Origin of the sequence: Mycolicibacterium mageritense, from assembly GCF_010727475.1 — a bacterium.
Taxonomy (GTDB): Bacteria; Actinomycetota; Actinomycetes; order Mycobacteriales; family Mycobacteriaceae; genus Mycobacterium; species Mycobacterium mageritense.
In genome coordinates, this window is record NZ_AP022567.1 from 7,553,105 (window position 1) to 7,609,246 (window position 56,142).

At 65.3% G+C, this 56,142-nt stretch carries 54 protein-coding genes and 2 pseudogenes (2 of these 56 only partly in view); 24 read left to right on the plus strand and 32 right to left on the minus strand.

Annotated elements, in window-relative coordinates:
• The 9 genes and pseudogenes from G6N67_RS36570 to tkt all read right to left on the minus strand — a co-directional run.
• Positions 1 to 758, minus strand: the 5' portion of a protein-coding gene (locus G6N67_RS36570) for an APC family permease (RefSeq protein ID WP_036443096.1). It extends 670 nt beyond the left edge of the window; 758 of the gene's 1,428 nt are visible here — the first part of the coding sequence; the start codon lies at positions 756 to 758; the stop codon falls past the left edge of the window.
• Positions 755 to 955 (minus strand): hypothetical protein, encoded by a 201-nt coding sequence (locus G6N67_RS36575; protein WP_036443093.1) that lies wholly within the window; start codon positions 953 to 955, stop codon positions 755 to 757. The genes G6N67_RS36570 and G6N67_RS36575 overlap by 4 nt, the downstream gene beginning before the upstream one ends.
• Entirely contained in the window at positions 952 to 1,377 is a 426-nt protein-coding gene (locus G6N67_RS36580; protein ID WP_036443090.1) for a P-loop NTPase family protein, read from the minus strand. Before G6N67_RS36580 ends, G6N67_RS36575 begins: the two co-directional genes overlap by 4 nt.
• Positions 1,374 to 1,664, minus strand: a complete 291-nt coding sequence (locus G6N67_RS36585; protein ID WP_051579336.1) for a hypothetical protein — start codon at positions 1,662 to 1,664, stop codon at positions 1,374 to 1,376. The genes G6N67_RS36580 and G6N67_RS36585 overlap by 4 nt, the downstream gene beginning before the upstream one ends.
• Positions 1,665 to 2,339: 675 nt before the next feature.
• Positions 2,340 to 3,359 carry a class II fructose-bisphosphate aldolase gene (gene fbaA, locus G6N67_RS36590; RefSeq protein WP_036443088.1) on the minus strand — a complete coding sequence of 340 codons (1,020 nt, stop codon included), beginning with the start codon at positions 3,357 to 3,359 and terminating at the stop codon, positions 2,340 to 2,342.
• A 14-nt stretch (positions 3,360 to 3,373) separates the two neighbouring features.
• Entirely contained in the window at positions 3,374 to 3,847 is a 474-nt protein-coding gene (locus tag G6N67_RS36595; protein ID WP_036443085.1) for a ribose-5-phosphate isomerase, read from the minus strand.
• A gap of 13 nt (positions 3,848 to 3,860) precedes the next feature.
• Positions 3,861 to 4,562 (minus strand): ribulose-phosphate 3-epimerase, encoded by a 702-nt coding sequence (rpe, locus tag G6N67_RS36600; protein ID WP_036443082.1) that lies wholly within the window; start codon positions 4,560 to 4,562, stop codon positions 3,861 to 3,863.
• A 111-nt stretch (positions 4,563 to 4,673) separates the two neighbouring features.
• Positions 4,674 to 5,786, minus strand: a pseudogene (gene tal, locus G6N67_RS36605) (transaldolase); the annotation flags it as partial.
• A 102-nt stretch (positions 5,787 to 5,888) separates the two neighbouring features.
• Complete coding sequence (gene tkt, locus G6N67_RS36610; protein WP_036443079.1) at positions 5,889 to 8,045, minus strand: transketolase; 2,157 nt, start codon at positions 8,043 to 8,045, stop codon at positions 5,889 to 5,891.
• Between the two features lie 179 nt (positions 8,046 to 8,224).
• Here tkt and G6N67_RS36615 point away from each other — a divergent pair, with 179 nt between their 5' ends.
• A complete protein-coding gene (locus G6N67_RS36615) occupies positions 8,225 to 9,532 on the plus strand; it encodes a helix-turn-helix transcriptional regulator (RefSeq protein WP_051579335.1) in 1,308 nt (435 codons plus the stop codon).
• Positions 9,533 to 9,562: 30 nt separating this feature from the next.
• On the opposite strand, the gene G6N67_RS36620 is transcribed toward G6N67_RS36615, so the two are convergent.
• The 4 genes from G6N67_RS36620 to hxlB form a co-directional block, all read right to left on the minus strand.
• Positions 9,563 to 10,504, minus strand: a complete 942-nt coding sequence (locus G6N67_RS36620; RefSeq protein WP_306666435.1) for a glucose-6-phosphate dehydrogenase assembly protein OpcA — start codon at positions 10,502 to 10,504, stop codon at positions 9,563 to 9,565.
• Positions 10,489 to 12,045, minus strand: a complete 1,557-nt coding sequence (gene zwf / locus G6N67_RS36625) for a glucose-6-phosphate dehydrogenase (RefSeq protein ID WP_051579334.1) — start codon at positions 12,043 to 12,045, stop codon at positions 10,489 to 10,491. Before zwf ends, G6N67_RS36620 begins: the two co-directional genes overlap by 16 nt.
• 124 nt (positions 12,046 to 12,169) lie before the next feature.
• Positions 12,170 to 12,793, minus strand: a complete 624-nt coding sequence (gene hxlA / locus G6N67_RS36630; RefSeq protein ID WP_036443076.1) for a 3-hexulose-6-phosphate synthase — start codon at positions 12,791 to 12,793, stop codon at positions 12,170 to 12,172.
• A 70-nt stretch (positions 12,794 to 12,863) separates the two neighbouring features.
• The gene (gene hxlB, locus G6N67_RS36635; protein WP_229477369.1) at positions 12,864 to 13,439 is read right to left on the minus strand and encodes a 6-phospho-3-hexuloisomerase; all 576 of its coding nucleotides are present in this window, start codon (positions 13,437 to 13,439) and stop codon (positions 12,864 to 12,866) included.
• Positions 13,440 to 13,976: 537 nt separating this feature from the next.
• On the opposite strand from hxlB, the gene G6N67_RS36640 reads away from it, so the two are divergent.
• From G6N67_RS36640 to G6N67_RS36670, 7 genes are all read left to right on the plus strand, one after another.
• Positions 13,977 to 14,354, plus strand: a complete 378-nt coding sequence (locus tag G6N67_RS36640) for a cupin domain-containing protein (RefSeq protein ID WP_036443072.1) — start codon at positions 13,977 to 13,979, stop codon at positions 14,352 to 14,354.
• Between the two features lie 141 nt (positions 14,355 to 14,495).
• Positions 14,496 to 15,980, plus strand: a complete 1,485-nt coding sequence (locus G6N67_RS36645; protein WP_081812888.1) for a trimethylamine monooxygenase — start codon at positions 14,496 to 14,498, stop codon at positions 15,978 to 15,980.
• A gap of 109 nt (positions 15,981 to 16,089) precedes the next feature.
• Positions 16,090 to 16,677, plus strand: a complete 588-nt coding sequence (locus G6N67_RS36650; protein ID WP_073916129.1) for a TetR/AcrR family transcriptional regulator — start codon at positions 16,090 to 16,092, stop codon at positions 16,675 to 16,677.
• Between the two features lie 252 nt (positions 16,678 to 16,929).
• Positions 16,930 to 17,238: a cupin domain-containing protein gene (locus tag G6N67_RS36655; protein ID WP_230023401.1), complete on the plus strand. Its 309-nt coding sequence runs from the start codon at positions 16,930 to 16,932 to the stop codon at positions 17,236 to 17,238.
• Positions 17,239 to 17,350: 112 nt separating this feature from the next.
• A complete protein-coding gene (locus G6N67_RS36660) occupies positions 17,351 to 18,769 on the plus strand; it encodes an APC family permease (protein WP_235684093.1) in 1,419 nt (472 codons plus the stop codon).
• A gap of 153 nt (positions 18,770 to 18,922) precedes the next feature.
• The gene (locus G6N67_RS36665) at positions 18,923 to 19,804 is read left to right on the plus strand and encodes a FadR/GntR family transcriptional regulator (RefSeq protein WP_036443068.1); all 882 of its coding nucleotides are present in this window, start codon (positions 18,923 to 18,925) and stop codon (positions 19,802 to 19,804) included.
• Positions 19,801 to 20,523, plus strand: a complete 723-nt coding sequence (locus G6N67_RS36670; RefSeq protein WP_036443064.1) for a cache domain-containing protein — start codon at positions 19,801 to 19,803, stop codon at positions 20,521 to 20,523. The genes G6N67_RS36665 and G6N67_RS36670 overlap by 4 nt, the downstream gene beginning before the upstream one ends.
• A 62-nt stretch (positions 20,524 to 20,585) precedes the next feature.
• On the opposite strand, the gene G6N67_RS36675 is transcribed toward G6N67_RS36670, so the two are convergent.
• The gene (locus tag G6N67_RS36675) at positions 20,586 to 22,079 is read right to left on the minus strand and encodes an APC family permease (RefSeq protein ID WP_036443060.1); all 1,494 of its coding nucleotides are present in this window, start codon (positions 22,077 to 22,079) and stop codon (positions 20,586 to 20,588) included.
• A gap of 928 nt (positions 22,080 to 23,007) precedes the next feature.
• On the opposite strand from G6N67_RS36675, the gene G6N67_RS36680 reads away from it, so the two are divergent.
• From G6N67_RS36680 to gndA, 5 genes are all read left to right on the plus strand, one after another.
• Entirely contained in the window at positions 23,008 to 23,385 is a 378-nt protein-coding gene (locus tag G6N67_RS36680; RefSeq protein WP_036443072.1) for a cupin domain-containing protein, read from the plus strand.
• A 21-nt stretch (positions 23,386 to 23,406) separates the two neighbouring features.
• Positions 23,407 to 23,865: a dimethylamine monooxygenase subunit DmmA family protein gene (locus tag G6N67_RS36685; protein WP_110798736.1), complete on the plus strand. Its 459-nt coding sequence runs from the start codon at positions 23,407 to 23,409 to the stop codon at positions 23,863 to 23,865.
• Entirely contained in the window at positions 23,862 to 24,851 is a 990-nt protein-coding gene (locus G6N67_RS36690; protein ID WP_081812887.1) for a PDR/VanB family oxidoreductase, read from the plus strand. Before G6N67_RS36685 ends, G6N67_RS36690 begins: the two co-directional genes overlap by 4 nt.
• Positions 24,848 to 25,858 carry a heme-dependent oxidative N-demethylase family protein gene (locus tag G6N67_RS36695; RefSeq protein WP_110798735.1) on the plus strand — a complete coding sequence of 337 codons (1,011 nt, stop codon included), beginning with the start codon at positions 24,848 to 24,850 and terminating at the stop codon, positions 25,856 to 25,858. Before G6N67_RS36690 ends, G6N67_RS36695 begins: the two co-directional genes overlap by 4 nt.
• Before the next feature lie 96 nt (positions 25,859 to 25,954).
• Positions 25,955 to 27,409 (plus strand): NADP-dependent phosphogluconate dehydrogenase, encoded by a 1,455-nt coding sequence (gene gndA / locus G6N67_RS36700; protein WP_036443052.1) that lies wholly within the window; start codon positions 25,955 to 25,957, stop codon positions 27,407 to 27,409.
• Between the two features lie 73 nt (positions 27,410 to 27,482).
• Here the strand turns inward: gndA and G6N67_RS36705 are convergent, their stop codons facing one another.
• From G6N67_RS36705 to G6N67_RS36720, 4 genes are all read right to left on the minus strand, one after another.
• A complete protein-coding gene (locus G6N67_RS36705; protein WP_036443048.1) occupies positions 27,483 to 28,469 on the minus strand; it encodes an HAD-IIA family hydrolase in 987 nt (328 codons plus the stop codon).
• A gap of 147 nt (positions 28,470 to 28,616) precedes the next feature.
• Positions 28,617 to 29,099: a carbohydrate kinase family protein gene (locus G6N67_RS36710; protein ID WP_051579332.1), complete on the minus strand. Its 483-nt coding sequence runs from the start codon at positions 29,097 to 29,099 to the stop codon at positions 28,617 to 28,619.
• A 124-nt stretch (positions 29,100 to 29,223) separates the two neighbouring features.
• Positions 29,224 to 30,351: an NAD(P)H-dependent amine dehydrogenase family protein gene (locus tag G6N67_RS36715; protein ID WP_073906126.1), complete on the minus strand. Its 1,128-nt coding sequence runs from the start codon at positions 30,349 to 30,351 to the stop codon at positions 29,224 to 29,226.
• Entirely contained in the window at positions 30,308 to 30,856 is a 549-nt protein-coding gene (locus tag G6N67_RS36720; protein ID WP_036443046.1) for a TetR/AcrR family transcriptional regulator, read from the minus strand. The genes G6N67_RS36715 and G6N67_RS36720 overlap by 44 nt, the downstream gene beginning before the upstream one ends.
• A gap of 109 nt (positions 30,857 to 30,965) precedes the next feature.
• Between G6N67_RS36720 and G6N67_RS36725 the strand changes: the two genes are divergently transcribed.
• Positions 30,966 to 31,712 carry a 3-oxoacyl-ACP reductase family protein gene (locus tag G6N67_RS36725; RefSeq protein WP_036443467.1) on the plus strand — a complete coding sequence of 249 codons (747 nt, stop codon included), beginning with the start codon at positions 30,966 to 30,968 and terminating at the stop codon, positions 31,710 to 31,712.
• 4 nt (positions 31,713 to 31,716) lie between these two features.
• Here G6N67_RS36725 and G6N67_RS36730 read toward each other — a convergent pair whose 3' ends face one another.
• Both G6N67_RS36730 and G6N67_RS36735 read right to left on the minus strand, forming a co-directional pair.
• Complete coding sequence (locus G6N67_RS36730) at positions 31,717 to 32,775, minus strand: glycoside hydrolase family 183 protein (RefSeq protein ID WP_036443464.1); 1,059 nt, start codon at positions 32,773 to 32,775, stop codon at positions 31,717 to 31,719.
• Between the two features lie 56 nt (positions 32,776 to 32,831).
• Complete coding sequence (locus tag G6N67_RS36735; RefSeq protein WP_051579347.1) at positions 32,832 to 33,350, minus strand: hypothetical protein; 519 nt, start codon at positions 33,348 to 33,350, stop codon at positions 32,832 to 32,834.
• A gap of 192 nt (positions 33,351 to 33,542) precedes the next feature.
• Between G6N67_RS36735 and G6N67_RS36740 the strand changes: the two genes are divergently transcribed.
• The 4 genes from G6N67_RS36740 to G6N67_RS36755 are packed head-to-tail and all read left to right on the plus strand — an operon-like array spanning position 33,543 to position 38,420.
• A complete protein-coding gene (locus G6N67_RS36740; RefSeq protein WP_051579331.1) occupies positions 33,543 to 35,024 on the plus strand; it encodes an ABC transporter substrate-binding protein in 1,482 nt (493 codons plus the stop codon).
• A complete protein-coding gene (locus tag G6N67_RS36745) occupies positions 35,021 to 35,986 on the plus strand; it encodes an ABC transporter permease (RefSeq protein ID WP_036443040.1) in 966 nt (321 codons plus the stop codon). The genes G6N67_RS36740 and G6N67_RS36745 overlap by 4 nt, the downstream gene beginning before the upstream one ends.
• A complete protein-coding gene (locus tag G6N67_RS36750) occupies positions 35,983 to 36,861 on the plus strand; it encodes an ABC transporter permease (RefSeq protein ID WP_036443037.1) in 879 nt (292 codons plus the stop codon). The genes G6N67_RS36745 and G6N67_RS36750 overlap by 4 nt, the downstream gene beginning before the upstream one ends.
• Complete coding sequence (locus G6N67_RS36755; RefSeq protein WP_036443035.1) at positions 36,858 to 38,420, plus strand: dipeptide ABC transporter ATP-binding protein; 1,563 nt, start codon at positions 36,858 to 36,860, stop codon at positions 38,418 to 38,420. Before G6N67_RS36750 ends, G6N67_RS36755 begins: the two co-directional genes overlap by 4 nt.
• 1 nt (position 38,421) lies before the next feature.
• Here G6N67_RS36755 and G6N67_RS36760 read toward each other — a convergent pair whose 3' ends face one another.
• Positions 38,422 to 39,225, minus strand: coding sequence for a class I SAM-dependent methyltransferase (locus G6N67_RS36760; RefSeq protein WP_036443032.1), 804 nt, complete (start codon positions 39,223 to 39,225; stop codon positions 38,422 to 38,424).
• A 58-nt stretch (positions 39,226 to 39,283) separates the two neighbouring features.
• Between G6N67_RS36760 and G6N67_RS36765 the strand changes: the two genes are divergently transcribed.
• Together G6N67_RS36765 and G6N67_RS36770 are read left to right on the plus strand one after the other, a co-directional pair.
• Positions 39,284 to 40,021, plus strand: a complete 738-nt coding sequence (locus G6N67_RS36765) for an SDR family NAD(P)-dependent oxidoreductase (RefSeq protein WP_036443029.1) — start codon at positions 39,284 to 39,286, stop codon at positions 40,019 to 40,021.
• Between the two features lie 69 nt (positions 40,022 to 40,090).
• Positions 40,091 to 40,312: a DUF1918 domain-containing protein gene (locus G6N67_RS36770; RefSeq protein ID WP_036443026.1), complete on the plus strand. Its 222-nt coding sequence runs from the start codon at positions 40,091 to 40,093 to the stop codon at positions 40,310 to 40,312.
• Here the strand turns inward: G6N67_RS36770 and G6N67_RS36775 are convergent.
• Positions 40,309 to 41,637, minus strand: a complete 1,329-nt coding sequence (locus tag G6N67_RS36775) for a glycoside hydrolase family 183 protein (protein WP_036443023.1) — start codon at positions 41,635 to 41,637, stop codon at positions 40,309 to 40,311. The genes G6N67_RS36770 and G6N67_RS36775 overlap by 4 nt on opposite strands.
• A 247-nt stretch (positions 41,638 to 41,884) precedes the next feature.
• Here G6N67_RS36775 and G6N67_RS36780 point away from each other — a divergent pair, with 247 nt between their 5' ends.
• Positions 41,885 to 42,532, plus strand: a complete 648-nt coding sequence (locus tag G6N67_RS36780) for a hypothetical protein (RefSeq protein ID WP_419724255.1) — start codon at positions 41,885 to 41,887, stop codon at positions 42,530 to 42,532.
• Here the strand turns inward: G6N67_RS36780 and G6N67_RS36785 are convergent.
• The 6 genes from G6N67_RS36785 to G6N67_RS36810 all read right to left on the minus strand — a co-directional run bounded on the left by G6N67_RS36785 (position 42,460) and on the right by G6N67_RS36810 (position 48,560).
• The gene (locus G6N67_RS36785; protein ID WP_036443017.1) at positions 42,460 to 42,939 is read right to left on the minus strand and encodes a DinB family protein; all 480 of its coding nucleotides are present in this window, start codon (positions 42,937 to 42,939) and stop codon (positions 42,460 to 42,462) included. The two genes, G6N67_RS36780 and G6N67_RS36785, sit on opposite strands and share 73 nt — an antisense overlap.
• A gap of 73 nt (positions 42,940 to 43,012) precedes the next feature.
• On the minus strand, positions 43,013 to 43,615 hold the full coding sequence (locus tag G6N67_RS36790; protein WP_036443014.1) for a class I SAM-dependent methyltransferase: 603 nt from the start codon (positions 43,613 to 43,615) through the stop codon (positions 43,013 to 43,015).
• Between the two features lie 79 nt (positions 43,616 to 43,694).
• On the minus strand, positions 43,695 to 45,170 hold the full coding sequence (locus G6N67_RS36795; protein ID WP_051579330.1) for a purine-cytosine permease family protein: 1,476 nt from the start codon (positions 45,168 to 45,170) through the stop codon (positions 43,695 to 43,697).
• A gap of 68 nt (positions 45,171 to 45,238) precedes the next feature.
• On the minus strand, positions 45,239 to 45,916 hold the full coding sequence (locus G6N67_RS36800; RefSeq protein ID WP_163642451.1) for a gamma-glutamyl-gamma-aminobutyrate hydrolase family protein: 678 nt from the start codon (positions 45,914 to 45,916) through the stop codon (positions 45,239 to 45,241).
• Entirely contained in the window at positions 45,913 to 47,295 is a 1,383-nt protein-coding gene (locus G6N67_RS36805) for a glutamine synthetase family protein (RefSeq protein ID WP_081812881.1), read from the minus strand. Before G6N67_RS36805 ends, G6N67_RS36800 begins: the two co-directional genes overlap by 4 nt.
• On the minus strand, positions 47,292 to 48,560 hold the full coding sequence (locus G6N67_RS36810; RefSeq protein ID WP_051579328.1) for a YlbE family protein: 1,269 nt from the start codon (positions 48,558 to 48,560) through the stop codon (positions 47,292 to 47,294). Before G6N67_RS36810 ends, G6N67_RS36805 begins: the two co-directional genes overlap by 4 nt.
• 228 nt (positions 48,561 to 48,788) lie before the next feature.
• Between G6N67_RS36810 and G6N67_RS36815 the strand changes: the two genes are divergently transcribed.
• Both G6N67_RS36815 and G6N67_RS36820 read left to right on the plus strand, forming a co-directional pair.
• On the plus strand, positions 48,789 to 49,835 hold the full coding sequence (locus tag G6N67_RS36815) for a LacI family DNA-binding transcriptional regulator (RefSeq protein WP_036443012.1): 1,047 nt from the start codon (positions 48,789 to 48,791) through the stop codon (positions 49,833 to 49,835).
• Entirely contained in the window at positions 49,832 to 50,473 is a 642-nt protein-coding gene (locus tag G6N67_RS36820; RefSeq protein ID WP_036443010.1) for a flavodoxin family protein, read from the plus strand. The genes G6N67_RS36815 and G6N67_RS36820 overlap by 4 nt, the downstream gene beginning before the upstream one ends.
• Before the next feature lie 8 nt (positions 50,474 to 50,481).
• Here G6N67_RS36820 and G6N67_RS36825 read toward each other — a convergent pair whose 3' ends face one another.
• Positions 50,482 to 51,300 carry a universal stress protein gene (locus G6N67_RS36825; RefSeq protein WP_036443008.1) on the minus strand — a complete coding sequence of 273 codons (819 nt, stop codon included), beginning with the start codon at positions 51,298 to 51,300 and terminating at the stop codon, positions 50,482 to 50,484.
• 771 nt (positions 51,301 to 52,071) lie between these two features.
• Between G6N67_RS36825 and G6N67_RS39435 the strand changes: the two are divergent.
• Positions 52,072 to 52,932: pseudogene (locus G6N67_RS39435) on the plus strand (adenylate/guanylate cyclase domain-containing protein); the annotation flags it as partial.
• Positions 52,933 to 52,971: 39 nt separating this feature from the next.
• Here the strand turns inward: G6N67_RS39435 and G6N67_RS36835 are convergent.
• The 3 genes from G6N67_RS36835 to G6N67_RS38960 form a co-directional block, all read right to left on the minus strand.
• Entirely contained in the window at positions 52,972 to 54,516 is a 1,545-nt protein-coding gene (locus G6N67_RS36835) for a serine/threonine-protein kinase (protein ID WP_036443000.1), read from the minus strand.
• Between the two features lie 80 nt (positions 54,517 to 54,596).
• Positions 54,597 to 55,853, minus strand: a complete 1,257-nt coding sequence (gene fmdA, locus G6N67_RS36840; protein ID WP_036442996.1) for a formamidase — start codon at positions 55,851 to 55,853, stop codon at positions 54,597 to 54,599.
• Positions 55,854 to 55,863: 10 nt separating this feature from the next.
• Positions 55,864 to 56,142: the 3' portion of an FmdB family zinc ribbon protein gene (locus G6N67_RS38960; RefSeq protein ID WP_229477547.1), read on the minus strand. 3 nt of this gene lie beyond the right edge of the window; only the last 279 of its 282 coding nucleotides appear in the window; its start codon lies beyond the right edge, outside the window; the stop codon is at positions 55,864 to 55,866.

Below are 56,142 nucleotides of genomic sequence, written 5' to 3' on the forward strand. Positions count from 1 at the left end.
ATCAGCGTCATGATGCCGGCCAGGCTGCCGAGCGGGATGGACCGGCTCGGCGAACGGCACTCCTCCGCCGCCTGGGCGGTGCCCTCGATGCCGAGGTAGAACCACATGCCGAACTGGAACGCGGCGATTACGCCGATCCAGCCGTAGGGAAGCCCGGCATCAGCGGATCCGGCGAGCGCACTGAACTGGGTACCGGCATCGATGTTCCAGCCGGAAACTCCGATGAACAGCGCGATGATCGTCAAGAAGGCGAAGCCGGTGATGATGAAGTTGACCGACAACGTTGCCAGCACGCCGCGGTAATTCAAAAGGGCGAGAAGCAGAATCGCCAGCACCGCGAACGGATAGGCGGAGAGATGCTGCTTGTTGCCCAGCAATCCCGACATCGTGGTCAGCAGATCGCCCAGCACGTTGGCGTTGGCGGCCTCCAACATCGTGTACGCCATGGTCAGATACAGGCCGACGTTGAACGCCATCAGCGGTCCCACTGAGTGCTTGGCCTGAGCGTATTGACCGCCCGCTGCCGGGATCGCCGAGGCCACCTCGGAGTTGATCATCACCACACAGGTGTAGAGCAGGCCGACAAACCAACACGCGATCAGCGAACCGTAGAGGCCGCCCTTCTCCACGGTGAAGTTCCACCCCATGAATTCGCCGACCAGCACGATGCCGACACCCAACCCCCAAATGTGAATCGGGCCGAGCACCTTGTTCAGAGTCAGCGCCTCGGTGCCGGCGCCGTTGTTGCCACCGCTCATGAACGAGGCCTTTCTATGTCGTCCGACTCGATGGCCCCCTGCTGCCACGCAGCGTCTTCCCCGAGATCCTCGATCGTGTGAACGAGGAATTCCTCGTCATAGTCACGGCCGACGCGATACGCGTCGTACAACATCCAGCTGGCGACGAGTGCGGCCAGAACCCACGCCCCGTCTTCAAGAAGGCTCCAAAAATTCATGATTCCTCATCCGGTGAGAATCTCGATCCAAATCTGGCTGCGATGACCTCGTGGTACTCGCGAAAAGACATGAAATAAACGAACGCCAGGTACGCCACGGCCAACGCGATCATCCCGAGCAGCGGCACCCATTCGATCGTGTACTTGTTGTCGCTCGGTGCATTGGCCGTCGTCAGTGCCGCGACAGTCTCGTCGTCGACCATGCCTTGGGCCTTCATGAGATCGAACTGTTGTTGCTCAGCAGGGCTGATGACGGGCTGTGCGACCGACGTGGTCTCCGCAGGGGGCGGTGCCTCGTCCTCCTGCGCGAACACGAACGTCGTGACGAACAGCGTGATGAACAGCAGTGCGATCAAGGTCGCGGCGTCGATGAACTGTCCGCCCTTGGTCTGGCGCACCGGGCCGGCTGTCGTGCTCGTCATGCTGCGGTCACCTCGGCGACCTCGCGCCGCACCTGCCGGGCTTTCCGGTTCACGTCGAGATGGTGGATGTCCTCGCCGTAGACGTGCTCACGCTCGATCTTGTAACGACGGGCCATCGACAGGAGCCCCAGCGAGTTGAACACGCCCAAGATCACGCAGGCTATTCCGAGCATCGCCTTGACCGTCGCGTTCTCGATGACACTGAATGCAGCGAAGAAGACGAAGATCAAGGTCGCCCACATCAGCCCCGCAAGCACGGTCGCGACCAGAACGTCGCGCTTGAACATGTTTTGAATTCTCAATTCCAAGGCAGGATCCATGAACCTCGCCCTTTCTACGGTATTTGGGTCGCATTCTGACCAAAAGTGAAAAGCGCCGAGAGACCGAACGCACCGATGACTTTCAGTGCAGGACAACGGGGTCGCGGCGGAGTTGAGGGCAACACAGCCGCGAGACCGCTTTCCCTTCTGTTTCCCGACAGGAAAACTGTTTCCCGATAAGGAAACAACGTCTGGGTCGATGTGTCAAGGATCACATCGCCGGCAACACCGGAGAACGACCCGGAACAGGCAGTCGCAACGCTCGCCGCGGCACTGCGCAGTGAGGTTCGGCGTACCGCACAGCAAATCTCGACGGCATCAGAGGGCGCAGCCGTCTCCAGCCCCGGCCGCGGCAACGCCGGCGCCGCAACCATCTCTCCTTGGCCACGGTCACCCAGGCGCGGCAATGGAATTCACCAGGAATTGCCCAGCGCAATGCTTGACTCGCATTGTGTTGCACCACAACAGATGTCCGGCCGCCGGCCTATTCAACTGGGAGTCAGCTGCTTTCACGATCTCAACCAGCGTCGCGGGCCCGGCCCGGGCTACGACGAGAATGCCGCGCCCGTGCCGGCGTCTGCGCCACCACGCCGGCCCCGGGGCCGGCAGGACTTGGCCCGTCACGGCCGCTGTCGGACTCGCTCAGAACGTCTTTCCGGCCGAGCCGAGCTGCTGAGTGGCCTCGACGACGCGGGCCGCGAGCCCGGCTTCGGCCAAGGCACCCCAGACCCGCGGATCGTAGGTCTTCTTGTTGCCCACCTCGCCGTCGACCTTCAGCACCCCGTCGTAGTTCGTGAACATGTGGGCCGCCACAGGACGCGTGTACGCGTACTGGGTGTCGGTGTCGATGTTCATCTTGATGGTGCCGTAGGAGACGGCGTCCGCGATCTCCTGATCGCTGGAACCCGAGCCGCCATGGAATACGAGGTCGAACGGGTTGGTCTTGCCGATCTTGGCACCCACCTGCTCCTGGATGTCCTTCAGGATCTCCGGACGCAGCTTGACCCCGCCCGGCTTGTACACGCCGTGCACGTTGCCGAAGGTGAGAGCCGTGATGTACCGCCCGTTTTCGCCCGAGCCGAGTGCGTCGATCGTGGCCAGGGCATCCTCGACCGTTGTGTAGAGCTTGTCGTTGATTGCGTTCTCGACACCGTCTTCCTCGCCGCCGACGGTGCCGATCTCGACCTCGAGGATGATCTTGGCGGCCGCGGTGCGCTCCAGCAGCTCACGGGCGATCCGCAGGTTTTCCTGCAGGGGCTCGGCGGAGCCGTCCCACATGTGCGAGTTGAACAGCGGATCACGGCCGACCTTGACCTCCGCCTCCGACGCGGCGAGCAGTGGCAGTACGAACCCGTCCAGCTTGTCCTTCGGGCAGTGGTCCGTGTGCAGGGCGATGTTGACGCCGTAGTTCTTGGCGACCTCCCGCGCGAAGGCGACGAAGCCCAGTGAACCGGTGACCATGTCCTTGGTGGAGGCACCGGACCAGTAGGCGGCGCCACCGGTGGACACCTGGATGATGCCGTCGGACTCCGCCTCGGCGAAGCCGCGCAGGGCCGCGTTCAGCGTCTGGGAGGACGTGACGTTCACGGCCGGGAACGCGAATCCGCCTGTCTTTGCACGGTCGATCATCTCGGAGTAGATCTCCGGGGTGGCAATGGGCATGCTGACTCCTAGGGTTACTCGACGACCTCGCCGGTGGCTTCGTAGGTCGCGATCTTGCCGATGCGCCGTTCGTGGCGCTCGGCATTGCTGAACGGTTCCGCCAGGAAGGCCTCGATCAGTTCGGTGGCCTCCTCGACGGTGTGCTGGCGGCCACCCACCGCCACCACGTTGGCGTTGTTGTGCTCGCGGGCGAGCCTGGCCGTGTCGAGGTTCCAGGCCAGGGCCGCACGTACCCCCTTGACCTTGTTGGCGGCGATCTGCTCACCGTTGCCCGAACCGCCCAGCACGATCCCCAGGGCATCCCGGCCTGCGGCCTGGTCGGCCACGACCGCGGTCGCGGCGTTGATGCAGAATGCCGGGTAGTCGTCCTCGGCGTCGTAGACCACGGGCCCGTGGTTCACCATCTCGTAGCCCTTGGCCGACAGTGCTTCGATCAGGTGCGAGCTGAGTTCCATGCCGGCGTGGTCGGTTGCGATGTGAACGCGCATGACTGCTGATCCTTCAGACTGGTTGGGGCGCCGAATTTTTGGCGAATACGAGGTGGGCGTTGGCGCGCAGTGATTCGATGGCGTCCGCGGGCGACGGCTTTCCGTACACGGACGATCCGGCCACGAAGATGTTGGCACCGGCCTCCGCGGCGCGGACGATGGTCTCCTCCGTGACGCCGCCGTCGACCTGGATGGCCACGTCCACACCGGAACCGTCGATCGCCGCGCGGGCCCGGCGGATCTTGGGCAGGGTGACGTCCAGGAAAGCCTGGCCGCCGAAGCCCGGCTCCACCGTCATGATCAGGAGCATGTCCAGTTCCGCAAGCATGTCCAGGTACGGTTCCACCGGGGTCGCCGGGCGCAGCGCCATCCCAGCCTTCGATCCCCGCGCCCGCAGTTCGCGGGCGAGCTTGACCGGTGCGTCGGACGCCTCGACGTGGAATGTCACCGAGGCCAGTCCGGCGTCGGCGAACTGAGGAGCCCAGCGGTCCACCTCGGAGATCATCAGGTGGGCGTCCAGCGGTACGGGACTTACCTTTTGCAGCCGCTCCACCACCGGCAGGCCGATGGTCAGATTGGGCACGAAGCGGTTGTCCATGACATCTACGTGCGCGGCATCGGCGTTGCTGATGCGAGCCAGCTCGGCCTCGAGATTGGCGAAGTCGGCCGAGAGGATGCTGGGGTTGATGCAGCATTTCAACGGTGAAGCGGACATGGTGTCTGCCTTTCGGTAGCGGTCAGGACGAGCAGATCAGGATCCTTGACCCGGGATCGCGCCCGCGGGATGGCGGCTGACCCGGTCGGTCCGAACGCGGGCTCCGGAGCCCTTCCGTGCAGTTTGGAGGGCACCTTCGACATCGGCCAGCAGTTCCTTCCAGCTGGCGACGAACTTCTCCAGGCCTTCGGATTCCAGCTGTGCGACGACATCGTCGTATGAGATCCCAAGACCTTCAATGGCATTGAGCACGGCTTTGGCTTCTTCGTACCGACCGGTGATGGTGTCACCGGTGACCACACCGTGGTCGAACGTGGCGTCCAGGGTCTTCTCGGGCATGGTGTTCACCACGTCGGCGGCCACGAGTTCGGTGACGTACAGGGTGTCGGGGTAGGCGGGATCCTTCACACCGGTGGAGGCCCACAGGGGACGCTGCGGGAGCGCACCGGCCTCTGCCAGCGCCGCCCAGCGCTCGGTCGCGAAGAGCTCCTCGTAGGCCTGGTAGGCAAGGCGGGCGTTGGCCACGGCGGCCTTGCCCTTGAGGGCCAGGGCTTCGTCGGTGCCGACGGCGTCGAGCCGCTTGTCGATTTCGGTGTCGACCCGTGAGACGAAGAAGGACGCGACCGAGTGGATCGCCAACAGGTCGTGGCCGTTGTCCCTGGCCTGCTCGAGGCCGGACTGGAAGGCGTTGATCACGGCGCGATAGCGCTCCAGGGAGAAGATCAGGGTGACGTTGACACTGATGCCCCCGGCCAGTGTCTCGGTGATGGCTTCCAATCCCTCACGGGTGGCCGGGATCTTGATCAGGACGTTGTCCTTCGCCACCTTCTTGTACAGGTTCTTCGCCTCCGCGATGGTCCCGGCGGTGTCCCAGGCCAAGCGGGGGTCGACCTCGATGGAGACCCGGCCGTCGACGCCCTTGGTGGCCGCGGCGATCGGGGCGAACAGATCACACGCGTCGGCCACGTCGGCGGTGGTGATCTCGAAGATCGTCTCTTCGACGTCGGCGCCCCGCGCGGCGAGCTCGGCGATCTTGGCGTCGTAGTCGTGCCCGGTGGTGATCGCGGCCTGGAAGATCGACGGGTTGGTGGTGACACCCACGACGCTCTTCTCGTCGATCAGCTTCTGCAGCGAACCACTCTGCAAGCGGCCGCGGGAGAGGTCGTCGAGCCAGATCGAGACGCCGGCGTCCGAAAGTTGTGCGGTGGGGGTGGCGTTGGACATCGCTTCTGCTCCTTCGAATTATGTTGACTGGCTTGCGGTCAGCGCCGCGGGACGGCCATCGGGCCGTCCCGCGGCGTGCCGGCCGCCGTGTGGTTTGGGGGTTTAGTTGCCTGCCGCGGTGATGGAGTCCTTGGCGGCGGCGACGACCGCGTCTGCGGTGATGCCGAACTCCTGGAACAGGCGCTTGTAATCCGCCGATGCCCCGAAGTGCTCAAGGCTGACCGAACGTCCGGCGTCGCCGACGAACTCCTTCCAGCCCAGGGCCAATCCGGCCTCGACCGAGACACGGGCCGTCACGGCGGCAGGAAGCACGGACTCGCGGTAGGCGGCGTCCTGCTTGTTGAACCATTCGACGCACGGCATGGAGATCACGCGGGTGGGGATGCCTTCGGCCTGGAGCGCTTCTCGGGCCTGGACCGCCAGCTGGACCTCGGAGCCGGTGGCGATCAGCAGCACCTGGGCCGGCACGGTGGCGCCGTCCCGGGAAGCCTCGGCCAGCACGTAACCACCTTTCGCCACCCCGGCCGCGGATGCGAACGTGTCACCCTCGGCTGCGCCTTCGCCACGGGCAAAGGTCGGGATGTTCTGCCGGGTCAGCACGATCCCTGCCGGGTTCTCGTGGTTCTCCAGGATGGTCTTCCACGCGATGCCGACCTCGTTGGCGTCGCCGGGACGCACTACGTCCAGGCCGGGGATCGCACGCAGGGTCGAAAGCTGTTCCACGGGCTGGTGGGTCGGGCCATCCTCACCCAGGCCGATGGAGTCGTGCGACCAGACGTAGACAGCCGGCACACCCATCAGCGCGGACAGCCGGATGGCCGGGCGCTGGTAGTCACTGAAGATCAGGAACGTGCCGGAGAAAGCGCGCGTGGGACCGTGCAGCGAGATTCCGTTGACGATCGACGCGGCAGCGTGCTCACGGATGCCGAAGTGAAGAACCCGTCCGTACGGGTTGCCTTTCCACGCATTCGTCGAACGGGAGACCGGAATGAACGACGGTGATCCCTCGATGGTCGTGTTGTTCGACTCGGCCAGGTCGGCCGAACCGCCCCAGAGTTCGGGGAGGACCGGACCGAGCGCGTTGAGAACCTTGCCGGATGCCGCACGCGTCGAGACGTCCTTGCCCGCTTCGAAAACCGGTAGGACGGCGTCGACACCGTCGGGAAGCTGCCTGGCCTCGATGCGTCGCAGCAACGCGGCGGCGTCCGGATTGGCGGCCTGCCAGGACTGGAACGACTCGTCCCATTCGCTACGCGCGGCCGCGCCGCGGTCGATTGCCGCACGGGCGTGGGCCAGGATTGCCGGGTCGACGTCGAAGGACTTGGCGGGGTCGAAGCCGAGCACTTCCTTCACCGCCGCGACTTCCTCGGCGCCCAACGCAGAACCGTGGATCTTGCCCGTGTTCTGCTTCTTCGGGGCCGGGTAGCCGATGATGGTGCGCAGCGAAATGATGGACGGCTTCGAGGTTTCCGCCTTCGCGGCCAGCAGAGCCGCGTACAGTTCCTCGACGTCTTCCCGGTACTCACCGGTGCGGGTCCAGTCCACGCGCTGGACGTGCCAGCCATAGGACTCGTAGCGCCCCAGGACGTCCTCGGTGAACGAGATGTCGGTGTCGTCCTCGATCGAGATGTGGTTCTCGTCGTAGACCACGACGAGGTTGCCCAGTTCCTGGTGCCCGGCGAGGGAGGAAGCCTCGGACGTCACACCTTCCTGCAGGTCACCATCGGATGCGATCACCCAGATCGTGTGGTCGAACGGTGAGGTTCCCGGGGCTGCGTCCGGGTCGAGCAGCCCGCGCATCCGGCGCTGCGAGTACGCGAATCCGACCGACGACGCGAGACCCTGACCCAGCGGGCCGGTGGTGATCTCCACGCCCTTGGTGTGCTTGTACTCCGGATGGCCGGGCGTCAGAGAACCCCAGGTGCGGAAGGACTTCAGATCCTCCAGCTCCAGCCCGTAACCGGCAAGGAACAGCTGGATGTACAGCGTCAGCGACGAATGGCCCGGCGAGAGGATGAACCGGTCACGGCCCACCCAGTCAGGGTCGCGGGGGTCGTGGCGCATCAGCTTCTGGAACAACAGGTACGCCGCCGGAGCCAGGCTCATCGCCGTACCCGGATGACCGTTGCCGACCTTCTCCACCGCATCCGCGGCCAGCACCCGGACGGTGTCCACGGCACGCTGGTCCTCGGTTGTCCAGTTCAACACCGACGGTGTCGAATTGGGCTCGGCAAGGATCGCATCTGCTGTCTGAGTCACGATTTCTCCCCTTCGGTTCATCGGCCTCTGGCGGCCGCACGGATGCTTCTGATTGGTTGGACGAGCGCCTTGACATCGATGATCGCGAACCAAATGGGCAGGGGTAATACTGTTTTCTGACGGTTCTGACTACCCTTTAGGACTGGTCGAACACATCCACTGCCGTTAGACTCCGTAGAATGAGCGGAACCATCAATCAGCCCGTGAAGGAAGCCGCCGCGCCCCCCACCGACCTGCCATGGCCGCTTTTGCACGCCGTCGCGGCACTGGCGCAAGCCCCGTTGGTCCAGATCGCGGAGCAATTGCGCGCTGCCACACTCCCCTACCTGAGAAGCAGCGCGCTCGTGATCTTCACGGAAGACTGCACGGGGCGTCCACAGAAGAAGGCGGGGGCCGAAGAGATCATTTCCCGGGTCTCCATCGCCGAGCTGGACGCGCTGCGCGCAACCCTTTCGGATGAGGCACCGTGGTTCGGCGAAGCCGAACTCGCCGGCCGTCCTCGTCCCGCACTCGCCGTGAAGCACGCACCCAGCGGAGCCCTCCTCGTCCTGACGGATCCACACCCGTCGGATCCAGAGCACAACGCCGGGCTGGACTTGGTGACGTACCTGTGGCGCATAGCTGCCGAGCGGATTCGGGAGAAGGTGGTCGATGCGCCGCCGTCGTATCTGCTGGAATCGCGGGCCGCCTCGGCGGAGCGCGTCCGCGTGACCGCGGAACTGACCGATCTGCACTCCACGACCCTCGAAACAATGCTGGCCGCCCTGCGCTCGTCCTCCTTGGACGACGCGTCGGCCCGCGCCACCGTGACCGACCTGGCCGTCAAGGCCTTGGTCGGGCTCAGAACTCTCAGCGACCGCACGACCGACCTGGTGGAGGTGCCCGTCGCGATTGCCTTCGAGCGTTTACGCGAGGATCTGCGCCCGCTCACGCGATTCAGCGGCCTTGAGATCGAGTTCATCGAGCCACCTCAGAACGGAAGGGCCCTGCCCGGCGAGGTTGCGCACGCAGGACGTGCCATCGTCCGCGGGCTCGTGCTGGCCATGACCGAACAGCCCGACGTCAGCAGGGTGCGCACGCAATGGGACTGCGACGGCGAAAACCTGCTGATCAATGTGCGCGACGACGGCCGTGGCGTGCTCGACGCCGACTCGCCGAGCATCGGCCGGCTGGACCGCCGGGTCCAGGCGCTCGCCGGGCAGTTGCGGATCGACGTCATGCCGGGCTGGGGTGTCGACGTCTTCGTCACGCTCCCCCTCGATCTGCCGGCACGACCGGCCGGGGATGTCGCCGGATGGGATCTTGCCGCCCGCGAACTCGAGGTGCTCCAGCACCTTGTCGCCGGACACCGCAACCGGACGATCGCGTCATCGCTGGGGATCAGCGAAAACACGGTCAAGTTCCACGTGCGGAACTTGTTCAGGAAACTCGACGTGGGCTCGCGCACCGAGGCCATCGCACTGGCACACAGCCACGGACTTCGGTGACGGTGTACCGCCCCGGGCCGGGCCGGTGCGTCACGCAACGTGTTGGTGCACGCTGAAAGTGCCGATACTGCAAACGGTCTCGCCGAAGACTTCATCGGGGTCCAGCCGGCGGAGTTCTTCGGCCAGGCAGTCCTTGAGGGTGCGGCGCGGCAGAGAGATCCGCTGGGTGGGCTGTCCCGGCTGCGTCAGTTCGGCAACCGAGCGATCCGGCCGGGACAACACGACATCGCCGGTGTCACGACGTAGGCGGACACTGCGGATACCGGTCCCCGCCCGCTCGGCCACGACGGTGACGGGAGCCTTCAGGGTCAACTTGAGCCATGCCGCGAGGAGCAGGGTGCTGGCCGAGTCCGAGGCGCCCTCGACGGTGACGGCGGTGACGGGGGAAGCATCGACGTGGTCCAGCGCCGCCGCCAGCTGGATCCGCCAGTTGGTCAGGCGGGTCCAGGCGAGGTCGGTGTCGCCGGCCTTGTAGGTGTTCCGGATGTTCTCCAAAGCCGCCAGCGGTTCGTCCTCGTTCGCCGAGTCGGTGATTCGACGGTGGGCAATGCGTCCGATAGAGGTCTCGCCGGCATTGCGCGGCGCGCCGCGAGGCCACCACGCCACGATCGGCGCATCGGGCAGCAGCAACCCGGCGACCAGGGATTCACTGTCGGTGGCCAGTTCCCCGTAGCCGCGCAGAATGATGACTTCGGAGGCGCCTGCGTCGCCGCCCACTCGAATCTGGGCGTCCAGCCGGTTCGGAGCACACGCCCCTCCGTCGGCGAGAACGATTATGCGGCAAGGGTGTTCGCGGCTGGCCTCATTGGCGGCCTCGATGGCCTCCTCTTCGAGCCCCGAACGTGTGACCACCACGAGCGTGAGCACCCGGCTGAGGGCGATCACGCCGCTCTGCTCACGCAGGGCCATGATCTTCTTGGAGACGTTCGAGGTGGTGGTGTCGGAAAGATCTACGATCACGGCCTTCTCCACGTTCTTCCGTCACGGGCGAGCAGCTCGTCGGCCGAGGCGGGGCCCCAGCTGCCGGGCGCATACGGTTCTGGTTGTTCGTCGAGGCCGGCCCAGTAGTTCTCGAAGGGATCGAGGATCTTCCACGACAATTCGACTTCGGTGTGCCGGGGAAACAGCGGCGGCTCGCCCAGCAGCACGTCCAGGATGAGCCGCTCGTAGGCCTCGGGGCTGGACTCGGTGAAGGCGTGGCCGTAGCCGAAATCCATGGTGACGTCGCGAACCTCGGTCTGGGTGCCCGGCACTTTGGAGCCGAACCGAATGGTGGCCCCCTCGTCGGGTTGCACCCGGATCACGACGGCGTTCTGGCCGAAGTCGTCGTCGCCGTAGTCACGGAACAGCAGGTTGGGTGCGCGTTTGAACACCACGGCAATTTCCGTCACGCGCCGGCCGAGGCGCTTGCCGGCGCGCAGGTAGAACGGCACTCCGGCCCAGCGCCGGGTGTTGATGTCCACGCGGATGGCCGCGTACGTTTCGGTCGTGGAGTGGGGCGGAATGCCTTCTTCTTCAAGGTAACCGACAACCTGCTCGCCGCCCTGCCAGCCACCGGTGAACTGGCCGCGGGCCGAGTGCGTCGACAGGTCGTCGGGCAGTGTGACCGCAGCGAGGATCTTCTCCTTCTCGGCGCGCAGATCATCGGCGTCGAACGAGATCGGTTCCTCCATGGCCGTCAGGGCCAAGAGTTGAAGAAGGTGGTTCTGGATGACGTCGCGGGCCGCGCCGACGCCGTCGTAGTAACCCGCCCGGCCCCCGGTCCCGATGGATTCGGCCATGGTGATCTGAACGTGGTCAACGTAATTGGCGTTCCACAGCGGCTCGAAGAGCTGGTTGGCGAACCGCAGGGCCAGGATGTTCTGGACCGTCTCCTTACCCAGGTAGTGGTCGATCCGGAACACGGCGTCCGGCGGAAACACGGATTCGACGACGTCGTTGAGTTTGCGGGCCGATTCCAGGTCGTGCCCGAACGGCTTCTCGATCACCACCCGGCGCCACCTGTCGCCCGTGGCCTGCGCCAATCCGTGCTCGGACAACTGGCGGCAGACCTGTTCGAAGGCCTTCGGCGGGATCGAAAGGTAGAACGCGTGATTGCCCCGTGTGCCGCGCTGCTCGTCCAGCTCGTCGAGCGTGGCACTCAGCTGTTTGAACGCCCGGTCGTCATCGAACTCGCCACGCACGAACCGGATGCCTTCGGCAAGCTGCGCCCACACGGCCTCGTCGAACGGGGTTCGGGCGTGAGCCGTGACGGACTGCTTGACCTCCGCGGCGAAATCCTCGTCGCCCCAGTCGCGCCGGCCAAAGCCCACGAGGGAAAAGCTCGGCGGCAACAAGCCCCGGTTGGCCAGGTCGTACACGGCCGGCATGAGTTTCTTGCGCGCGAGGTCTCCCGTGACGCCGAAGAGCACCAGTGACGACGGACCGGCGATGCGGTTCAATCGACGGTCGCGCGGATCCCGCAGCGGGTTGTGCCCGGACCTCGCAGGCGGGTCGACGTGGGTAACAGACATGGTGGGGTTTTCCAGCTTTCGACGAGCAGTCATCGACCTCGGGGAACGCATGAGGGTGCCGCCTGGCGAAGTGGCGTCCCGCAGAGTTGAAAGACTCTGCGGGACGCCACCGTTCATCCCAGGGCTACACGATGGCGGCGCGGAGTTCCTTCGCCGCCCGGGCCGGGTCGTCTGCGCCGTAGATGGCGCCGCCCGCGACGGCAACCTCGGCACCAGCCTGCTGGACAGCTGGGATCGTGGCGACCTTGACGCCTCCGGCCACCGAGAAGGGAACGCGAGCTTCCGCACCCGCGGCGAGCAACCCGTTGAGGTCGAAACCGGGCTTGGCCTGCTCGTCCAGGCCGGCGTGCATCTCCACGAACTTGGCACCGAGCGCGCGGACTTCCTTGGCGCGGGTGACCTTGTCTGCCACGCCGATGAGGTCGACGACGACGCCCTTGTTGTGGGCCTTGGCCGCCTTGACGGCGCCTGCGATGGTGGAATCGTCTGCCGCACCGAGGACGGTGACGAGGTCGGCGCCGGCCTTGAACGCGATATCGGCCTCGAGTTCACCGGCGTCCATCGTCTTGAGATCGGCGAAGACGATCTTGTCCGGGTGGGCGTTCTTCACGGCGGTGATGGCGGGCAGCCCTTCGGCCTTGATCAGGGGCGTGCCGAGCTCGATGATGTCCACGTATTCGGCAACCTGGCCGGCCAATTCGAGGGCGGCTTCGGTGGTCAGCAGGTCGATGGCGACTTGGAGCTTCATGGTGTTGTCTTCTTTCTTCGTAGGGAACTGCAGTGACGGTGGAACTGGGTACGGAAGGTTGACGGCCCGGCTATTCGAGGTTGGCGTGCCGCAGCCAGAGTTCTTCGGCCTGAACATCGGTGTTGTCCCATAGCGACTGGAACACGGCCTCGGTGACGACGAAAAGCACTTGCTCGAACAGGGATCCGGCGTACTGGCGGGAAACGCTGGAGCCATGATCGGTCTTCTGCGCGGCGGGAATGATCACCACCGCGTCGGACAGGCGGGCCAGCGGAGAATCCGGATTGGTGGTGAACGCGGCGATGCGCGCACCTGCCTTGGTGGCCGTCTCGGCCGACTTGACAACGCCCGAGGTCGTTCCCGACCCCGAGGCCACCAACAGCAGGTCACCGGAACTGATTGCCGGCGTGGTGGTATCGCCGGCAACATGCACGGTCAGGCCGAAGTGCATCAGCCGCATCGCGAACATCCGCAGGACCAGCCCGCTGCGACCCGCCCCGGCGACGAACACCCGGGTGTGCCGGCACAGGTGGCGTGCGAGTTCGGCCACCTGCTGTTCGTCGACTTTGGCTGCGGTGTCCGCGATCTCGTCCCGGACGAGGGGCAGGTTGCGCTTAATGTCATCGACACTTGTCTTCAAACTCAAGATGGTCCCCTTCGATTCGGCCATCAGGCCTCAGCGGCCGAACGGATGTTTTCTGGTTGACAGCCATGCTTCCGAAGCAAACGGGTTGAGGTAACACTGTTTTCTGACGGTTCTGACTACCCTTTAGGATTGGTCGGACATCTCCCGCCCACCCATCCGGTGGGCCGGATGGTCATCGCACCGGGCTGCGGCCGGTGTTCGATTCGCGATCACATCGACGACCAAAAAATCCTTCTTGAACGGTTGACATGAACGCCTGTCCATGTCAGTGTTTCGTAGGAAAGCAAACGTGATGGGCATCACATCAGGCTCAATGGGAACACGTTCGACAGTCTTCCGGGAATCAACGTTCTCGGCTCTTGACACGATTCCTCGCCGAGCGAGTACTCAATTTGCTGATGCGGTCTCCATCGCAGTCGCTTTTGCGACCTCTGCACAAATATTGCTGCGGAAATCCGCACCCAATCTCAAGCGCCCGGACTGAACCAAACAGTTCGGCTGATGTAGTTGTTTCCGTTAACACATATAGGAGAAATCATGACAACTCTCGTAGGAACCCTCAGCAAGGCCGGGGCCATCCACAAAGTGGAAAACGGCTTCGTCGGGTTGCCGGACATGAACACCCCCGGAACCGACGCCGCCATCGGCGACGCCCTCCACAACCCCGAAGGCACCGTCATGAGCGCCGGCTTCTTCGAACTCAAGAAGTCCCAACCCCTCATCTACACCTACACCTACGACGAAATGAAGCTCGTCGTCAAAGGCGAATTCATCCTCACCGACCAAGACACCGGCGAAGTCACCCACGCCAAAGAACGCGACGTCCTGTTCTTCCCCAAAGGCACCACCGTCAAATTCGAAACCCCCGAATACGGCCTCGGATTCTTCGCAGGCGACCGCACCTTCGCCCCCTGAGATCTTCACCGCGCACCGGCCGGACACCCGGCCCTGGCGTCGTCACGGAAATGGCAATCGCAGAGTTGCTGCCGTGATGCACAGCTCAGTTCAGACCTTGGGATATCTACCCCTCGAACAATTTACGAATAGGAAAGTATCATGACACTGCGTGTCGGAATTATCGGCGCCGGTCCCAGCGGCTTGGCGCAACTCCGGGCATTCGAATCAGCACGCCAAAAAGGCGCCAAGATACCCGAAATCATCTGCTTTGAGAAGCAGGACGACTGGGGCGGTCAGTGGAACTACGGCTGGCGCATCGGCCTGGACGGATACGGCGAGCCCGTGCACTCCAGCATGTACCGCCACCTATGGTCCAACGGGCCCAAGGAGTGCCTTGAGTTCTCCGACTACTCCTTCGACGAGCACTTCGGCCGCCCCATTTCGTCCTTCCCGCCCCGCGCAGTCCTCGTCGACTACATCAAGGGCCGCGTGGAGAAATCCGACGTCCGCAAATACGTCAAGTTCAACACCGTGGCACGCCACACCAGCTACAACGAGACGACGCAGGAATTCACCGTCACCGTCGAGGATCTCAAGACCAACCAGACCGAGACCCACGTCTTCGACAAACTCGTCGTCGCCACCGGCCACTTCCACGTCCCCCTGGTGCCCGAGTTCGAAGGCATCAACACCTTCCCCGGCGAGGTACTCCACGCGCACGACTTCCGCGGCGCAGAACGGTTCTTCGGCAAACGGCTGCTGATGATCGGCAGCAGCTACTCCGCCGAGGACATCGGCATGCAAGCCCACAAAATGGGCGCCGCATCCATCACCATGACCTACCGCACCAACCCGATGGGCTACAAGTGGCCGTGGAACACCGTCGAACGCCCACTCGTCACCCGATTCACCGGCAACACCGCACATTTCAGTGACGGCACCCAAGACGACTTCGACGCCGTCATACTCTGCACCGGATACCAACACAAATACCCGTTCCTGCCCAGCGAGCTGTCCCTGACGTCACCGAACGTGCTGTACCCGGCCAACCTCTACAAAGGCGTTGTCTGGCAACACAACACCAACCTGTTCTACCTCGGCGCGCAGGACCAGTACTACACCTTCAACATGTTCGACGCCCAAGCCTGGTTTGCCCGCGACGTCATGACCGGCGTCATCGACCTGCCCGCGTTCGACAAGCGCGAAGCCGACATCGAACTCTGGCTCGAACGCCAAGCCGCACTGCCCGACCACGACGCAGAAGCCGAATTCCAAACCGAATACGTCCGCGAACTCATCGACGCCACCGACTACCCGTCCTTCGACCTCGACGCCGTGTGCCAACTGTTCAAAGACTGGATGCACAACAAGCACGAGGACATCCTCGGCTACCGCGACGCCGTACACCGCTCCGTGATCACCGGCACCCTCTCCGCCAAACACCACACACGATGGCTCAATGCCCTCGACGACTCAATGCACCGCTACCTACACGGCCCCTCACAAGACGACACCCACGCTCCCGCCGGCCTCACCGACAGACACCGCGGCCGCCACGACAACACCACCGGCGCCGGCGCAGGACCATCACTGATCCACCACACCGAAGTGCTCGAAGCCCGGCCGCAGACAGCACATTCCTGATCCGATGTTCCAGCCACCTGCCACCGCAAGATGGGAACTCCGTAGCCGACGCAATAATCTGGACGGAGGATCCCAGACGGACCGGAGCCAGGAGGCTGGAGGGGTGGCTATGCGGGTGTCCGCCGATGAACGAAGAGGACAGCTGATCGCAGCGACCCTGGAACTGATGAGGCGGGAAGGCGTTCAGTCAGTGACGATGCGGGCCATCGCCAAGGAGGCCAATGCCCCCTTGGCGACCGCGCACTATTGCTTCGACGACAAGAGCGAGCTCATGGACGCGGCCGCCGAAGCTTGGTTGCAGAACCTGAACCGGTTTTCTCGTGACATCTCGGTTCACCTGGGTCTCCGCAAGGCCGTGGAACAAGTGGCCGAAGAGTACTGGCGTTCGTTGACGGAAGAGCCCGCGAGCCTCCTCGCCGAGATCGAGCTCATCCTGTGGGCAACGCGCAATGCTGCCGTAAGCCCGTTGGCCGCGAAGATCTACCCCGCCTACGTGGTGGAGCTGGGGAACATATTTTCCTCGGCGGCCGAAAACAACGGGGATCAGTGTCACATCGACATCGCGACGCTCGTACGGTCGTTCCTGATGATCTACGACGGAGCGGCAATTCAATACATGACCGACCCGGCCGCGGCCGATTACCGCGACATGTTCTTCACGATGGTGGACGCGCTGCTGATCAGGGCCGGCGTCTAGATCTACCTTCACCGGAACCCACGGGTCCGGCCATCGCAGAGTGCGACAAGGTTTAGTGGGCTGTTCAGCCATTCGAAACGATTGTCGGCCTTTCATATCATTTGACCGGAGATATTCGCGATGCGGATCGCTCCGAGAAACGGACAGCGAATGACCAAGTCCATTCCGCCAGCCCCGATACCGATGACGGGAAAAGCGATCGATACGTGGCGGGCGAAACCCATGACGGCCATGCGAGGCGAATGGCCTCGGATGCGCTGCAGATTCATAAATGCCGATCCGGTGGGCGCCTGGGACGATTTCATACTCTCTGAATGGGAGCTCGAGAGGTGCGGTTGGGAGGACTTCCACCCTCACACCGAGACGGCCTTCGTGGTAGCCGGCGAGCTCCACATCGAGTGTGACGGTGAGTCTGTCGTCCTGCGACCGGGAGACTCTGCGCGGGTGAACGCCGGTCGCGCGGGCCGATACTGGGCACCCGTGTACGCGCGGATGCTCACCACGTACGGCCCCAACCCTGACGGCATGGAATCTCACTCCTTTCGATACTTCGAACTCTGAGCTTCATGTCTGCGTTTTGATTTTCAATCGATATTCAACGGAGAAATAAATGAGTCAACAATTTTTGGACGGAGCCGATCATCTGAAACGGTCGATCGACTGGAAGCAAGGCTTGGCGATCGCGCTGGGCGTACCCTTGCTGATCCTGCCCTCCCTGGGTTATCTACCCACCTATGTTTCGGCGGCAGCAATTGTCATCTGGGGGCTGTCCGTAGTGCAGGGTTTCTTTCAGAACACCGCCTACGCCGAATTGGCCACCACCTTTCCCGAGACCTCTGGCCTGCCCGGTTTTGTGCAGCATGTGTTCCGCACCGGAAACTACGAGGGCAGATACGACAAGGGCAAACTGCTCGGCGGCTTCTGTGCCTGGTTCTACGGCCTGGCCTGGAGCTCGGTCCTGGCGATCTTCTCCATTCTGATCGGCAGTTACCTGTATGGGCTGTTCCCGGCGCTGGCCGCAACCTTCACCGAGTACCAGCTCTCACTGCTCTCCGGACTGGTGATCTTCGTGGGCCTGGGCGTGGTGAACTGGTTCGGGCTCAAGGACGGCGCCATCCTCGGTTATGTCCTCGCGGCCGTTTCCCTGATACCGCTGGCGGTCCTGACCGTCGCGCCGTTCGCGACCGGGCATGTCGACCTGGCCAACATCACCGGCAACTGGATGCCGGCCGACTGGTCCTGGGACATGCACCACATCCTGATCCTCTTCGGCATCTTCGCCATCGCGCAATGGAGTGCCTGCGGCTGGGAAACCGCAGCCGTCTACGGGCCCGAATACAAGGAGCCCAGCAGAGACGTCCCCAAGGCGCTGTATGCCTGCGGCATCATCTGCTTCTTCGCTTACGTGCTGGTGCAAGCCACCGTGATCGGTGTCCTCGGTGTCGACGGTGTGCTGGCCGAGCCGATCTCACCCCTCATCCCCGTCGCCAATGCCGTCTTCGGCCACGCCGGCACAGTCGTCACCATCGTCATGTTGATCGCCGCGATGATCCTGATCATCCAAACCGCCTACCTGGGTTCCTCCCGCTCCCTGCACTCCATGGCTGAGGAAGGCAACCTGCCCAAGGTTTTCGGCAAGACGAACCGGCACGGAACGCCGTTCGTCGCCCTCTTCGCCGCCGCGGCTTTCAACATGGCGCTGCTGTTCATCGGATCGATCCCGGCGATTCTTGCGGCCTCGGCCATCGGCTACACGTGCGCCAACGGCATCAGCCTGTTCGCATACGTCAAGGCCAAGGCAGATCCGGCCTTTGCCGGTCTGAGACGACCTTTCAGGGCCCCCAGAGGCTGGAAGACGGTTGCCATGGCCTTCGGCCTGTTCAACGTGCCGCTGTGCGTGGTCGGTGTGATCTACCTGAACAGCCTGGAAATCGGCTGGACCCTGACCTGGCTGGGCTTCGCCATTCTGGCGCTTTTCATCCCGGTCTGGCTGTACACCCAGCACGAGTTGCGTTCTGATGACGGCAAATCGGACGGTCCCCTCGCCGCGGACTCACCCCGGATCAACGTGGAGGTTCGCCCGCATCGGTGAATCGGTGGCGTTCCTGCCGTCCAGCGACGATGACCGGCCCGGCGCGGGCCGGTCATCGCCGACAAGAACGCACGAGAGGTGATCGCAGCGGCCGGCTAGCCGAAACGCTTTAGGATTGATACAACCCGTAGCCCAATTTCGGAGCGCAGACTTTTGGCCACCCCGACCCCCTTCGAATCGCAGATATACCGGACCTTGCCGGAAATCGAGAGGGCCGATGCGATAGTCGACAGAATTTCGAAGGCGATCGCCCTCGGGTTGCTCAAAGTCGGTGAACGCCTGCCGCCCGAAGCGGCACTGTCAGAGATGTTCGGCGTTGGTGGCGCGACCCTTCGCGAGGCCCTGGCGGAACTGCGCGAGCGCGGAGTCGTCGAGACGCACAGGGGACGCAGCGGCGGGACTTTCGTCGTCAATCAGCCCAAAACCCAGACCGACATCATGCGGGAATGGTTTCTGTCGACGACGATTTCGGAAATACGTGACATCGGAGACGAACATTCCGCCATTGCCGCAGCGACCATCCGTCTAGCATGTGAACGCGCGGAAGCACACGACTTCGAACGTCTTCAGGAGCTGGCGCGAGCGCTGGTTCTGGCCAAGACGCCCGAGGCGCGGGCGCCCGCCGACAGCCGCTTCCACGTCGAGTTGGCGGTATCCGCGCAGTCACCGAGGCTCGCCAATGCAGAAATCCGACTGCAGGAGGAAACGGTTCGACAGCTGTGGACCCCGCTCACCACCGCAGTGGCGATCGACCCCGAGCAAGCCACCGCTGAACACTTGGAACTGGTCCGTGCAGTGGCCCAGGACCAACCCGAGAAGGCCCAGAAACTGGCAATTGAGCACATCCGGCGGAACATCTTCCACCTGATCGACACAAAACTCACCCTCGGCTACGCCGAATCGAGATCGAACACCGCCGCAGCGGCGAGCGATACGAGTTCCTCCGCTGAGCCCAGGGCGCGTTCGACGACGACAAGCTCCTCCTCTCGGGCACCGGTATCGTCCAGCAGGCCAACAATTCAGGAGGGCCCATGAACGCCACCACTGAAGTCGTACATGCCGCAAACGCCCTCACTTCATGGATCAGCGGTGTCACCACCGAGATCAGGAAACTCTCCGGCGACGTCGCCTCGCTGCTAGACCGAAATCTCGCGGAGAAGGCCAAGGTCGACCGGGCCGCCCTGGCCGGATTGGACGCACTCGCACAGAAATTCCTGACGAAGAACGCCTATGCTGTCGGCGCCGGAACATTCTTTGCCGCTTCCTCTTTCGAGGAAGGCGGCCACGCCTTGGAATGGTGGTTTCGCAAGGAATCCGGTGCCCTCGCAAGGCTCAATTCTGACCTGACTCCTGGCAGCGAACGGTACTACGACTACGAAAAGCTGCCGTTTTTCTCGACGGCCGCGTCCACGGGCGAGCAGACCGTGTGGGGCCCGTATATCGACTATCTCGGCTTCGAGGAATACATCCTGACGTTCACGGCACCGTTCTCGGTCCACGGCCAATTCACCGGAGTGACGGGATGCGACATCCGACTCACGGATCTGGAACCCATCATCATGCCGAGCTTGCTCCTCATCGGCTGCGATGCCGCCCTCATCAACGCCAGTAACCGCGTCATTCTCGGCAATTCCGGGATGTACCTGGTCGGCGAACGGATCAAATCGGAGTCTCCCGACCAGCGTCGAATGGCTCTCGACGTTCCGCACCTCGGGCTCTCGTTGATCTACAGCACCAAGGCGCGGACCCCCTGAATGCCAGGAAGGCCAGACCGCTGCCTCGGCGGTCCGGCCTTCCTCGCATCCAGGGGCCTAGTTCACTGCCAACCCCTCGGAGCCAGAACGTTTTCCAGCTCCGCGCCGTCGTGATCCGGCGAAAGTGCGGTAGCTGCCTCGTCTTTCGATCGGTGCGATTCATGCTGGGAATAGCCCCAGATGGGTATGTAGGCCGCGAGGACGAGGAAGCCGACCCATGTCGAGGTCCACCCGACCTCGAGGCTGTTCAGGTAGACGACGCCGACCAGGCAGAGCGGCACATTGAACAGACCGAAGGCCATCGCGACGTTCTTCCAGCCCCTGGGCGCCTTGAAGGGGCGTTCCAGACCGGCGAATTCCGGGCGCTTCCTGGCCCTGACATAGGCAAACAGGCTGATGCCGTTGGCGCAGGTGTAACCGATCGCCGAGGCGGCGACTATCGCCGCCGGGTTACCCATGGAGATCAGGACCAAATTGAAGCCGGCGATGGCGAGCATCGCGACAAACGGGGTGCCCTGACGATTCGTTTTGCCGAGCACCTTGGGCAGGTTGCCTTCGACAGCCATGGAGTGCATGGCGCGCGACGAACCCAGATAGGCCGTTTGGATGATCAGGATCATCGCGGCGATCAACATGATGATCGTGGCCATGGTGCCGACTTCGCCAAAGACGGCGTGGGCCACCGGAATCAGGGGTGATACGGGTTCAGCCTGGACACCGTCGACACCCAGCACGCCGATGACTGCGGCCTGCACCAGGACGAACGAGAAAAAGCAGATGACGCCACATGCGAAGAGCGCTTTCGAGACATCTTTGGCCGGATTCTTGTATTCCGGCCCGTAGATGGCTGCGGTTTCCCAGGCACAGGCACTCCATTGCGCGATGGCGAAGATGCCGAAGAGGATCAGGATGTGGTGCATGTCCCAGGACCAGTCGGCCGGCATCCAGTTGCCGGTGATGTTGGCCAGGTCGACATGCCCGGTGGCAAAAGGCGCAGCGGTCAGGACAACCAGCGGAATCAGGGAAAATGCCGCGAGAATGTAGCCCAGTTTCGCGCCGTCCTTGAGGCCGAACCAGTTGACCACGAACAGCACGGTGAAAATCACCACGCCCGAGATCAACGCGAGCTGGTACTCGGTGAACGTCTCACCCAACGCCGGGAAAAGGCCATGCAGGTAGCCGCCGACCAGGATGGAGAAAATCGCCAACACGGGGCTCCACGCAAACCAGTAGCTCCAAGCACTGAAGCCGCCGATGAGCTTGCCCTTGTCGTACTTCCCCCGATGGCCTCCCGTGCGGAAAATATGCTGCGCAAAGCCCGGTAGACCCGACGCCTTGGGGAAGGTGGTGGCCATCTCCGCATATGCGGTGCTCTGCATGAAGCCCTGAAGAACCGACAGCCCCCAGACCAGGATTGCGGCGGCAGCCAGATACATCGGAAGATAACCCAACGAGGGCAGAATCAGCAGTGGCACACCCAGCGCGATGGCCAGGCCCTGCTTCCAGTCGATCGATCTTGCCAGGCCGTCGACTCCGTGTGAGCGGTCCTCACTCATTACGTGCTCCCTCAAAAATCGAAAATCTTGAAATCGTGTTTTCGTCGTGTAGCGGCAAAGTTGAGGAAACCCCGGCGTACGCGCGCACATAGGGGCGGCCTCAGAGTTATTGTGTTCAAACTTTTTACGGCTGGGACAGCGCTGTCGCGTTCGGGAGGCGCTCCCGCAGGCTGCCTGTGAGGTAGATCACTCCAGAGGTTACAACTTAAAGCTGCAGTGCGGTAGCTTTTATTTGCAATTTTTTGCTTTGTCACAGACTCGTCCACCGCCGACGCGGTCGCCCACGCCCGAACGACAGGCCGGCGTCGACGCCAGGTCCGGCGACTCCCCGAGCCGAGTGGGCCAACCGCGACCGGCGAGGATTCCCCGGCATCCGGCCCACGGCCGCCGCCCGCCTGGACGGCTTGGGCGGCGATACGGGCTCGCCTTCGAAACCTGTTGGCAGAAGCACTCTCTCACCCCTTCCCCGCCGCGATCGGGACACCTTGACGAAATGTCGGAGAGGTTCGGCGCGATCCCAGCCCCTGGCCCCGCGAGAACCGGACAAGAAGTTTTCCGCGCGCTCGCTCCCGCTACGGAGATCGATCGGCGCAGGTAGAGACGCCACGAACGCCATTCAAGCGAAGGCCGACGGGGTCGCACTCCGACTGTCACGCAGGAATATTCCTAAAAAAGTCTGGACTAGATGTATTTCGGGGCGTAGTTTTGCCCATGGGACGTGATCGGCATCACATGAAGTGCTCGACCAGGGCTCGACCTGCCCTCGACGAAGAGGGCACCGATCACAGCGGATTCCTCCGAAGGATCTCGACCGGGAGTTCCTGACCTAGTTGCAGCGCGCTTGCGGCGCACTGAGATTGACCAGTCCTGTCAAACGACGGCCGGGCCCGGACAACCCATGAACAGTTCTGACACAACAGGAGTAAGCATGACAACTCTCGTAGGAACCCTCAGCAAGGCCGGGGCCATCCACAAAGTGGAAAACGGCTTCGTCGGGTTGCCGGACATGAACACCCCCGGAACCGACGCCGCCATCGGCGACGCCCTCCACAACCCCGAAGGCACCGTCATGAGCGCCGGCTTCTTCGAACTCAAGAAGTCCCAACCCCTCATCTACACCTACACCTACGACGAAATGAAGCTCGTCGTCAAAGGCGAATTCATCCTCACCGACCAAGACACCGGCGAAGTCACCCACGCCAAAGAACGCGACGTCCTGTTCTTCCCCAAAGGCACCACCGTCAAATTCGAAACCCCCGAATACGGCCTCGGATTCTTCGCAGGCGACCGCACCTTCGCCCCCTGAGGACCGAATCCCATGCGTTCCATGCCCATTCCGTTGGAGCCGGGCTTCCGCGGTGTCATCTGTGCCTCGTTCGGCTCGACAGGTGACACCGCGGGTCGGGACACCGGGGACCGACCCAGGTTTGACCTCCACTTCACATCGGCGAACCCGGAAGCCCTGTCCGAGTTGAGAGCTGCGCTCGGACGAGCATGCGTCGGGGTCCGCCTCGTCCTCGCAGGCCCCCCGGCCGACGTCCATGCGGCCGCCGCGGTCGCCGCGGGCTGCGGATTGCTGGACGAGGAGATGACCCTGCAGTGTGACGAGAACGGCCCATGGGTGGTGTTCTGCGGCCACTGCCATGTCAGTACCACCACGACTCAGGCGATCGGTTCCGAAGTGGTCTGCCAGGGCTGCGGTATCGCCCTGGCCACCACCGATCACTTTTCCCGCCGTCGTGGCGGATACCTGGGATACTCCGCCCACGCCGAGGAGGCGTCATGACCACACCAACCCTCGAGCAGGTCGTCCATCCGGCAGTCGAAGACGGCTTCGAGCTGGAGGTGACAGACCGCCGGATGCAGACGAAATCGATTGTCAGCATCACGTTTTGCGATCCTTCAGGCGCGACATTGCCGTCCTATGTCGCGGGGAGCCACCTGGTGGTCCAGTACGGGGATGCCGCGAACCTCCGCGCGAATGCCTACTCCCTCACCGGATCCGGAGACAATCCGTCCGAGTACACCATCTCGGTTCTGCTGGTCGAAGACGGTGGGGGTGGCTCGTTGGCCATGCACCGGCTCGACGTCGGCGACCGCGTCTGGGTTTCGCGCGCCCGCAGCAATTTCGCCCCGACCGCAAACGCCACGCACAGCCTGCTCGTTGCCGCAGGAATCGGGATCACCCCGATGCTGTCGCACGCCCGGTACGCCGCCGAATGGGGTTCGTCGGCGTCCATGATCTACGTCTACCGGCGCGGCGAAGGTGCGCACGTCGAGGAAGTGAGGGAGCTGCTCGGGCCGGCGCTGACGGAATGCCACGACCGCGGCAGTTTCCAGAAGGTCTTGGCGGAGAAGCTCACGACCCAGAGATTGGGCACTCACCTCTATGTCTGCGGGCCGGCTGCCTTCATGGATTCGGTCCTCGGGCAGGCCCGCGATCTCGGTTGGCCGGAGGGCCTTTTGCACTCGGAACATTTCGGCGCCGGTGAGCTGGATGCGGGGGAACCGTTCGCGGCGATCCTGGCCCGAAGCGGAACGAGATTGGAAGTTCCAGCCGGCGTTTCGTTGCTGGAGGCCCTCGAAAAGCAGGGCAAGCAAGTCGCCAATATGTGCCGCAAGGGCATCTGCGGCGAGTGCACCGTGCCGGTGCTCCGAGGAACTCCGCAGCACCGGGATCTGTACCTGAGCGACGAAGAGAAGGAAGAGAACACCGTCATGATGTGCTGCGTTTCACGCAGCATGGACGAAGAATTGGAGTTGGACCTGTGACTATCGCCATCGACAACGCCCCTGACATCACGACCCTGCCGGATCGGATCCGGCGCTTTCCGTTCCCCTACACAGGTGACAACTACCGCTACAGCGCCAACGTCGAGCCGGCCCGCAAAGTGGTGGAGACAGAAGCGGGTGCCTGGGGAGGCACCGTGGTCGACGTCGACGAGTTCTATCGTGTCGAACTGAAGCTTCGCGACGACGTGCTGAAGCGGGATCCCTCACGCATCAACACCCTCCCGCATATGCGACCGGCGGTGTGGGACGCCATCACCACCCTGCTGCCCGGCATGGCGGAGGACAATCCGACCACGATGTCGTTCCAGCGAGACGGAGCCTTGTGCCGCTGGCGAAACACCCTGCAGAACCTGGACATCGAGTTCACCATCGGCGACGACGATTCTCTGCCGACGGGAGATCCGTTGCGGTTCCTGGGCGGCCAGATCCAAGACGACATCGTCTTTCTCGATCAACGCGACAAAGCGCTGTGGCTCGACGCAGGCGTGGTGACGTTCGCCGCCGACTGGTCCATCGGATTCGACGTCGGCATGAACTTCACCGAAATCCACAGCCCGGTCCCACGGGTCAACGAGGAGAAGATCGTCTCCCGGGCCCAACATTTCCTCATGAGCCTGCAGCCCGGCGAAGCGTACCGCCGGACCAACTGGACCATGACCATCGACCGGCGGCTCGACACCTCCACCGAGACCTATCCCGACTGGGCGTCGGATCGCGGCACCATCGCCCTGGATCCGGCCCTGCCGGACAGAGTCCACCTGCGGGTGGAGGTTCAACACCTCATCCGACTCCCCCACTCGGGAGCCGTACTGTTCCTGATCCGCACCTATCTGCTGCCGCTCTCCGACATCGCAAAGGTTCCGGCCTGGCGTAAGCGCATGGGCGAAGTGCTGGCCGAACTCCCGGACGACATGGCGGAGTACAAGGGCATCATTCGCTACCGCAAAGCGGCGTCCGATTGGCTACTGTCCGGATCGGACGATTAGCGGGCCGAGCCTGCCGGTCCGGCCACGACGGAGTGGCCGGATCAGCGTCGCGGCGGAAAACCGGTCACTGACAACAAAACAACGAAAGGCTGCGGCATGACCGATACGAGCACCACGGGTACGGCACAGATCGGGGTCACCGGCCTGGCCGTGATGGGCTCCAACCTGGCCCGCAACTTCGCCCGCCACGGGTATACCGTCGCGCTGCACAACCGCTCGATCGCCAAAACCGATGCCCTGCTGGCCGAGCACGGCTCCGAGGGCAAGTTTGTACGCAGCGAGACGATCGCGGAATTCCTTGACGCCCTGGAGAAGCCGCGCCGGGTGATCATCATGGTCAAGGCCGGCGACCCGACCGACGCGGTGATCAACGAGCTGGCCGACGCCATGGAGCCCGGCGACATCATCATCGACGGTGGCAACGCGCTCTACACCGACACCATCCGCCGCGAGAAGGCCATCCGCGAACGCGGCCTGCACTTCGTCGGCGCCGGCATCTCCGGCGGCGAAGAAGGTGCGCTCAACGGCCCGTCGATCATGCCGGGCGGCCCCGCCGAGTCCTACACCTCCCTCGGTCCGCTGCTCGAAGAGATCTCCGCCCACGTCGACGGGGTGCCGTGCTGCACCCACATCGGCCCGGACGGCGCCGGGCACTTCGTCAAAATGGTGCACAACGGCATCGAATACTCCGACATGCAGCTGATCGGCGAGGCCTACCAGTTGCTGCGCGACGCCCTCGGCCTGGAGGCCGCGCAGATCGCCGACGTGTTCACCGAGTGGAACAAGGGCGACCTGGACAGCTACCTGGTCGAGATCACCGCCGAGGTGCTGCGCCAGGTCGACACCAAGACCGGCAAACCCCTCGTCGACGTGATCGTCGACGAGGCCGAGCAGAAGGGCACCGGCCGCTGGACCGTCAAATCCGCGCTCGACCTCGGCGTACCCGTCACCGGGATCGCCGAGGCCGTGTTCGCCCGGGCGCTGTCGGGCTCGGTCGCCCAGCGTAAGGCCACCACCGGTCTGGCCTCCGGAAAGCTCGGCGCAAAGCCCACTGACGCAAAGCAATTCACCGAAGACGTCCGCCAGGCACTGTATGCCTCCAAGATCATCGCCTACGCCCAGGGCTTCAACCAGATCCAGGCCGGCTCGGCCGAGTACGACTGGAACCTCACCCCTGGCGACCTGGCCACCATCTGGCGCGGCGGCTGCATCATCCGCGCCAAGTTCCTCAACCGGATCAAGGAAGCCTTCGACGACCAACCCGAGTTGGCCACCCTGCTGGCCGCCCCCTACTTCCGCAGCGCCGTGGAATCGGCGATCGACAGCTGGCGCCGCGTCGTCATCACCGCCACCCAACTCGGCATCCCCATCCCCGGCTTCGCCTCCGCCCTGTCCTACTACGACGCACTACGCACCGAGCGGCTACCCGCCGCACTCACCCAAGGCCTACGCGACTTCTTCGGCGCGCACACCTACGGTCGCACCGACGCCGAACCCAGCCAGAAATTCCACACCCTCTGGAGCGGCGACCGCACCGAAGTACCCGCCTGACCACGCGCGTGGGCTACGCGACAGCCCCGGAAGGGTTTTCGTCCTTCCGGGGCTGTTTTGCGTCGATGCAGGCCTACTCCGTCGTGAACAGGATGTGCGGCGCGCCATCCGGCGCCGTGGCCGGGTGAGCTGCCCACCAGGCGGCACAGGCGGCGCGCCAGCTGTCGAGGTCGTCGTCACGGCCGCGGATGTGCACGTTCGTGCCCGACACCCGGGCCACCGCGGCGCCGCAGGAGTAGGCCTCGCCGTCGGCCGTGATCGATGGGTATTCCTCGTAGAGTTGGCCCAGGGAACGGATCAGATATCTCGGACGCTCGTCCACGCGTGCAGTCAGGGCCGTTTGCGGCGAGTCCACGCCGGTGAGGACGAGGGCCGTCTCCATGCCAGCGCGATTTCCCCCGAGGATGTCGGTGTCCAGCCGGTCTCCGACGACGAGTGCTCGCTCGACGCCGGAGTGGCGCGCCGCCGTCTCGAAGAGGGCAGCCTCTGGTTTTCCTGCGACCAGAGGCCATTTGCCGGTGGCAGCGGCCACCGCGGCGACCAGGGTGCCGTTGCCGGGGGCAAGTCCTCGCTCCTGCGGCAGGGTCATGTCCATGTTCGTGGCCACCCAGGTGGCACCCGCCGTGATCGCATAGGCGGCCGCTGCCAGATCCTTCCAGCCGAGGGCAGGCGAAAACCCTTGAATGACAGCGTCCGGCTGATCATCCCAGGCAGACACGACGACAAGTCCTTGTGCCCGTACCGAATCGGCGAGGATCTGACTGCCGACCACGAGCACAGCCGATCCGGATGCCACCTCACGGGCCAGCAGTTCCGCTCCGGCCAGCGCGGACCCGAAAACTTGATCTGCGGTGGCAGGTGCTCCCAGTTCCCGGAGATGAGCGGCAACCTCCGCGCATGAGCGCGACGCGTTGTTCGTCACGTACGCCAGGCTTTTGCCTTCGCCTACGAGTTTGCCGAGTGCATCGGTTGCGCCGTCGATCGCTCGCGGTCCGCGGTACACGACACCGTCGAGATCCGCGAGCACTCCGTCAAAATTGTCAATAAGCCGTGCGGTCATCGATTTCCAAACCTTCCGGTGCTGCAGGCAAGCTGCGCTTGTTGACGGTTCGGGAAGCGCAGCTTTGAGCGCGCGTCAAACGCCGCCCCTCGGCGTCGCCGAACCAGCAGAAAGACCACGGTCCTACGCTCACCTCAAGGTGGAGGGTCATACGGCGACAGGCGTGACGGCCCGCGCCGCGCTGACGTTCGCGTCGTGCAGAATCCCTCGAAGATCGTCGAGGCCGATCGACCGTAGGTTCTTGCGATCGGACTTGCGGGCCGGCAGGTTCCGGGCGTTCAGAGCGTGCAGCAACCCGGTCATGAAGGCGTCCTCCCACTCGGCGGTGTCGGTGCCGGCAACCCGCTGCCCCCGGACGTGCACTGAACCGCTCCTGGTGTATCCCGTGGCTGTGGTGTCGCCGTGGGTGACAACCAGGATCGCCGGGCCCCGAGACATCAACCATCGGATCGCGTCACCGTGGCGATCCCCTGGCCGGAGCCATGCCAGATCCCCGTCGCTGAGCTTGACGATGTCACTGCGAGAGATCATTTCGTCGATTCGGGCGATCTCGATGTCACGGGGGTCGCGATCGCCGGCCCGGTTCACCCGCACGCCTACGTCCGAGGCGGATCCGGTTGTGACAGTCATATTCACTTCTCCTCCTCCGCGGTTGGTGCGTGACATCAATGGTCCGGTCGTATGCGGGCAGGGGGAACGCCAATTCGGGATGGTTTGTGCTACCCATTCGAGTAGGCGGCTGCGGAGAGGTTACTCAGCGAATGGTTCCCGCACCGGGGATCAGTGGCAGGTCGAGCGCAGTGACCCATCCCGGCGAATGTTCGTTGACCGCGACGACAGCGTTGAGCGCCCGCAACCCGGTGGCCAGACAACCGGCCGCCGCCGCGTCCCGCCCGGAGCCGTCGGTGAACCGGAACGCGGTCTCCTGCGAGATGCTGGGCGTGCCTTCGATGTCAACGCGGTAGACGTCGTTGTCAGTGCCGGTCGGCCAGTCGGGTGCGGCGTCGAGACCGATCCGGTTGACGTGCTCAAGCTGGATACGGGTCTCGCCGCGATAGATGCCGTTGATGGTGAAGCGCACCGCCGCGACGTTGCCCGGCGCGATGATGCCCTTGGCAGTCTTGCGTTCGTCGGGCGTGACCCATTTGTCCCACGTCGTGGTGATCTCGTCGAGCTCGATTCCCGCCGCGTAGGCGATCATGGGAACCGTTGCACCCCAAGACAACACGAGGATGTCGCGATTCTCCAACAACGGCCGGTGCTCGGGCGGCTTGCCGATGCCCATCTCGAACTCGTAGTCGCCGGTGTAGTTGGTGTAGTCGAGCAGCTCTGAGGCCCGCACGCGGCGCACTTCAGAGCACAGACCCATCAGGGTCATGGGGAACAGGTCGTTGGCGAAACCCGGGTCGATGCCGGTGGTGAAGCACGATGCCCCGCCCGCGTCACACGCTTCGGTGATCGGTTCGATCCAGCTCGGTGGGTTGAGGTGCATCCTGGGCCAGACCCACGGCGTCATGGCCGTCGAGCAGACGTCGATGCCGGCCCGCAGGAACCGGGTGATCACGTCGATGTTGGTGTCGGCGTGCGCGGCTGTCGGGCCGTAGTGCACCACGGCGTCGGGTCGCAGCGCGATGAGCGCGTCGATGTCGTCGGTCGCGACGATCCCGGTCGCGGCGCCGAGCCCGCAGACGTCGCCGATGTCGCGGCCCACCTTCTCGGGATTGCTGACACCGACGCCCACCAACTCGAACAGCGGGTGCTTGACGATCTCGGCGATCACCATGCTGCCGACAAAACCCGTGCCCCAGACCACAACTCGTTTCGCCACGGCGTTCACCTTAGGGCTTCGGCCACCCCGCCAAGGCCAGATCGGCGATCGCATGCAATTCCGCACGGTCGGCACCACTGCGGGCCTGGATCGAAATCCCTTGGCAGATGGTGCTGATCCAGCGAGCCAGCAACAAAGTGTCTACGTCGGACAGTTCTCCCGCGGCCACCGCTTGGTCGAATCGTCGAGCCAGCTCACGCGCCGCCGCGTCACGAAATTCGGCCAAGCCAGCCGTATTTCCGACCAGCAGGCATCCCGGCGTCTCTCCGGAGGTGGCGTCGGCCGCGCCGTGCACCATGGCTTCGGCAACCTCGCGCGCGGTCGGCCGGGCCAGCGCATCGGCCATGTAGCCCCCGGGCCCCGCGACATAGCGTTGCTTGGCGCGTTCGAAGAGCCCCTCCTTGGATCCGAACTCGGCGTAGATGCCACGCCGGTTCACCCCGGTCGCGGCCGTGAGATCGCTGATCGACACCCCCTCGAAGCCGCGATCCCAGAACAGCCTCATCGCGATGTCCTCGACCTGGTCGGGATCGAACTCCCGCGGCCGCCCCACCGCCATGGCGCCACCTCCTCCGTGATCCCGGTCACACCGGGAATCTCTCCCTCGACAACGGACTTGACCAGATCATACTTTGTAACCAATCGGTTCGAAATAGAGAGGCATGGACATGAGCACAGCACCCCTGACCGGACGCCGGGCCCTGGTGACCGGAGGCTCGCGCGGAATCGGCGCGGCCATCGTGCGCCGGCTCGCCGCCGACGGCGCCGCAGTGGCGTTCACCTACGGCGTCTCAGCTGCCGAGGCCGACAAGCTCGTGGCCGAGGTGACGGCCGACGGCGGCGCGGCGGTCGCCATCCAGGCCGACAGCGCCGATCCCACCCAGGTGGCCGGAGCCGTCGAGCAGGCCGTCGCCGCGCTCGGTGGTCTGGACATCCTGGTCAACAACGCCGGGACCGCACACATCGCGCCGATCGACGAATACCCGCAGGAGCAGTTCGACCGTGTCGTGGCGATCAACATCGGTGGCGTGTACTCGGCCATCCGCAGCGCGGTGAGACACCTCGGTGAGGGATCGCGCATCATCAACATCGGCAGCATCAATGCCGACCGCGTGCCGGTGGCCGGGTTGGCGGTGTACGCCATGACCAAAGGCGCGGTCGCCAGCCTCACCCGTGGGCTCGCCCGCGAACTCGGCCCGCGCGGCATCACCGTCAACAACGTACAGCCGGGCCCCATCGACACCGACATGAATCCCGCTGACGGCGAATTCGCCGACGCCATGCGGCAAGTCATGGCGTTGGACCACTACGGCAACACCCGTGACACCGCTGCAGTGGTGAGCTTCCTGGCCGGCCCGGAATCCGGATTCGTCACCGGAGCCAACTGGAACGTCGACGGCGGGTATACGGCCTGAGCGGTCAGAGGTTGACGGTGTCCGGCGGCCACGGCCGCGCGGTGTCCTGCAGGGCTGCCTTGAATTGCATTGCCCGGTAAGGCCATCCCGTAGCCGTGTGCCACTGGGAGACGACCAGACCGACACCGCCTTGGATGTCGAGGCGCGAGCCCGGCAGCACGTAACCGCCGTAGAGCTGCGCCACCTGGCTGCGGCTGTGATCCTCACCGGCCCATGACGAGCCGATGACGGGAGTCTGCACTTCCGTGGTGTGCATGTTCGCCACCGGTGAGTTGACGACGCGGTAGCCCAGCGCATACCGCGACGCCAGAAACCCGCCGAGAATCCACTGCCCGGGCCCCAGCCGACGAAAACTCAGCTCGCCCCACCGTTCCCCGGGTGGCGTGATCGGTGTGGCCAGCTGTCCCCACTGCCAACGCCCGTGCGAGAAACCCCAGCTGGAGTAGCGCTGCCTGTCCCCGATCCGCTCGGGCCGCACCCGCATCAAGATGATGCCTTTGTCACGTTGAAATCCGGTGGCCGCCACGTAAACCCAGCCATCGTCGGGATCGAGATCCCATGACCAGCACTGCGCGTGACCACCGTGCAGGCCGGCCGGGAACTTGGCCTGCTCCCCCAGATGAACCCAGGAGATTCCGCTGTCGTCGGATCGCCAGATCTCCGTCCAGATCACGTTGGAGAAACCACGATTGACGATGGCGTGCAGATAGATCGCATCACCGACACACAACAGATCGGACGGGATGACGGTGCTGATGCCGCCGCGACTCCAGCCCGTCGAGGCGTCGTCGTGCACGTAATGCCACAGCTGGCGCGCATAGTCCGGGTCAGGTCCGCCGGCGCGCTCGTAGACGATGCGATGGTTGGCATCGCCGGTGCCGATGAGGATCACGGGCGAGCGCCAATCCCCTTCCCCGACTCTGCGGCCCGAGAACGTGTCACCGAACACCGACACCAGCGATCCGTTGGGTGCAGTCACCGACGCACCCAGGTCGGTGCACGTCACCCCGAACTTCTCGGTCAGGCCGGGCCCGGTCAGGTCGACGGCCTTGCCGTTGAGCATCGGCAATGTTGCGGACTGGCTGCTGCGCAGCGCCCGGCCCGCACCGCGGCCCAGGCTCAAGTGCACCACCGCAAGCCGCCCGGCTCGCAATCGAGCGGGTAGCGCTTGACCGGGATGGGAAGCGGCCGATCGTACTTCAACGTGAACGGGAAATTGTGGATCGCCGGGGCCAGTCCACAATCGGCATTGTTGGCGACTGATCGCGTTCCGGTCAGCGTCACATCGTCGAACCTGTACGTTTCGGTGATGGGCGCCCAACTGCCGTCGGAGCATTGGATGCCCTCCAGAACCGACGTCGAGTACGTCCACTGTCCGTCGGCCAACCGCGCATCGCCACCCTTGATCCCCCGCGACGTCTCGACGTGCAACCGGCACGCCACTGCCAGCTCGAGCGGCTCCCGAAGATCACCGACCACCGGCACGCACGACGGGTACACGGTGAAGGTCTGCGGCCCGGCTCCTTCCTGGGTGTAGGTGTAGACACCCTCCATCACCGGTTCGGCCTGTGCCGGGCCGGCAAACCCCAGGCCGGCCCCCGTTCCGAGGGCGGTGGTCAGGGCGGTCGCAACAGCCATGCGCTTGAACGTCACAATGGGTGAGTATCGCAGTCTTCATCAGCGTCGTCACCGGTATGGGTCCGGTCGTGCCGGACGGGCCCGTGTGGCGGCCCCAGCGGGTGAGCGTACTGGCGGGTCACCCGCGGTGATCCTGGAGAGATCGTGACAACACGACCAGCGGTTAGAGCGTTAGCGACAGTCCTGGTATTCATGCTGGCCGCCTGTTCCACGGGCAGCCGGGTCAACCTGGGCGACGAGTCGTCGGGCGCCCTGATCGCGGCCATCGCGGGCGAACCCGATCAGCTCGACCCGCAGCGGACCAGCGCTTACTTCTCGTTCGAGGTGCTGGAGAACGTGTTCGACACGCTCGTCGAACCGGACGAGAACCTGCAGATGCGGCCGGCGCTGGCGAAGTCGTGGGAAGTCAGCCCCGACCAGCTCACCTGGACGTTTCACCTGCGCGATGGGGTCACGTGGCACGACGGCACTCCCCTGACGGCTGACGATGTCGTCTACTCCTACCGGCGCATCATCGACGAGCAACTGACCAACGTCGACAAGTTCAGCGCGGTGTCGGATGTGACGGCCCCCGATCCCGCCACCGTGCGCATCAGGGTCGCACACGCCACGCCCAACCTGCTGACCAATTTGGGCGGCTTCAAAGGCATGGCGATCGTGCAGCGCAGCAACGTCGAAAGCGGTCAGATCGCCACCCATCCGATCGGCACGGGACCGTTCTCGTTTGCGGGTCGCAAGAGCGGTGACTCGATCACGCTCAAGGCCAACCCGCGGTACTGGGGCGGCCCGCCGCACGTGTCCGGGGTGACGTTCCGGTTCATCTCAGAACCGTCGACGGCGCTGTCGGCGTTGCAGGCCGGTGAGATCGACTGGACGGATTCGGTGCCGCCGCAGCGCGTGGCCCAGCTGCGCAACGACGACTCGCTGACCCTGGCGGTGACACCGAGCAACGACTACTGGTACCTCGCGCTCAACGAGGCCAAGCAGCCGTGGAACGACGTGCGCGTGCGCAAGGCCATCGCGTACGCGATCGACCGCGATGCCATCGCGGCAGCCACCAGTTACCGCACCGCCACGGTCAACCAGCTCGCCATCCCACAGGGCAACCCGTGGTACACGGCCTACGACCGCTACCGGTACGACATCGAGGAAGCGGAGAAGCTCCTCCACGAGGCGGGGGCCACACCGCGGAACCTCGACATGCTGGTCACCAGCGAATACCCCGAGACCGTCACGGCCGCCCAGATCGTCGCCGACAACCTTGCACCGCTCGGCATCACGGTGAACATCCGCACGGTCGACTTCGCGTCGTGGCTCGACGAGCAGAACAGCGGCCACTTCGACATGCTGATGATGGGTTGGCTCGGCAACATCGATCCCGACGACTTCTACTACGCGCAGCACCACACGAACGGCACCAGCAATGCGCAGAAATTCTCCGACCCGGAGGTGGACCGGCTGCTCGATGCCGGGCGGGTCGAAACCGACGAGGCGAAGCGCAAAGACCTCTACGCCAAGGCCGCAACCCGGATCGCCGACGAGGTCAGCTACCTCTACCTGTACAACCCGTCGGTGATCCAGGCCTGGGCCACGAATCTGTCGGGTTACCAGGCGCGCCGCGACGGGGCCGTCCGGTTCCGCGGCGCCGAGCTGAATCAGGGTGGGACGAAATGACATTCCCGACGAGCCCGATCGTGCGGTTCCTCGCCCGGCGGTTGCTGCACTCGGCGGTGGTGCTGGTCGGCGTGTTGATCGTGGTGTTCGCGTTGGTGCATCTGGTGCCGGGCGACCCGGTGCGCATCGCGCTCGGTACGCGCTACACCCCGGAGGCCTACGCGGCGTTGCGGTCGGCCAGCGGTATGGACCGGCCGATCGTCGAGCAGTTCTTCGGCTACATCGGCTCGGCACTGACGGGCGATCTGGGGGTGAGCTTCCGCAACGGTGATCCGGTGACCGTCACGTTGCTGGAACGGTTGCCCGCCACGCTGTCGCTGGGCCTCGTGGGCATCGTCATCGCGCTGCTGATCGCCCTGCCGGCCGGGATCTGGTCGGCACTGCGGGAAGGCCGCGTCAGCGACGCGATCGTGCGGATCGCCAGCCAGTTCGGGGTGTCCATCCCCGATTTCTGGATGGGCATCCTGCTGATCGGACTGTTCGCGTCCACGCTGGGCTGGCTGCCGACCTCCGGATACCGGCCGCTGTTCGACGATCCGGGTGGGTGGCTGCGCCACATCGTCCTGCCCGGCCTCACCGTGGGGCTGGTCGCGGGCGCCATCATGACCCGCTACGTCCGATCGGCCGTGCTGGAGGTCACGGCCATGGGCTACGTGCGCACGGCCCGCTCGAAAGGCCTTGCTCCACCGGTGATCACGTTCCGCCACATCGTGCGCAACGCGTTGCTGCCGATTCTCACCATCACGGGAATTCAGCTGGCGACGATCCTCGGCGGGGTCATCGTGGTCGAGGTGGTGTTCGCCTGGCCGGGGCTGGGCCGGCTGGTGTTCAATTCGGTTGCGGCCCGCGACTACCCGGTCATCCAGGGTGCGGTGTTGCTCATCGCGGTGCTGTTTCTCCTGATCAACCTCATCGTGGACGTCCTGTACGCGGTGGTCGACCCGAGGATCCGGCTGTCATGACCGTCACCGAAGGCCGGGTCTCGTCCTGGCGACTGCTGCTGTCCAATCCGGTGACCGCGATCAGCGCGGCCGTGCTGATCGCGGTGGTGTTCGTCGCGGTCACCGCGCACTGGATCACCCCGTTCGGCATCAACGACATCGACGTGCCCAATGCCCTTCAGCCGCCCAGTGGTTCGCACTGGTTCGGCACCGACGAACTGGGCCGTGACGTGCTCTCCCGGGTGCTCGTGGCGGTCCAGGCGTCGTTGCGGGTGGCGGTGGTCAGCGTGGCTTTGGCCGGGGTTGCCGGGGTGCTCATCGGCGTGGTCGCGGGCTACCGCGGCGGCTGGGTGGACACCGTCGTGATGCGGGTCGTCGACGTGATGTTCGCGTTCCCGGTTCTGCTGCTGGCACTGGCCATCGTGGCGATCCTCGGGCCAGGCATCACCACCACGATGCTGGCCATCGGCATCGTCTACACGCCGATCTTCGCGCGGGTGGCCCGGGCCAGCACGCTGAGCGTGCGCGTGGAACCGTTCGTCGCGGTGTCCCGCACGATGGGCACGGGCGACGGCTACATCCTCACGCGACACATCCTGCCGAACATCGCGGGGCCGTTGATCGTTCAGCTGTCGCTGTCGCTCGCGTTCGCGATCCTCGCGGAGGCGTCGCTGTCATTCCTGGGGCTGGGCATTCAGCCGCCACAACCATCGCTTGGCCGGATGATATTCGACGCCCAGGGGTTCGTGACGTTGGCGTGGTGGATGGCGGTGTTCCCCGGTGCGGCCATCTTCGTGACGGTGCTGGCCTTCAACCTGTTCGGCGACGGCCTGCGCGACGTGCTGGATCCCAAGCAGCGCACCATGATCGAGTCCAGAAGGGCGGGCAAGCAGTGACGCGACCCGTCTTGAGTGTGGCTGATCTGCACGTGACGATCGGCCGAAGCGACATCGTGCGCGGGGTGTCGTTCCAGGTTTCACGCGAACAGACCATCGGCATCGTCGGTGAATCCGGTTCCGGCAAGTCGATGACGGTACTCGCGGCCACCGGCCTGCTCGACGCACCGGGTGCCACCGTCACCGGCACCAGCACCCTCGCCGACGGCACCCAGCTGGTCGGTGCGTCCGCCCGCACACTGCGCCAAGTACACGGCGGCAGAGTCGGATTCGTGTTCCAGGATCCCGGAACGTCACTCAACCCGCTCTTGACGTTGTCCCGCCAGATCACCGAAACGCTGGAAACCCACCGCAACATGACGCGTCGGCAAGCACGCGACCGCGCGGGCCACCTGCTCGACGCCGTGGGCCTGCCGACCGAACGCCTCGACGCCTATCCCCATCAGCTCTCGGGCGGGCAACGCCAGCGGGTGATGATCGCGATCGCGCTGGCGTGCGATCCCGAACTGCTGATCGCCGACGAGCCCACCACGGCGCTGGACGTCACGACGCAGGCCCAGATCATCGACCTGGTGGCCGACCTGCAGCGGGATTTCGGCACCGCGGTGGTGTGGATCAGCCACGATCTCGGGGTCATCGGCCAGGTCGCCGACGAGGTGACCGTGCTGCGTGACGGCGAGGCTGTCGAGCAGGCGCCGATCCTCGACGTTTTCGACCATCCCCGGCACGAGTACACGCGTGAATTGCTCGACGCGAGACCACGCATCGACGGGCCTGGCCCTGCCTCGGTACCGGCGGCACCGGTTCTGTTGGCGGTCAACGACCTTGAGGTTCGCTACGACCAGGTGACCGCGGTCGACGGCGTGTCTTTCGAGATCCGGCGCGGCACGACACTGGGCCTGGTCGGCGAGTCCGGGTCGGGAAAGTCGACAGTGGCGGCCGCCCTGACCGGGCTGGCCGAGCCGACCGCGGGCACGGCGACCCTCGACGGGCTGGACGTCTTCGGCGCCGGCCGGGAGCTGCGGCGCCGGATCAGCCTGGTATTCCAGGATCCGTTCTCGTCGCTGAATCCCCGCACCCGAATCGGTGCGGCGATCGGCGAACCACTGCAGGTCCACCGGCTGGCGAAAGGTCGCCGCGCCCGGGCCGAGCGAGTGGCAGAGTTGCTCGAACTGGTGGGACTACCGGCGGAATTCGCATCACGCTACCCACACGAGCTGTCCGGCGGTCAGCGGCAACGGGTCAGCATCGCCCGGGCGCTCGCCACCGAACCTGATCTGCTGATTCTCGACGAATCGACTGCGTCCCTGGATGTTTCGATCCAGGCCAAGGTGCTCGACCTGCTGACCGATCTGCAGCGCGACCTCGGGCTGACCTACCTCTTCATCGCCCACGACCTCGCTGTGGTGCACCGGATGTGCCATGACGTATTGGTGATGCGGTCCGGGGCGGCCGTCGAGTACCGTCCCGCAGCGGAGTTGTTCGCCGCGCCCGAGCAGGACTACACCCGCACTCTGCTCGCCGCGGTTCCGCCGTCGAGGCCACGCGTACGCACGTGAGTCACTTCTGCACACGCGCGATGCCCATCAAATGGTTCGACATGTCGCGGATTCCCGGCAGGTGGCCGGTCCGGCGGACGAGACTCAAAGCGGCCTGGTGGATCGCCTCGTCGACCACCGGAAGCTCTTCCAGGGCAAAGCCGTTGGCACCTTCGATGGCATGGGCCTCGGCGTCGGGCAGCCCCGCCGCGGCCAGCTCCTGCAGCAATTCCTCGCCGGTATGGAAGTGACCGCCCGGAAACCGGATCGTCGCTGGCGGGTCACCGCGCTCGAGCAGTGCGACGAGCTCCGCGGGATAGGGCTGGTCCAGCAGGTCGCCGCGGCCCAGCGTGTTGACGGCGTGGCTCGCGAACCGCGGAATGACCGCCGCGAACACCCAACCGCCGGATCTGCTGACGCGTTTGGCTTCGCGCAGGCACCGAATTCGGCTCTGCCGCGCAGCGATGTGGTACAGCGGACCGAAGAGCAGGACTGCGTCGAACGCACTGTCCGGGAACCGGAGATCCCGGGCGTCGCCATGCTCGGCGACGAACGTGCCGTGCCGCCGCGCAGTGTCCACATGGTCGGGCACCGGGTCGATGAGCACCACATCGTGGCCGCGTTCGGCGAGCGCGGCCGCGTGTACGCCCGTGCCACCGCCGACATCGAGGATCCGGGACCGTGGTCCGATCCGTGCGCCGATCAGCTCCTGCACCCGCTCGAATTCCAGCCGACCCTGCGCCGACCGGTTCCCCAGCCGATCGGACTCGGCGAACTGGTTGCGGTAGTAGTCCTGGATCCGTGCGTCGAGGTCTGGCTGGTCCATCGCATGACCGTATCGACCGCGCGCAACCGGATTTCGACTGCGTGAGAAGGTCTACCCCATGACTCTGGATGGCAAGGTCGCGTTGGTCACGGGTGCATCGTCGGGATTGGGCGCCGCGGTCGCCCGGTTGTTCGCCGAGCGGGGTGCCACGGTGTTCGGGATCGCTCGCGACGCCGAACGGATGGCCGACGTGTTCACGGACGTTCCCGGCGGCACGTACACATCGGTGGACATCTCGTCGGCGGAGGGCTGCAAGCGGGCTGTGGCGCAATGTGTCGAGGAGTTCGGGCGCCTCGACGCGTTGATCAACGTCGCGGGTTTTCACCAGATGCGCCACACCATCTCGATGACCGACGAGGACTGGGAAAAGGATCTCGCGGTCAACCTCAACGGCCCCTTCTTCCTGTGCCGCGCGGCGTTGCCACATCTGCTCGAGACCGGCGGCAACATCGTCAACGTCGCCTCGATCGCCGGAATCGAAGGCGAGGTCTACTCGGCGGGGTACTGCGCGGCCAAGCACGGGCTGGTCGGGCTGACGCGCGCACTGGCCATCGAATTCACGTCCGAGCGGCTGCGGGTCAACGCGGTCTGTCCCGGCGGCATGCTGACCCCGCAGACCACCGAGTTCGCCGCACCCGAGGGGGCGGACTGGAATCTGATCCTGCGCATCGCCGCGCCCCGCGGAATGATGGACGTGGCCGATGTGGCCAAGACCATCGCGTTTCTCGCCTCTGACGATGCGGCCGCGGTACACGGCGCGGTGTACATCGTCGATGCCGGAAAGACCGCCGGATAAACCTTCCCCATCGCCACCGGTGCGCGCACGATGGAGGTGTCCGCCGAGTAGGCGAAGGGAGGGCGGACGATGAAAGCGCACGTCGGCGATTTCCTGGTCGTGAAGGGCACGACCACCGACCAACACGAACAACACGCCGAGATCATCGGGGTTCGCAGCGAGGACGGCTCTCCTCCGTACGAGGTGCGATGGCTGGGCGACGGGCATGAAGCCACGATCTACCCGGGCACCGATGCATTGGTGGTCTCAGCCGCCGAGCACGCACGCACAGCTGAGCGCGCAGGACACTAACTGCTCGACGCACTGCCGGACGCAGACAGCGACGTCCGCATCAACATCACGCTGTAGTCGGACCACCGCGACAGCGTGAAGTACAGCTCGCTGCCACTGGACCATGGATGGATGTAGGGCGCGTAGATGCCGCCCGGTACCGCGGTCGAACTGACGATGGTCTTCGCCTGGCTCCACGGACCTTCCGGCTTGTCGGCCGTCCGCATCACCACTGCCGAGGTCGTGTTGGTGTAGAGCATGACGAACTTCTTGAGGTAGTCGTTCCACGCCACCGACATCTCGCTCCCGGGTGCCCACACCACCTGCATGGCCAGGAACGGGAATCCCTTGAGCCATCCGAACGGGGTGTAGTACTCGTAGGCGGACTTGTCGGCGACCGCGGTCTCGACCACGCGCGACAGGAACGGCATGCCGCCGCGGCCGGCGCCGGTGCCGTAGGCATAGACATAGCCGCCTGAGCGCAGGTAGGCGCCCATCTGGAAGTTCTGATCCCCCCAGGTGAACGGCACGCCCGGCACGGTGTTGAACCAGCTCGGCCGGATGCCGGTGACCGGCACGGTCCAGGTCTCGCCGTTGTTGGTCGACACCGCCACCGCGGCGAAATTCGTCGACCACTGACCGGGGGCGCCCCACTGACTGACCGACATGAAATTCACGTACTGCGTGGTGCCCACCGCGATTCCCGCCGTGGGGATGATCGTCACCTCGGTTCCGGCGAGCCCGAGGCTCTGGATCACCTGGCGCGAGAAGTTCGGCCGCGCCGCATCCACCGGAGACCCCGCATAGACGTTGCCCGGCACCGGATTGGGAATCGTCATGCCGTCGGCGAGGTTTCGGTCCGAACTGCGGAACAGCGTGTTCTTGCGCCACTCCTGGTCGGAGGCAGCGCAGTTGCCGAACGTGTCGCCGAAGGCGACGAGCACCTGGTTGCCGGCCCCGGTTTGCCCGTTGTCCCAGACGATTCCGAGGTCAGCCCCGGAGATGCCGAAGCGGGTGTAGCTGTCGGTGCTCGGGCCGGTGATCCATCCGACGATGGTGGCAGCCGACGCCGTCGGCGCCGCAGCGGCACGGGCCGCGGTGTTTGGTGCGACGGCGGTGTCTTTTGCGGCCTCGGGAGTGGTGGCGGTGCCCGCGACACTGGCCGGTTCACGGCCGATGGGCAGATGCAGCACCCGCGCGATGGACGGCGTGGCCGAGCGGGCCGACGGACTCGACACCGAGCAGGGATCCGCGCTTGCCTGCGGGGCGACGGCGATCGGGCCCACAAGCGAAAAAGCCACGGCGGCCGCCAAAGTCACCGATGCCAGTCGACGGAAGGCCGGCATGACTCACCTTTCGGGTCAACGCGTTGAGTGGATCGGCGCCAACCCTGGAAGCGCGATCGCCTGTGACAATAGTTGCTACAGAGTCTGATGTGGTTTGCCGTCACACGTTCCGGTATCCATCCGTGACCAGGTCGAGACCACGGCGGAAATTCAGATGCGCCCGCTGGGCCTCGCTGGTTACCGTGCCTTGGTGAGAATTGTGTCCGGCAAGAAGATCCGCGACGTGGACGTTGGTTAATTCGCCGAGCTGGCGTCGGAGTACCGCAGACTGCTGATCGACCTCGGCACCGGCGACGGCAAGGCCGTGCTGGCCGCGGCGGCCGCCGACAGCAAGTGCTTGGTGGTCGGGGTCGACGCCAACGCCGCAGGCATGATCGAGGCGTCCCGACGAGCCGCTCGTCCAGGCGCTCGCGGGCTACCCAACGCGGTGTTCGTCGCCGCAGCGGTCGAACGGTTGCCCGTCGAGCTGACCGCGGTCGCCGACGACGTGACAGTCAATTTTCCCTGGGGTTCGTTGCTGCGCGGATTGCTCGCACCTGAGCCCACGGTGCTCGGCGCGGTGGCCGGCACCATGAAGCCGGGAGCGCAGCTACGGGTGGTGTTCTCGGTGACCGATCATGATGGCATCGCCGGCGTGCCGACCGTCGACGACGCCGCGGGGGTCGGCCATCTGGCGATGCCCTATGCCGCCGCAGGACTGCAGATCGACGCGGTGCGCCCGGCCGGGGAGGCCGACGTCGAGGCGTCGAGCTGGGGTAAACGGCTGCGGGCCGGGTCGCAGCGGTCTACTTGGCTTTTGAGGGCTCAGCGCACCAAGGATCCTCAGCCGGCAAGTATCTGTTCGCGCAGGATGTCGGCATGTCCGCAATGGTGCGCCAGCTCGCGCAGCACTTGAAGGTAGACCCAGCGGACCGTGCGCGGTCCGGCCCGGTGGCCGGTCACCACCGCATCGAGCGGCAGCTCAGCGACCGCGGCGCGCGCCGTCGCACACGCCTGTCGATGGGCCGCGGTCACCGAAGCGATGGTGTCGTCGTCGCCGAGCCGAAAGGACTCGTCCGGGGTCTGCACCAGGCCGAGTTCCCGGCGCGACGTGCCGCCGACGCACTCCTCGAACCAGACCCGTTGCATCCACGTCACGTGCTTGAGCAGCCCGAGCAGTGTCGTAGCCGACGGCACGAGCCGGCGGCGAACCTGCTCCTCCGTCAGGCTGTCCAAGGTCAGCTCGATCATGTTGCGGTACTCCTCGATGAACGCCTCGAGCTGGGTGCGTTCATCGTCCAGCGTCACGTCAAACGAGCCCATCTGAATCTCCAATCCGCCGTCCGGTCTTGTGCGCTTCCGGCGAGTGAGTTGCCGGCCTGGCGGGCATATGCCGCTACCGTGTTTTGTGCCACGTGATGGCATATCGCCAGAGCGGTAGGCGACGCCACGTCATGCCGGGCAACACCGTTGCTGCGATCCGCCGGACCTCCGCGTAGGTGTGCGGGAACTGCATCTGGACCGGGGCGTTGTGCTGCCAGAAGCCGCGAGTGCGAGACAGGATCTGGTGCTGCACGGCACCGATCAGTTCATAGGCGTAGTCGTGCACGGTCGAACTGCGGGCGCAGCCAATCACCACCAGAGCTCCACCGGGTGCGGTGAGGTCTGCGAGCCGCTGCAGGCCGGCGACCAGATCGGGGAAGTGATGGACGGTCGCCACCGTGGCCACGAGGTCGAAATGCGCCTCGGGTAAGTCGTAGGTCAATGCGTCGCCGGTGAGCCACGTGATGTTTGCATCGGTGCTCGATTGAGCGCGGGCGATGCTGGCGGCGTCGGAGTCGATGCCGGTGACCTCGGGGATCTTCTCGGCGAGGCGAACCGCCAGGAGGCCGTCGCCGGTGCCGACGTCAAGAGCCGTGCGCGCGGTCGGTGGCGCGGCGGCCAGCGCGATGTCGTAATAGTGCGTGTTGTGATTCCATCGGTCTCGTTCCTTGCGCACCTGACCACTGTGACATGCGCCGGTGGCCGAGACCGGGCGGCTACGCGTCGTTGCGTAGCCGCCCGATCGTTCGCCGCGCTCAGCTGGGTTCGAGCGCGGCCGCGGGTGCCTCCTGAGCCGAGGGGTTGTGCTCCGGGAGGCGTTCGGGGCCATAGACTTCGGGCTTGTCCGGCCAGAAACGGTGGATGACCGGGCAGCCGGCCAGGGCGACCACACCCGACGCGAGCAGTCCGCCGTCGATGCCGCCGACCAGCGGCGCCAACGGTCCGGTGTAGGCGTCATTGACCGAGAACGTCATGCCCACCACCGCCGAGACGACCCACAGGCCCAGCGTGCGCGGGTTCAAACCGCCGTGGTACCAGTAGATTCCGCCCCGTTGCCGTCGGTTGAACACCTGCAGGTCGTCGACGTCGTAGTAACCGCGGCGCTTCACGTGACCGTAGACCACGATCACGACCCACGGGATCGAGAAGCACACCAGGAGCTGCAGGTAGATCGACATCCCACTCTCGATCCTGTCGTAGAAGTGGCCGACGTAGACCAGAACCGTTGCGAGCCCGCAGGCCAGCAGCGTGGCCTGGACGCGGTTGAACCGCGGGATGATGGCGCTGGTGTCCAGCCCGGTGCCGTAGGTGTTGATGACGGCCTGCGTGGTGCCCGACGCGAGACCCAGGTAGAGCAGTGCGGGGATGTACCACAACGGCACGATGTCGACGATGCCGAACACGAACGGGGTGTCGGCGTCGGCCGCACCGGCGTTGAACGCGGCCGCCGAGGTGAACGCACCCCACAGGAAGCACACGCCCGTCCCGAAGATGCCACCGAGGAACAGTGTCAGCACGATGCGGCGGTCGGAGAATTTCTGTGGCGCGATGTGCCGCGTCCAGTCCCCGGAGTACGCGGCGTACGACGAGACCGTGGCCGCGCTCAGCAGCGCCGAGACCAGCCACGTGCTCAGCTCGGAACCGAAGGCGTAGGTTCCGGTGCCGGCGTAGGACGCGTCGAAGTCCTTGGCGTAGACGAACACTCCGACGACCATGCACAGGCCCGCGGTCGGCAGGATGAACTTCAGCGACGCCATCATGCTGTGGTGGCCGTACACCGAGATGACCGTCACGATGATGCTGAGCACGGCGTAGGCGACCAGCCTGACGGCCTCATTGTCGGGCATGTCGAAGAACCGGATCAGCGCCGACGCGAGGGCGTCGCCACCGGTCCAGATCGAGATGGCCGCGAAGGCCAAGCTGGCCGTCCCTTCCAGGACCGACCCGATCAGGCGGCCGGCCACGCCGAAGTACGCGCCGCTGGACACCGGATTGTTGGTGCCCGAATGCGGTCCCATGAGTCCGGACAAGCCGAGGAACACGGCACCCACGGCGGATCCGGCCGCGATGGAGGTCGCTGCCGACCACCAGCCGAGGCCGAACGCGATCGGATACCAGCCGATGATGAACAGCCCGAATGTCATGCTGCCGCCGAGCAACAGGACATACAGGTTGCTCGGCCGCGAGCGGCGTTCGGATTCGGGGATGTAATCGATGCCGTGTTGCTCCACGCGCGGGAGCGAGATACGGGAACCAGTGCGCAAATCCTTATAGACGTCCTTGTCTACCATGCGGTTTGTCACTTTCGGACGAGCCATTCGAATGGCTTGAGGTGTGCTGGGTTTTCGGTGTAGATGAGCTCCGGGTGCCATTGGACCCCGAAGCAGTTCTCACCTTCGATTGCCTCGACGACGCCGTCGGGGCTCCACGCGGTCGCCGTGAGCGATCCGGTATCGGAAACAGCCTGGTGATGCTGGGAATTCACTTCCGTCAGGTGGCCGAACAACTCTCCTGCCAGTGAGCCTTCCTTGATCTCGACGCCGTGCCGGATCGAGGCGTAGCCGCCGTCGACGGTGTCGGCCATGTGTTTGCGCACGCCATAGGCCAACAGATCCTGGTGCAGCGAACCGCCGTGCGCCACGGCGAGTAGCTGCGCGCCACGGCACACCCCGAAAGTCTTGAGACCGCGCCGGATCGAGCGTTCGAGGATCGCGAGTTCGACCTGGTCGCGCTGTTCGTCGACGCCCATGAGCGTGGCTTTGGTGGGCTCGCCGTAGCGGCGGGGATGGATGTCCCCGCCGCTCAGCAACAACAGCGCGTCGATCCGATCGGCCAGCCGCAGGGCCCGCGCCGGATCGAGCGTCGCGGGGATCAGGACCGGCACGCCTTCGGCCCGCACGATCGCGTCGATGTAGTTCCGGTGGCTCGCCAGAAAGCCATCGGGACCGAGGCCACAGACAACGCCGACGACTGTCATAGTTCCAGCAGGTACCTTGTGCGTTCGGCGTCGGAGACCAACAGGTGATCGGACTCCCACTCCTTGAGCTTCATCTCGGTGTACTCGCTGACGAACGCCGGCGAGAACGTCTTGTGCACAAGGGGATCCGCTTGGAAGGCCTCGATCGCCTCCAACAGCGTGCGCGGCAGCACCGGCGCATCGGAGTTGTGCGAGGCCTGCTCCAGCGGTTGCCCCGGATCCAGGTTCTCGCGGATGCCTTCCAGGCCGGCGGCGATCATGAGCGCCGACGCGAAGTAGTAGTTCGCGGCGCTGTCCGCGGCCCGGTACTCGATGCACGCACGGTTCTGCGGCAACCGTACGGTGCACGAGCGGTTGTTCGAGCCGTAGCTGACACGCGTGGGTGCCCAGGAGATCTGCCCGTCGGCCAGCCGTGGCGTGAGCCTGCGGTACGAGTTCGTGGTGGGGTTCCCCAGCGCCGTGAAGGCCGGCGCGTGCTTGAGGACGCCCGCGATGAACTGGTAGGTGGTCTGCGTCCACTCCCCTGCGGTATCCCCGACACGGAAGGCGTTGCGTCCGGTTTCCAGGTTCACCAGGCTCATGTTCAGATGTGCGCCCGAGCCCCACATGCTCGCGTACGGCTTGGGCATGAAGCTCGCGAGCAGGCCGCATTCCTTGGCTATCTGCTTGACCGCGAAGCGGAACAGCGTCATCCGGTCGGCCATCTCCAGCACCGGAGCGTGGCCGATGCTGAGCTCGTACTGGCCGTCGCCGCCCTCGTGGCCGAACGCGTAGACGCCGAAATCCAGTTCGCTGAGGTAGCCCACGAGCGTGTCGAGGAACTCGGAGGCATCCAGGGTTGCCTCGACGTCGTAGGCCGGTGACGGCTTGAGCGATCCGCTGCGTGCGACCGGGACCAGCCGGTCACGGTCGCCCTCGAGGGACTCGGGCCGGAACACGTAGAACTCGGGCTCCACCCCTAGGTGCACCGAATAGCCCTGCGCCGCAGCGGCTTCGACTTGTGTTCGCAGCGCATTGCGGGGACACAGCGCAAACGGTTCGCGGCCGCCGTAACTCATGTCGGCGATCATCCACGCATATCGCCGGTCCCACGGCAGGATCTTGAGAGTGCTCAGGTCGGGCACCCCGACCACCTCGTCTTCGGTGGGATTCATGTTGCCTATGCCGCCGAAGCCGCGGGGGGTGTACCGCTCGGCGCCCGCGACCAGGTCCGCGAAGTGCGTCATCGGGACGACCTTCGACTTGGGCCGGCCGAGCACGTCGATCCAGTTCGCCATCGCGTACTTGACACCTTGGGCGCCAAGTTCTTTCGCGACGCGCGTGTGCTCGGGGTCGAGGCTGTACAGCGTGTCGTTGCGTTCGAATATGGTGTCGGTCATGCGTTTCTCTCCTTGGTGAGGTGGGTGAGTTCTTCGGCGGCGCGCAGGAACGGTTCGAGCGGGGCGCGGGCCACGCCACCGCCGATCTGCCCGCCGCCCACACCGGCGATGCCGATGTCGAGGTAGGGAGTGATTCCGGTCGCGGCGATTCGGTGGACGTCGAACCCGACGGGCGTACCCCGGTAGTCCAGCGTCGGGATCCGCAGGTCCGGGTGCTCGCCGGCGCAGATCTGATACATCTGCACGGTGCGGGCGATCATGGTCGCGGCGTTGCCGCCGCTGGACCGCTGTAACGGCAGCGCCGCGGCCTGCGCGACTCCCCCGAGTCCGACGACTTCGGTGATGACGCTCTCGCCGCCCATGAACTCAATGTCGCTCTCGGTGAAGCCCGGGTAGAGGCGTACCGACTCGAACGTCGGCAGCGGACCACAGATCCAGCGCTCCCCCAACCCTGCAACTTGGATGCCGAACTCCTTGCAGGAAAACGCCATCGACGTCACGAGGCTGCTGCCGCCGAAACCCCGCATGCCGTCGGCCATGACCTTGGCCGCGGCCATCGCCAGCCGCAGGAAGAAGTAATCACCCCCGGACAGATAGTCGGCCAGGATCCGGGCGTCGTCCTCGTTCGCCTCGGTGATCGCGGGCAGCAGGGTCCGGGTGAACAGCGTGGTCGCCGCGGTGTTGCGGCTGTGCAATTCGTCGCCCATCGTCAGCGCCCGCTGGATGATCGGCTTGAGCGCCACCCCGCCGTGGCGCCGCACCGCCCGGTCGAGCGCCGGGCCCACGCGGTCGCGTAAGAAGTCGAGGTTGCCGCGGGTCGCGTCGGTGTAGGTGCCGTAGTTCAGGCGGTCGGCGGTGTCGCCCTCATAGAGCGTGCAGTAGGCCCGCGCGCCGGTGTGCGCATCCTCGACCACGAGGACGGGCATCGATGCCGTCGTCACGCCGGCCAGTGAGCCGACGACACCCAGCGTCTGACATCCGGCCACGGTGACCTCGCCGCGCTCGAACGCTCGCACGGCACCGGCCCGGTCGGTGGCGAAGCCTTCGTAGATCGCGGCCCCGAGCAGGCCGTCCCGCTGGCCGCCGGTGTAGGCCGCGAACGGCAGGGACGGCCCCGATGTCAGCACGACATCGCGGCGCATACCCGCGACCGCGTCGATCGCCGGCACGACCCCGACAAGGCGTGGTTCGACGGTGAACACGTTTTCCAACGCGGCCGTGTTCGCGTCGATGCCGGTCACCGGCGGTTGCGTGGTCTGGCTCATTCGGTCGTCCTTCCCAGGTGAAGCGATGTGCAAAAAGGTTTTGGCATATGGTGGTCAGCATGCGCTGCCCAAACTGACTTTCATGAGGCAGATGCTCGACATGAGCGGAAAGTCAGTTTGACAAAACGTTTTGGCGTGTGTTGGTATGGAACGGTAGCGCAGTGGCTCGCGACGGGTCAAGGGTCAAAGTGATCGCGGGCACAGCAGGGCCGGGAATGGAGCAACGCAGTGGCAAACATCAAGGATGTGGCGCGCTACGCCAACGTGTCCCCGACGACGGTGTCGCATGTCCTCAACGGGCGCGGGCGTGTCGCGAAGGAGACCCGAGACCGCGTGCTCGAGGTCGCAGCCCGGCTCGGGTACACCGCGAGCGCGCACGCGCAGCAGCTGGTCACGCGCCGCAGCCGCATCATCGCCATCCAGATGCCCGACCTCGACGCGAGCGGCCGCGGTACCGCCCTGGTGCCGAAGTCCGAATCCGAGTACTTCCTCGAGTTGATCAACGGCGCCGCGGCGGCAGCCACCGACGCCAAGTACGCCCTCATCGTGGTGTCGCCCGGAGTCGACGCGTCGTCGATACGCAGCTTCGGTGTGGACGGCATGATCATCGTCGACCCGAAGGGCTCCGAACAGTTCCTCCAGGCGTCGTTCGCCGACCAGTACCCCGTGGTGACCACGGGTGAACCGGTTGTCGCGGCGGGCCGGCCCTGCTTCGTCGTCGACAACGATCACGAGGCGGCCGCCCGCGAGATATTCGATCACTTTGCCGCCCAGGGCCGTTCGCAGCCGGCCATCATCACCGACACCACGTCGCGGTCCTACATCCGCGACATCCAGCACGCGTACGGGGAATGGTGCAACGCCAACGATGTCCGGCCCGCCGCGGTGGCCGTGGCGGAGTCCTCGCCCGCCGAGATGGGCAAGGCACTCGCCTCGCTGCGCACGGGCCCCTCCCCCGCCGACGCCATCTACACGAGCTCCGACGAGTGCGCGATCGCGCTGCTGGACGCCGCGCGCGAAGCGGGGGTATCGGTGCCGGACGAGCTGGCGCTGGCAAGCGCCGTGGACAGCTCGATCCTGCGGGTCACCAATCCGCCGGTGACCGGAGTCTTCCTGCACCCCAGGGATATCGGGGCGCGGGCAGTGGAAAGTCTGACCGATCTGATCGCACGAAAGGATCCCGATTGCCAACTGCCACCGTTGGACAGCACACGAACAATGATCCCGACGCGTGTGGTGGTGCGCGCGTCAACAGCCATGGAAGCGAATCGATGAAAGTTCTGGTGATCAGCGCGAGCCCGCGCGAGGACGGCAATTCCCACCTGCTGGCCGAAGCTGCCTGTGCGGGCGCGGAATCGGCAGGCCACGACGTGGAACATGTGTTCCTCGACGAGTACGTGGACCGCATGCTGGACAACTGCAGGCGCTGCCGCATGGCCACGGGCTTCTGTTCGCTCGACGACCGCTACGAGGCCCTGCTGCTGGACAAGATGCTGCCCGCCGACGGCATCATCTATGCCATGCCGCTGTACTTCTACGGCATGCCGGCCCGGCTCAAAACGGTGTTCGACCGGCTGTTCTGCTATACCGCCAACAGCGCTCCGCAACAGGAACAGGTGGTCGGCGGCATCACCGGCAAGACTGTCGGTGTGTTGATCTCGTGCGAGGAGAGCTACGTCGGCGCCACCGCGGGGGTCATCGCGCAATTCCAGGAACTCACACGGTATCTCGACCAGAGCCTGGCCGGAGTCGTCGTGGGCAACGCCAACAGTCGCGGCGAGATCGCCTGCGACCCAAGCGATCCGCTGTCCCGCGCCCGGGATCTCGGCGCCCGGCTGTTCGACATCCGCGTCACCGACTACCGGCTGACCACGGTGCGGTCCAACAAGGTGTGGGATCCGGTGGGCTGCTGACCAACCGATCAGCCCTGCGGAACCACCAGCACGGGCCGGTAGGTGCGTTGCAGCGTCGCGGCGGCAACGCTGCCCAGCAACACCTTCTTGAGCGCAGACCGGCCCCGCGATCCGACCACGACCACCGCCGCCTTGCGTTCGTCGGCATAGGCGACCAGGGCGTCGGCGGTCGAACCGGCACCCGAGCCCCGGAACCGCCGCACGTGCGCCGCAGCCACCGCCTCGTCGGCATCGCCGTCGTCGACGGTCACCGTCAGCACGTCCCGGTCGGTGAACAACTGCTCGGCGGCCTTGACCGCGAGGTCGGAACCCGCCGAACCATCCACGCCCACCACGACCGGTCCGCTGCGCAGCGCCTGGTATTCGGTGGACACCATGTGTTGCGAGATCACCAACACCGGCCGGGTCGCGTGGTGCACCACCAGATCGGACACGCTGCCCATCTTGCTGTCGGACGCGCCGATGCCGCGGGCACCCACGACGACGACGTCGGGCGCCAGCTCCTCGGCCAGCTGCGCCAGGCCGAGGCCCTCGCCCGCCCACGTGCGCTTCACGACCGGTTCGGCCTCCCACCCGACCGCACGCGCGAGCGTCGACCCGGTGACCACCAGCCGCTCGGCCTCCTTCTCACTCTCGTGGTCGACCATGTCGATCAGTTCGTTGACGTTGCGCGCCGAGTGCCGTAGCCGGGCCCGTAAACCCTTGCTGCCGAACGGCGGTGTGCACAGGTAGACCACCACGGCCTCGGCGACCGGGAACAACACACTGGCCGTGCTGATCGCCGAATTGGCCGCCGGGGAACCGTCGTAACCGACCACAATCTTCATCGCACGCCACCAATCTCGTCGAGCACTGCCTGTAGTTTCGTTGCCCCCAGGATAGATGCGCCGGTTCGGACACCAAGGAAAATGAGTAGTCCAATACGCTATCGGCGCGTGCCGTCACGCGGCACGCTGCCAAACATGGACGCGCTGTGCGCCGAATCGCCGCCCGGAATCGCGGGCCGGCCGGGCCGCGATGCGTTGCGCCACGTGACGTTCACCCGCTGGGTCTGGGGCGCTGCGGCGATCAGTATGGCGGGCGGCGGAATCGTCTCACTGTTCTTGGCTTTCGCCGCGCCGATCCTGCTCAGCCCCGACGCGACCGATCGCCTGCTGCTGCGCGGGGGTGCCACGCTCGCTGTGTTCCTGACCGTGGCGGTGCCGGTGCTGCTGCGAAATCGGAGGCGTCGGTTCAGGGTGGGCACGCGGTGGCTCGGCGCGGGCCGGCCGCCGACCGACACCGAACGACAGATGGTGCTCGCCGCACCCGCCGAGGCCGCCCGGATGTCGGCGATCATGTGGGGCATCGGCGCTGTGGTGTTCGCGTTGCTCGGCGTCACGGAAACGATTTCGGCGGCGCTGTACATCTTCGCGACCGTGGTTCTCGGTGGGATCAGCACGAGCGCCGTGTGGTATCTGGTCGTCGAGCGCATCATGCGGCCGATGTCCGCGCGGGCATTGTGCGGTGACGCACCCGACCGCCGTGTCGGTCCGACGATCCAGCTGCGGTTGACCATGGCCTGGACCCTGGCCACCGGGGTGCCGCTGCTCGGTGTCATGGTCCTGACGGTCGGCTACCTCGCCGACGTCGGATTCGCCGCCCAACCCACGTTCGTGGCGATCCTGCTGTTGATAGTGGTGGCGATCGCGGTCGGGTTGTTCGCGATCCTGATCGCGGTGCGGTCGGTGGCCGAACGTATCCGGGCGCTCCGCCGCGCCCTGGCCCGCGTGCAGGCCGGCGATTTCGGCGCCAGGGTCGAGGTCGACGACAGCAGCGAAATCGGCAGGCTGCAAGCCGGTTTCAACACAATGGCGGCGGGTCTGGCAGAGCGGGAACGCATTCGCGATGCGTTCGGGGTCTACGTCGACCACGACGTCGCCGAGCACATCCTCGACGCGGGCGCGACGCTGCCGGGCGAAGAGGTCGAGGTGACATTGATGTTCGTCGACGTTCGCGGGTTCACCGCGTTCGCAGAGAAGCTGCGGCCCGCCGATGTGGTCGCCACGCTCAACCGGCTTTTCGAGCGCATCGTCCCACTCGTGCACCTGCACGGCGGCCATGTCGACAAGTACGCGGGCGACGGATTGATGGCGGTGTTCGGGGCGCCGCGCCGACACATCGATCACGCCGACCGGGCCCTGACCGCGGCCCTGGAGATCGCCGACGCGGTGTCCGACGAATTCACCGGGACACTGTCGGTGGGCATCGGGCTCAACTCCGGGCCGGTGGTGGCGGGCAACGTCGGTGGGGCGGGGCGGCTGGAGTTCTCCGTGATCGGCGATGCGGTCAACGTGGCGGCCCGAGTCGAGTCGGCGACCCGCCAGACGGGTGACAGCGTGCTGGTCACCGGCCGAACCATGGCTTTGCTCAAGGGCATTCACGGAGATTTCGTCGAACGCCCCGGGCTTGCGCTCAAGGGCAAGACCACGCCGGTCCAGATCTACGCACCCGGAGTGTCAGCGCGCGTCGAACTCCAGAGCGGATTCCGCGGAGTCGACGTGGCCGTTGCTGATGATGGTGAGGCTGTCAGGCCGGATCTGGTACAGGGCACCGTCGGCCGGGTTGGTGGCGTCGAACCCGCCGCCTGCGCGCTCGGCGGTCGAGATCTCGAGATTCGCGCCGTCCCTTAACCGTTCACCCCGATAGTAGAAGCTGTTCGAACCGGTCTGGCAGATCACCGCGATGGACTGCGCGGTGCGGATCATCGCGGCAGGCGTGCTGCCCGAGTCGCAGCGCGCCGTGTGACCGACGAAGCCCTGCGCATCCGTGCCGCTCACATCGAGCGGTCCGGCCTTCTTGGTGGTGGTCGTCGGCGTGGTCGTCTCGGTCGTCGTGTTGTCCTGCTCGGGCGGTGCGGCCAACGGGGTGCGGCGGGTCGAACCGCTCGTGTCGTCACCGCTGACCAATATCGCGGCCAGCACGGCCGCGACGCCCAGGAGCACTGCCGTCGCCACGACCAAAGTCACATGCGAACGACGGAATCGTTGTTTGCGGGCGGGCGGCGCGGCAGCGGGCACCGCTGCCGCAGGTGCCGGTGGTGGGAGTTGCGGCGGATACGGCGTGTAGCCCGTGCCCTCCGGGTTGGGATAGACCGCCGAGAACTCGCGCGTCTGTGGCCTGGGCGGGATCGGATCGGGCGCGGGCGCCGGCGGGACGGGCCGGAAGTCGGCGGCCGCCTGCGTCGCGGCTCGGGCCAGGTCGCCTGCCGTCGGATAGCGGGCGGCCGCCTCCTTGGCCATGCCCCGGGCGATGACTTCGTCGAACGCGCGGGTGATGCCACGGCGCATGATGCTGGGCCGCGGTGGCGGCGTGAACATGTGCGCGCTCATCAGTTGCCGCAGGTCGCCCGTCTCGAACGGCGGACGACCCGTCAGGCACTCGTACAACAGGCACGTCAGCGCATAGATGTCGGCCGGTGGCCCCACCGGTCCCCCGCCGAACCGCTCGGGCGCCATGTAGGCACTCGAGCCGATCAGCACGCCCGTCATGGTGACGCTGGCCTCACCGCCGCCGTAGGCGATGCCGAAATCGACGAGGTACGCGAAGTCGTTTGCGGTCAGCAGGACGTTCTCGGGCTTGATGTCGCGGTGCACCAGTCCGTCGGCGTGCGCGGCGTCCAGTGCCGACGCGACCTGTGTGATGATCGCCGCGGCCCGCACGGGGTCGAGTGGCCCGTGCGCCCGCAGCAGATCCTTGATGCTGCCGCCCTCGACCAGCCGCATGTCGATGAAGAGGACGCCGTCGATATCGCCGAAGTCGTGCACCGGGATCACGTGCGGTTCCTGCAACCGCGCCGCCACGCGCGACTCGCGGCGGAACCGCGCTTGATAACTCGGATCGGCGGCGACCTCGGTGCGCAGCACCTTGACCGCCACCGTCCGGTCTTTCACCGTGTCGTAGGCGCGGTACACCTCACCCATGCCGCCCACACCGATCAGAGACCGCAGTTCGTAAGGCCCGAACCGGGTACCGATGCGCGATGCGCCGGGGGGCGTGGGCATTCGACGATCCTTCCAGGGTTCCAGGGGTGTATCGGTGACGAGGATAGATCTGTTTCGCCCCGACCCCCGGAAACCGCCGGTCAGTCGAACGCCGAGTGCGGCGCGCCGATGCCCGGATCGATCTTCACCGGCCCGGCCGCCGACGGCGCCACCGGGAAGTCGAAGATTGCTGTCGGGATGTACACCGTCGCACAAGCATTGGGTATGTCCACGACGCCAGATAGCCGGCCCTCGATCGGTGCGGCGCCGAGCAGCAGATACGCCTGCTCAGGGCTGTAGCCGAACTTTGTGAGGTAATCGATGGCATGCAGGCAGGCTCGCTGGTAGGACAGGTGCGAGTCGAGGTAGCGCTGCTCACCGTCGAGCGTGACCGACGTGCCCGAGAAGGCCAGCCACTCGGAGTACTGCGGATCAGTGTTTCCGGGCATGAATATGGCGTTCTCGCTCACCCCGTAGGTCTCCATGCCGCCCGGGATCACGTCCACCCGCAGATCGATGAAGCCACCCATCTCGATCGCGCCGCAGAACGTGATCTCACCGTCGCCCTGTGAGAAGTGCAGATCGCCCACCGACAGGTTCGCGCCGTCGACGTACACCGGGTAGAAGATCCGGCTGCCCTTGGTCAGGTTCTTGATGTCCTGATTGCCACCGTTCTCCCGCGGCGGCGCGGTGCGGGCCGCTTCGCCTGCGGCCTTGGTGAAGGCATCGCCCGTCAGGCCGCCGAGGATCGCGTCCTGCGGTTCGGGCGGCAGCGCGAGCGGCGGCACCCGGTCCGGGTCGGTCGCGATCAGGGCAGCCTCACGGGTGTTCCACTTTGCCAGCAGCCCCGTCGACGGCGCCGTTCCCATCAGGCCCGGGTGCACGATGCCCGTGAACTCGACGTGGGGCACGTGGCGCGATGTCGCCTTCTGACCCGAGAAGTCCCAGATCGCCTTGTACGCATCGGGAAACTGGTCGGTGAGGAATCCGCCGCCGTTGAGCTTGGGGAAGATCCCGGTGTAACCCCACCCCTGGCCGGCCAACGGGCCCGAATCCTCTTGCGGGATCGGGCCGACATCGAGGATGTCCACGATCAGCAGGTCGCCGGGTTTGGCCCCCTCGACCGCGATCGGCCCGGACAGCACGTGCACCGTGGTGAGCGGCGCGTTGAGAATGTCGTCGGCGGAATCGTCGTTGACGATGGCACCGTCGAACCATTCCCGGCAGTGCACGCGGAACGAATCGCCCTTCTTGACGGTCACCGCGGCCGGGATGTCGGGGTGCCACCGGTTGTGGCCCAGCTTCTCCTGATCGGTGAACTTCTTGGTCGAATCGAGCGGGAACACAACCTCGGGCATTGATCCTCCTTCAGGGGCGGGGCAATTTTTGATGAAGCGGGTTGGTGGTGACTTTTTGCCGACGCGTCGGCGACGACGGTGTGCTGACGACCGCCGGGCGGTCGGCTGTGGCTCGGGTCGCGTCCTGCAGCGCCATGGCCGACTTGTCGGCGCGACCGAGGTTGGGAGACGAAATCGTCCGGCGGGCCGTGCCGCCGCATTCCGGGCAGTCGATCACGTCAGGGCGGGAATCCATCGGATACCGCTGATTCGTGGTGCCACAACCGGAATTGCATCGAAACGCATAGAG

Excerpts from the sequence above, each read along its gene's own strand:
- G6N67_RS36575 (WP_036443093.1), bottom strand. The coding sequence starts at position 955 with ATGAATTTTTGGAGCCTTCTTGAAGACGGGGCGTGGGTTCTGGCCGCA.
- G6N67_RS36580 (WP_036443090.1), bottom strand. The coding sequence starts at position 1,377 with ATGACGAGCACGACAGCCGGCCCGGTGCGCCAGACCAAGGGCGGACAG.
- G6N67_RS36585 (WP_051579336.1), bottom strand. The coding sequence starts at position 1,664 with ATGTTCAAGCGCGACGTTCTGGTCGCGACCGTGCTTGCGGGGCTGATG.
- fbaA (WP_036443088.1), bottom strand. The coding sequence starts at position 3,359 with ATGCCCATTGCCACCCCGGAGATCTACTCCGAGATGATCGACCGTGCA.
- G6N67_RS36595 (WP_036443085.1), bottom strand. The coding sequence starts at position 3,847 with ATGCGCGTTCACATCGCAACCGACCACGCCGGCATGGAACTCAGCTCG.
- rpe (WP_036443082.1), bottom strand. The coding sequence starts at position 4,562 with ATGTCCGCTTCACCGTTGAAATGCTGCATCAACCCCAGCATCCTCTCG.
- G6N67_RS36615 (WP_051579335.1), top strand. The coding sequence starts at position 8,225 with ATGAGCGGAACCATCAATCAGCCCGTGAAGGAAGCCGCCGCGCCCCCC.
- zwf (WP_051579334.1), bottom strand. The coding sequence starts at position 12,045 with ATGTCTGTTACCCACGTCGACCCGCCTGCGAGGTCCGGGCACAACCCG.
- hxlA (WP_036443076.1), bottom strand. The coding sequence starts at position 12,793 with ATGAAGCTCCAAGTCGCCATCGACCTGCTGACCACCGAAGCCGCCCTC.
- G6N67_RS36640 (WP_036443072.1), top strand. The coding sequence starts at position 13,977 with ATGACAACTCTCGTAGGAACCCTCAGCAAGGCCGGGGCCATCCACAAA.
- G6N67_RS36645 (WP_081812888.1), top strand. The coding sequence starts at position 14,496 with ATGACACTGCGTGTCGGAATTATCGGCGCCGGTCCCAGCGGCTTGGCG.
- G6N67_RS36650 (WP_073916129.1), top strand. The coding sequence starts at position 16,090 with ATGCGGGTGTCCGCCGATGAACGAAGAGGACAGCTGATCGCAGCGACC.
- G6N67_RS36655 (WP_230023401.1), top strand. The coding sequence starts at position 16,930 with ATGCGCTGCAGATTCATAAATGCCGATCCGGTGGGCGCCTGGGACGAT.
- G6N67_RS36670 (WP_036443064.1), top strand. The coding sequence starts at position 19,801 with ATGAACGCCACCACTGAAGTCGTACATGCCGCAAACGCCCTCACTTCA.
- G6N67_RS36675 (WP_036443060.1), bottom strand. The coding sequence starts at position 22,079 with ATGAGTGAGGACCGCTCACACGGAGTCGACGGCCTGGCAAGATCGATC.
- G6N67_RS36680 (WP_036443072.1), top strand. The coding sequence starts at position 23,008 with ATGACAACTCTCGTAGGAACCCTCAGCAAGGCCGGGGCCATCCACAAA.
- G6N67_RS36685 (WP_110798736.1), top strand. The coding sequence starts at position 23,407 with ATGCCCATTCCGTTGGAGCCGGGCTTCCGCGGTGTCATCTGTGCCTCG.
- G6N67_RS36690 (WP_081812887.1), top strand. The coding sequence starts at position 23,862 with ATGACCACACCAACCCTCGAGCAGGTCGTCCATCCGGCAGTCGAAGAC.
- gndA (WP_036443052.1), top strand. The coding sequence starts at position 25,955 with ATGACCGATACGAGCACCACGGGTACGGCACAGATCGGGGTCACCGGC.
- G6N67_RS36705 (WP_036443048.1), bottom strand. The coding sequence starts at position 28,469 with ATGACCGCACGGCTTATTGACAATTTTGACGGAGTGCTCGCGGATCTC.
- G6N67_RS36710 (WP_051579332.1), bottom strand. The coding sequence starts at position 29,099 with ATGACTGTCACAACCGGATCCGCCTCGGACGTAGGCGTGCGGGTGAAC.
- G6N67_RS36715 (WP_073906126.1), bottom strand. The coding sequence starts at position 30,351 with ATGCGATCGCCGATCTGGCCTTGGCGGGGTGGCCGAAGCCCTAAGGTG.
- G6N67_RS36720 (WP_036443046.1), bottom strand. The coding sequence starts at position 30,856 with ATGGCGGTGGGGCGGCCGCGGGAGTTCGATCCCGACCAGGTCGAGGAC.
- G6N67_RS36725 (WP_036443467.1), top strand. The coding sequence starts at position 30,966 with ATGAGCACAGCACCCCTGACCGGACGCCGGGCCCTGGTGACCGGAGGC.
- G6N67_RS36730 (WP_036443464.1), bottom strand. The coding sequence starts at position 32,775 with ATGCTCAACGGCAAGGCCGTCGACCTGACCGGGCCCGGCCTGACCGAG.
- G6N67_RS36735 (WP_051579347.1), bottom strand. The coding sequence starts at position 33,350 with ATGGCTGTTGCGACCGCCCTGACCACCGCCCTCGGAACGGGGGCCGGC.
- G6N67_RS36740 (WP_051579331.1), top strand. The coding sequence starts at position 33,543 with ATGCTGGCCGCCTGTTCCACGGGCAGCCGGGTCAACCTGGGCGACGAG.
- G6N67_RS36745 (WP_036443040.1), top strand. The coding sequence starts at position 35,021 with ATGACATTCCCGACGAGCCCGATCGTGCGGTTCCTCGCCCGGCGGTTG.
- G6N67_RS36750 (WP_036443037.1), top strand. The coding sequence starts at position 35,983 with ATGACCGTCACCGAAGGCCGGGTCTCGTCCTGGCGACTGCTGCTGTCC.
- G6N67_RS36760 (WP_036443032.1), bottom strand. The coding sequence starts at position 39,225 with ATGGACCAGCCAGACCTCGACGCACGGATCCAGGACTACTACCGCAAC.
- G6N67_RS36765 (WP_036443029.1), top strand. The coding sequence starts at position 39,284 with ATGACTCTGGATGGCAAGGTCGCGTTGGTCACGGGTGCATCGTCGGGA.
- G6N67_RS36770 (WP_036443026.1), top strand. The coding sequence starts at position 40,091 with ATGAAAGCGCACGTCGGCGATTTCCTGGTCGTGAAGGGCACGACCACC.
- G6N67_RS36775 (WP_036443023.1), bottom strand. The coding sequence starts at position 41,637 with ATGCCGGCCTTCCGTCGACTGGCATCGGTGACTTTGGCGGCCGCCGTG.
- G6N67_RS36785 (WP_036443017.1), bottom strand. The coding sequence starts at position 42,939 with ATGGGCTCGTTTGACGTGACGCTGGACGATGAACGCACCCAGCTCGAG.
- G6N67_RS36800 (WP_163642451.1), bottom strand. The coding sequence starts at position 45,916 with ATGACAGTCGTCGGCGTTGTCTGTGGCCTCGGTCCCGATGGCTTTCTG.
- G6N67_RS36805 (WP_081812881.1), bottom strand. The coding sequence starts at position 47,295 with ATGACCGACACCATATTCGAACGCAACGACACGCTGTACAGCCTCGAC.
- G6N67_RS36810 (WP_051579328.1), bottom strand. The coding sequence starts at position 48,560 with ATGAGCCAGACCACGCAACCGCCGGTGACCGGCATCGACGCGAACACG.
- G6N67_RS36820 (WP_036443010.1), top strand. The coding sequence starts at position 49,832 with ATGAAAGTTCTGGTGATCAGCGCGAGCCCGCGCGAGGACGGCAATTCC.
- G6N67_RS36825 (WP_036443008.1), bottom strand. The coding sequence starts at position 51,300 with ATGAAGATTGTGGTCGGTTACGACGGTTCCCCGGCGGCCAATTCGGCG.
- G6N67_RS36835 (WP_036443000.1), bottom strand. The coding sequence starts at position 54,516 with ATGCCCACGCCCCCCGGCGCATCGCGCATCGGTACCCGGTTCGGGCCT.
- fmdA (WP_036442996.1), bottom strand. The coding sequence starts at position 55,853 with ATGCCCGAGGTTGTGTTCCCGCTCGATTCGACCAAGAAGTTCACCGAT.